Genomic DNA, 57,671 nt, shown 5'->3' with positions numbered 1-57,671 from the left:
CGACGAGGCCATGGACGGCCAGGCCCTGCATGCGCTGCTGCTGTCCTCGCAGGCCACCGTGATGCAGGCCACGCCTTCGACCTGGCGCATGCTGCTGGAGGCCGGCTGGCAAGGCAGTGCCTCGTTCAAGGCCCTCATCGGCGGTGAGCCGCTGCCGGCGGATCTGGCCGAGCAGTTGCTCGCGCGCACCGGCGAGCTGTGGAACATGTACGGCCCCACCGAGACCACCGTGTGGTCCACCTGTGGTCGCGTCTCGTCGCTGCACTCGGGCATCAGCATCGGGCGGCCCATCGCCAACACGCAGGTGCACATCCTCGACGAGCGCGGCCAGCCCTGCCCCATCGGCGTGCCCGGCGAGATCTGCATCGGCGGGCTGGGGTTGGCCTCGGGCTATTGGCGCCGCCCCGAGCTCACCGCCGAGCGCTTCATCGACGATCCGCAGCGCCCGGGCCACCGGCTCTACCGCACCGGCGACCGCGGTCGCTGGCGTCATGACGGCTGGCTCGAGCACCAGGGGCGGCTGGACTCGCAGGTCAAGCTGCGCGGCTACCGCATCGAGCTCGGCGAGATCGAGGCCCAGCTGGCCTCGCACCCGGGTGTGGCGCGCTGCGTGGTGGCGCTGCGCGAGGACCACCCCGGCGATGCGCGGCTGCTCGCCTATGTGGTGCCCGACGGCCCCGCGCCTCAGCCCGCGGCGTTGCGCGAGCACCTGCGGCGCACTCTGCCCGAGTACATGCTGCCGCAGCACTTCGTCATGCTCGAGGCCATCCCCCTGCTGCCCAACGGCAAGATCGACCGCAAGGCCCTGCCCGCGCCGCCTTCGGCCGCACGCAGCACCGCCGCCGCCTCGCTCGTGCCGCCCACCACCGCCGCCGAGATCGCCATCGCCGAGGTCTGGCAGCGCCTGCTCGGCATCGAGCACGTCAGCTGCTCCGACAACTTCTTCGACCTCGGCGGCCACTCCCTGCTGGCCATGCGCGCCGCCTCCGACATCGAAGCACGCCTGGGCGTGCGCCTGCCCGTGCGACGCCTCATCTTCGAATCCCTCTCTCAGATCGCAGCCGCGTGCAGCCCGGCGCCGCCGCCCAGCCCGCCGTCCTACAGGAGGCCCTGGCTGGCACGCGTCCTGCAGGCACTGTCTGGGCGGGTCTCGGAGCACGAGGCGTCGTGACGCGCGCCTGTCCGGCTGCCCGATCTCGCACACCATCACCCGGATTCTGATGCAACCCTTCCGATTCGGTCCCCCGGCGCGTCAGCTCTATGGGGTGTACCACGCCGCGCTCGGCGACGCGACGCGAGCCAGTGCCGTCCTACTGCTCAACCCTTACGGTCAAGAGGCCGTCCGCACCCAGCGCATGTACCGGGTGCTCGCCGACCGGCTGGCCCGCAAGGGCCACCATGTGCTCAGGTTCGACTACTACGGCACGGGGGACGCCGCAGGCAGTGACGAAGAAGGCGATCTCGAGGGCTGGTCGCAAGACGTGCTTGCCGCGCAGCACGAGCTCCTGCGGCGGTCCAAGTGCACGCGCACGCTGTGGCTCGGCGCCCGCCTCGGGGCGAGTCTCGCGGTGCTCGCATCCCGCTCGGCGAGCCCGCCGCCCCGCGGGCTCGTGCTCTGGGAGCCGGTCCTCTCGGGTGAACAGTACCTGCGCGAGCTCGCCTCGTCCCACGTACGTGCGCTGTCGGAGAGCTACAGCATCGTGCCGCCCCACCTTCGCGACCGGAGCTTCCCGGGCGAAGCGCTCGGCTTCGCCATCGGTGGATCCCTGCGACAACAACTGCGCGAACTCGATCTTCCCCGCCAGAGTGCCCATCTGCGCGACCTGCCGTTCGCGCTGATCGACCGCCCCCGCGCCACCGGGGCGTCCGAGTACGCCGCGTCCCTCGCCGCCGAGGCGCACAAAGCCACGCACATCCCGCTCGAGCACGACTTCGATTGGACCTCGGAGGAAGCCCTCAACACCGCCTTGGTGCCCCATGAAGCCGTGCACCTGCTCGCCACCCAAGTCGAATGCCTGCCGTGAACGAGATCGCCGTCACCTTCGGGCCTGACCGCCGCCTGAGCGGCACGCTCACCGTGCCCGACACCGAGATGCGGCCCCTGGGCATCGTCCTGCTCAACGCGGGCGTCATCCACCGCATCGGTCCGCACCGCCTGAACGTGAAGATGGCCCGCCGGCTGAGCGAGGCCGGATTCGCCAGCCTGCGCTTCGATCTCTCAGGGCAAGGAGACAGCCGCGCCGCGGACGCAGGCCTCCCCTACCGCGAGCAATCGATCCTGGACTTGCAGGCCGCGATGGATCAGCTCGGGCAGTCCTGCGGCCTTCGCCACTTCGCGGTCGTCGGCATCTGTTCCGGGGCGGACCACGGCCTCGCCTGTGCGCTGCAGGACGACCGCATCCAGGGCTTGTGGATGCTGGACGGCTACGCCTACCCGACCTGGAAGACGCAAGCGCTGCTCTACTGGAAGAGCCTCGCTCGACGTGGGCCGCTCGGCTCCGTTGGCTGGTTGGTCGCCAAGGCCTGGACCCTGCCGGCCCTCGCCGCCCAGGGTCTCCTCAGGCGCCGGCCGCAAGGCGACGCCATCTCGTATGGCCGGCCGGTGCCGACGGTCGAGGAGTTCTCCTCCCAGTTGGAAGCCCTGGTTGCGCGCGGCGTGCGCATCTGCATGACCTACTCGGGCAGCTTGCTCAACACCTACAACTATCAGGGGCAGTTCATGGATGTGTTCGGCCGCCACCCGTGGGCGGCCCGGATCGAATGCCATTACACGCCCCATCTCGACCACACCCTCACGCCCCTGGCCGCTCAAGAGGAAGCCTGTCACCGCGTGGTCCACTGGGCGACCCAGGTGGGCGTGCCGACGACGCAGGTTCAGAGCCGGAGGGCCGCATGATCCCCTGTCCTTCGCGTCGGCGCTTCGGCAAGCACCGCGCCGCGGCCGTCCTCTTGCTCGGCTTGCTGCATGCATGGCAGGGGTGGGCGAACCCCTCCCCCGGCCCCGGCGCCGTCCGCCCCGCTGGGACGAGCATCTTGCCCAAGGTCAAGGAGTTGTGTTCCCCACAGCAAGCGGCCCAATGGCGTCCCACCACCGGCAAGCACCTCGCCCCGTTGCCTGCTGCCGGGGAACGGCCTGCCAAGGGCATCGCCGTGCTCGATCCCGCGTACCGGACGTGCATCCTTCGCGTGACGGAGCACGACCGTGAACCGCCGCGCGGCTTCGCGCGCGCAGACTACTCGCGCCGCCAGTCGTTCAATGCCGACGACACCCGCCTCGTCGTCGTCGCCCAGGACGGGCGCTGGCATCTGTACGACGCCGAGACGCTCGACTACCTCGTGGCCCTCGACCCGCTGGCGGGCGATGCCGAGCCCCAGTGGCACCCGAGCGACCCGGACCTTCTCTACTTCCTGCCGAGCAACGGCATCGGCATGAAGCTGCGCCAGCTGAACGTGAGAACAGGCATCGCGAGCGACGTCGCGGACCTCGGACCTCGCGTGAAGGCGGTGTGGCCCAGCGCGCACAGCGTCTGGACGCGATCCGAGGGGTCGCCGTCGGCCGACGGCCGCTACTGGGCCTTCCAGGTCGACGGCCCGGATTGGAAGGGGCTCGGCCTGTTCACCTACGATCTGGTCGAAGACCGGATCATTGCGACCTACGATCTGGCGCGCCACGGCAAGGACCGCCCGGACCACATCAGCATGAGCCCGAGCGGCAATCACGTGGTGGTCTCGTGGCTCGACGGCCCCACCGCGTTCACGAGGGACTTCCGCGCCCCTCGCCTCTTGCAGTCCAAGAGCGAACACTCCGACATCGCCCTCACCGCCGAGGGCGACGACGCCTACGTGGCGATCGACTACCAGGCCGGCAAAGGGCCTCTGTTCATGGTCAACCTGCGCACCGGACAGCGGACAGACCTGTTCGACACCTACATCGACGGCACAGCGACGGCGCTGCACGTCTCCGGCAAGGCCTACCGGCGCCCCGGCTGGGTGCTCGTGTCCACCTACGCCGATGGCGGCCGCGGCGGTCGGCAGTGGCTGCACCGCAAGCTGCTGGCCGTCGAACTCAAAGCCTCCCCGCGCATCGTCAACCTCGGCTTTCATCAGAGCCGGTACGCCAAGTACTGGACGGAGCCGCACGCCTCGGTGAACCGCGACTTCTCCCGCGTCGTGTTCAACTCCAACTGGGGGGTGGCGAGCGAGACGGACGTGGACACTTACATGCTGGTGGTGCCGCCGCAGGCGCTCTCCCCGCGGCCCTGAGGGCGCACGGTGCGCCTGTTCTTCACCTCCGCCTCGGAGATCCCCTTGCCGGGGGCGGTGTATCTCGTCCTGATCCTCGTGATCCTGGCCATCGGATCCCGCCTGGCCGATGGAAGCCGCTTGTACCGGTGGCGCCATCTGCTGCTCGCGCTTGCCGCATGGAGCTGGATTCTCAGCACCCCCGCGCTGGGCAACCTGGTCGTGCGCCAGCTCGAGAACGCCGTCCCGCGCTCCGCGCACCGCCCGCAGGCCGACCCGCGCAGCGTGATCGTGGTGCTGGCGAGCGGGGAGATCGCCGGTACGGCAGCCGCCCCGCACACCCGCCTGGACGCCGACGGATGGGAGCGGGTGCATGCCGCGGTGTCGCTGTGGCGACGCACCGGCGGGCGGCTGTTGATGGCCGGAGGGCCGAAGGGCATCCCGCCCGCGGAGTCGTTCGCCGCACGCATGGCAGCCGTGGCGGTCTCGATGGGAGTACCGGAGCAGGCCATCGTGCTGAGCCCCGACACCTCGCGCACGCACGAAGACCTCCTCTGGGCAAGAAAGCGCCTCGGCGATCACGAGGGCCCGATCTGGCTGGTGACGAGTGCGCTGCACATGCCCCGCTCGCTCGCGGTCGCCCGAAGCTTGGATTGGGACGTGCGCCCCTGGCCGTGCGGCTTCCGGCAGATCGAGCGGCCGACATGGCGTGCCTGGCTGCCGAACAACGGTGGGCCCCAGCTCCTTGCCCAAGCGCTGCATGAAGTGCTCGGTCTTGCCTATTACCGCTGGCAAGGCTGGGCGGACTGAGCCCGACAAGAAAGAAAGAAAGGGGGCGACGAGCGCCCCCTTGCGGTCACATCGAAAGACGCATCACTTGATCGCGCCGGCCGGCAGCTCGACCATGTAGGTATCGATGTTCTCGGATGCCACGTCCCAGTTCGAGTTGAACAGGATCTTGGTGAAGTCGCGGTTCACGCTCGCGTGCGGCTCCGTCCAGTAGCCCGCCGGCGCCGAGTGGTGGTGCGCCAGGTGGTAGATCACCGGGTCGGCCCTCAGCTGCACAGCCATCACCTTGCGGTGCAGCCACTGCAGCGAACCGCCACCGTCCGCGTACGTCGAGATCACCACCCAGCCGCGCTTGTTGTACGCCTTGCCCGACACGTGCAGCGCCGTCGCCGTGCCGCTCAGGTACGTCGGGAACAGCACCGTCCTCACCCCCGTGCGCAGGTTCACCATGAACACGTCGCCCGCGTTGGACTGGTAGTCGATCGCCACATACACGTCGTCGCCGTTCTCGTCCAGCGCAATGTCCGAGTGCTCCGACTTGTGGTGCACCTTCTTCTGCTGGCTGAAGTCGCGGCTGTACGCCACCGTCCCGCTCGCACCGTCCGACGACACCACGCAGTAGTTGCCGCTCGGGCTCATGCTCACATGGTCCGGCCTCTCGCCGTTCGTGCTCTTCATCCCCAGAATCGTGTTGGTGTCACGGTCCCACGTGAACACGCCCACGCCGTTCCAGTTCGCGTCGTCCACCATGAAGCACCAGTACCGCCCGTCCGCCGAGGGCGAGCCCTCCGACTTCGTCCACGCCGCCGCCGCACCGGGCCACCGGGCCTTCAGCCGCGCACCGAAGTCGCCCACCACCCTCGTCTGGTCGGTCGCCACGTTCAGCTCGTACAGCTTCATCCCGACGCCGTTGCTCGGCAGGTAGTACAGCAGGTTCGGGTCGCTCGGATGCCATTGCGGCTCCGCATCGCCTCCCGGGCCCACCAGCTTCTTCACGTACGCCATCGTGCGCGCGTCATACACATGCCAGAACCCGTCCAGCGCATACACCAGCAGCTTCGAGCTGTCCGCATTGAACGCCTGCCGCCGTGAGTAGTCGTTGCGCGCAAAACCCGACGGCGGCTCCACCGCATGGTCCGTCACCCTCGTCACGCACGTCTTGTACGTCGGCTCCGCAAACGCCTTGCCCTTCACAGGCTTGGCAAGCGACGGGATCGTGGAGACCACCTTCCCGCTCACCAGCGTCGCGCCGGAAGAGTAGACCTGCGTGCACGCACTGCTGCTCGTCGGAGCGCTGGTCACCGTCGCCGCGAACCCCGCTTCGACGGACTGGGCGCCGTTCATGGGAACGGTGCACGTCGAGCTCGTTCCGCTGCATGCGCCCTTCCACCCGGTGAAGGTGTACCCCTGAGGAGCCACAGCGCTCAGCGTGACCGAGCTGCCCGCGCCGAAGTAGGACTTGCATGCCGTGGCCGAGCCGCCGCAGTCGATCCCGGCCGGCGTGCTCTTGACAGAGCCCGTGCCAGCGACGCTCACGCTCAACGCATACGTGGTCGGCGACTGCGTGAAGGCGGCCCCCACGCTGCGGGCCCCGGACATCGACACCGTGCAGGTCGAAGCCGTCCCGGAGCAGGCGCCGGACCAGCCGGAGAACGAGTACCCCGCCGGTGCGGTGGCGGTCAACGTCACCGCGGTACCCGACTTGAACGAAGTCGAGCAGGACGTGCCGGCGGCGCCACACAAGATGCCCGCCGGCTGGCTGGCGACCGTGCCCTTGCCCGTCACCGACGTGCTCAACGTGTAGGTCGTGGGCGCCACGGTCGCGGGCTGCGAGAAGACCGCGCGCACGTCGCGTGCAAAGGCGTTCGACACCTTGCAGTACAGCCCCGTGCCGCTGCAGCTGCCCGACCAGCCGAGGAAGGTGGCCCCCGGCGCGGGCGCCGCACTCAGCTTGACGTAGGTGAAGCTCGAGAAAGTGGCCTTGCACACGTTCTTCGAGCCCACTCCGCAGTCGATGCCGCCCGGTGTTCCCAACACACGGCCCGCGCCACTCACCGAGACGGTGATCGGCTGCGCGAGGAAGTAGCTCGACGAGAGAATCCGCTGAGCCACCGCGATGTCTTCGTCAGACGAACCTCCATCGAAGTTCGGATCATCCGTCGAGACCGCCACCGTGGAAGAAGGGGTCGTCTCGAGACCACCAGTTCCACCGCCACCGCTGCCGCCACCACAGGCGGACAGCGCCGCTGCTACCAAAGGCAGGAGGAATCCTGCCCACCATGCTTTGCTTTCCATCATTGCTCCCAACGACGTCCGACAATGTCCCGCGCTTGCTTCTTGGCTGCGGGTCCTTGCCCCCACTGGATTTCTTCGTCTCATCGCAACTGGAACCCTCGATGCCCGAGCGCTTGCATGCGGCCGATCTGGTCTCGGCCGGGGTTCCGACGCAAACACTCCCCCCTGCACGGGCCTCGGGCCTGCGCACGGTGAATTGGCGATAGAAAAAGCCTGCCCCGAGGGCGTGCCCGCGAGGGGCGCGCCGCCGATCGATCAGTCAACAGAGGGCAGGTGGGGCTGCCTCACTCAGCCCCTGGCCTCATCGTCGTCCCGACGCGAGTCCAATCAAGAGTCGATGTCTCAGTTCCATGATCCAGGCAGCTCGATCATGTAGGTATCGATGTTCTCGGATGCCACGTCCCAGTTCGAGTTGAACAGGATCTTGGTGAAGTCGCGGTTCACGCTCGCGTGCGGCTCCGTCCAGTAGCCCGCCGGCGCCGAGTGGTGGTGCGCCAGGTGGTAGATCACCGGGTCCGCCCTCAGCTGCACAGCCATCACCTTTCGGTGCAGCCACTGCAGCGAACCGCCACCGTCCGCGTACGTCGAGATCACCACCCAGCCGCGCTTGTTGTACGCCTTGCCCGACACGTGCAGCGCCGTCGCCGTGCCGCTCAGGTACGTCGGGAACAGCACCGTCCTCACCCCCGTGCGCAGGTTCACCATGAACACGTCGCCCGCGTTGGACTGGTAGTCGATCGCCACATACACGTCGTCGCCGTTCTCGTCCAGCGCAATGTCCGAGTGCTCCGACTTGTGGTGCACCTTCTTCTGCTGGCTGAAGTCGCGGCTGTACGCCACCGTCCCGCTCGCACCGTCCGACGACACCACGCAGTAGTTGCCGCTCGGGCTCATGCTCACATGGTCCGGCCTCTCGCCGTTCGTGCTCTTCATCCCCAGAATCGTGTTGGTGTCACGGTCCCACGTGAACACGCCCACGCCGTTCCAGTTCGCGTCGTCCACCATGAAGCACCAGTACCGCCCGTCCGCCGAGGGCGAGCCCTCCGACTTCGTCCACGCCGCCGCCGCACCGGGCCACCGGGCCTTCAGCCGCGCACCGAAGTCGCCCACCACCCTCGTCTGGTCGGTCGCCACGTTCAGCTCGTACAGCTTCATCCCGACGCCGTTGCTCGGCAGGTAGTACAGCAGGTTCGGGTCGCTCGGATGCCATTGCGGCTCCGCATCGCCTCCCGGGCCCACCAGCTTCTTCACATACGCCATCGTGCGCGCGTCATACACATGCCAGAACCCGTCCAGCGCATACACCAGCAGCTTCGAGCTGTCCGCATTGAACGCCTGGCGCCGTGAGTAGTCGTTGCGCGCAAAACCCGACGGCGGCTCCACCGCATGGTCCGTCACCCTCGTCACGCACGTCTTGTACGTCGGCTCCGCAAACGCCTTGCCCTTCACAGGCTTGGCAAGCGACGGGATGGCCGCCGTCAACCATTGACCGCTCACGAGTGCGCCACCGGCCGAGTAGAAATCCCTGCAGCCGCTGGATGGGCTGGCGCTCACACCCGTCCCCGGGACGCCGCCCCTGTCGGTCTCACCCCCACCACCCGTGGCAGAGCCCCCGCCCCCGCCGCAACCCGCCAACGCGAAGGACAGAAACCCGGCAACGCCGAGCCGAACCACAGAAATCATTGGAAGCCCACCCTCGTTGCCGACGGCCTCCGAGGCCGTCCTGATCGGCATGGAGAGGTGATGGCCAGCTCCGCTCGCCTCCCTCTTCCATACCCCGACGGCCGAATGGTGCCGTCAGATGAGCGGAGAAAGTAACCGGGTGCAACAAATGCCGCCGGCCCGTGGCGCAGACCGAGGGCGCCGGAGGCCTCTTGTCCCCCCTTGAATGAGGGGGCTCGCGCGGGAACTTCGCCCTTTGTCTGCCTTCCGCCCTTGTTACAAATCCGGTGCAGGACGCGTGCGGGTGCGTGCGCTACTTGGCAGTTGCCAGGCCGGGGCCGGCACCCCGAGCTCCCCCGCTTTCACCGCCTCGGCGGCAGCAACGCGTTTGCCCTGCGCCGAGAGCGTGTAGTAGCGTGCCACCAGGCCGGCCAGGGCCCAGAAGTTCCCCATCACGTCGCCGTCGAGGAACCGGCTGCCGTAGATGTTCCCCATGACGACGGCGAGCACGGACAGCCCGAAGCCGATGCCCAGCATCCGGGACTCGGGACGCGTGTCGAGCCGCTCCACGCGTCGCGCCAGGAGCAGCAAGCCCCCGAGCAACACCAGTGTGGCCACCGGCCCGAGCAGTCCCGCCTCCGCAGTGATGAGCACGTAGAAGTTGTGGGCGTCCATGTTCGCGTAGACCGGGGCATACGCCCCGATCTCGCGCTTGAAATGATTCAAGCCCACCCCCCAGGGGCGGTCCGCGATCATGGCAGCCGCACCTTCCCAGATCTCGAACCGGCTTTCGGTGCTCTGGTCGTACGTCGGTTCGCGCCCGCTCTCCGATCGGGCAGGCGCAGTGGTCGCATGTTCCACTTGCGTGGTCATCATGATGCGCTCGACCACGGTCTCCGGCGCCCACGACTCGAAGCTCATCAAGGCGGCGACGATCAGTGCACTCAACACCACGCTGCGCCGAAGGGTCACGAGCAACACAAGCGCTGCCAGGATGAAATAGGCTTGGCGGGAGTAGGTGAAGAAGACGACGAAGGCAATGAGCGCGGTGCTCCCGAGGCCCACGAGCCGGTGCAGGATCTTTCCTCGGTAGAACAAGCCGACCGCGGCAAACAAAGGAATGAAGATTGCAAAGAAGATCGCTGCTCTGTTCGCATTCGTGTAGTGCCACCCGAAGGGTGCCGAGACGCGGCGAGTCTCGTTGTAGGTCGCGATGCCGTAGTCCAGTGCCTGCCGCAAGCCCTGCACCGCGGCCACAAATGTCACGAGCAGAATCACGCCAAACAGAAAGCGAATCGTGCGTTCATCCTGTGACGCGTGATAGAACAAAAAAAACAGCAGCATGTAGAAGATGCTGTTCTTGAGCGCGGTGAGATCGTTGACCCACTCCGAGGGGTCGTGCATCAACCCCGCAGCGAAGCCCCAGACGAGCACGGCGAAGAAAAAGAAGAACGCCCGCCTCATCGGCGCAGGATCGGGCGCGCGGACGCGCAACGCCACCATGAGGGCCACCGCCAGGAGGAACAGCATGTTCAACACGTTCAAGCCTTTGACCGTGAACTCCAACTTGAACATCTGCTGGTTGGGCAGGTAGATCAGCAAGGCGGCCAGCACGAGTCGCAGGATCGTCATTCGTTGCTCCTCACGCAATGGAGTGCAAGGTGCCGTCGCCCCTGACCATCGTCGCGCTCAGTGCGCGCTTGAAGTCCGGCAGCTCTGCGTCGGGCATGCCGATGCGGCACAGCTCGTAGGCGTCGCACGGAAGGTGGTTCACGGCGCTGATCGTCGCCAGCGCATAGGAGAAGCCGGCCTCATGCGCCGCCTCCTTGACCGCCTGGTTCATCCGCCCCCCGGGGTAGGCGAAGCCTTCGACCGGCGAGCCGCACAAGGCCTCCAGCTCGCGCCGGGAGTCGAGCATTTCGTCGCGCAGTTGATCGCGGTCCGTCAGACACAGGTTGGGATGCTTCACCGTGTGCGCTCCGATCTCCACGCCGCGACGATGCAACTCGCGCACGTCGGCCGGTCGCAGGCGGTGAGCCAACGGCATCAGGCGCACCCGCGGCGCGAGCGCGCGCTCCAGGCGGAGCACCGCGCTCTCGATCTCCGCCATGGGCAACGACCACAGCGCCTCGAGCACCTGCTCCACCGAGCGGCGCCGGTACCACGGGGCCAGCGAAAGCCGGCGCCGAAGCCGGGGCAAGCCGATGGCCTGCGCGTCGATCCAGGATCGCGACGTGCAGGCGAAAGCATGGATCACCCGGTCCCACCACAAAGGCTCACCCGTCGCGAGGCCTCCGGTGGGCACGAAAAGAGTCCAGGGCACCTGGTGCGACTCGAGCACGGGCAGTGCCACTTCCAGGTTGTCGAGGTACCCGTCGTCGAAGGTGACGGAAACGGCCCGAGAGGGAAGCGGCCGCCCCTGTGTCAACCGCCGCACCGCCTCCCCCACGCCGATGAGGTTGAACCTGGACTTCAGATAGCGGATCTGCGCCTCGAAGCGGTCGCGCCGCACGCACATCCCGAGACGGAACGGGTCCGCCCGGTCGTCGAGCACGACGCGGTGGTACATGAGGATGGTCCAGCGGTCCTCCCGGACCGAGACCTCCTCGATTCGCCTGTCGTACACGCCGGTGGCATCGAGCAGCGGCGAGACGATCGCCTTAAGCACCGACTTGGCATGCGGCCACAGCATCAGCCTTCCTCCAGCCGGCCCCATCCACCCCCGGGCCCACCCGAACCGCCGCCTGGGCGGCCATGTCCGCATCCAGGAACTTCCTCGCCCACAGCTCGTAGGTGAGCAGGAGCCACAGGGCCTCCGCGTGGTCGCGGGTGCCGCGGAAGTGCTCCTTCAGCATGCCCTGCACGCCGGCCACGTCGAACATCCCGCGCTCGCGAAAGCGCCGATCGGAGAACGTGTCCTCCACGAGGGGCCGCAACTCGCCACGCAGCCACTGGGCGAGCGGGATCGCGAACCCTTGCTTGCGCTTGTTCATGACGGTGGCAGGCAGCAGGTCCGCAGCCACCTGCTTGAGCAGGTACTTGCCCGTCTTGCCACGCAGCCGGTACTTCATCGGAAGCCTCGCTGCGAACTCGAGCAGCTCATGGTCCAGCAACGGCGCCCGTGCCTCCAGAGAGTTGGCCATCGTCATCCTGTCCACTTTCACGAGAATGTCGTCGGCCAGATACGATCCGAGGTCGCCCGCCACGATCCGGTCCAGAGGATCGCCGATGTCCGGCCTCTCGAACAGGGCTCGCACTCCGCCATAGAGGTCCCCGCCGGCCACACCGGGCGCGAGGAACCGGCTCAGGTCGTCCTGCGAGTTCAGCCCCACTCCTGAGAGATAGCGATCTGGAAACGGCTGCATCATCCGGCGCGCGATCCGCTCCCACCGGTACCCTCTGGCGCCACCCACCAGCCCCCCGCCCGCCTTGAGCAAGGCCGGGCCCAGCCCTGCCGTGCAGCGCTGCAACTGCATCAGCTGGCGGTACTTCCGGTAGCGTTCGTAGCCGACGAACAGTTCGTCTCCTCCGTCGCCGGAGAGAACCATCTTGACGTGGCGAGACGCCAGCCGCGACACCAGGTACGTCGGGATGGCGGAGGAATCCCCGAAGGGCTCGTCGAAGTACCACACCAGATCGTGCAGCAGCTTCACCGCGTCGGCCTCCACGACCAGCTCATGGTGCTCGGAGCCCAGATGGCGAGCCACCGCCCGTGCGTCGTCGATCTCGCTGAAACGCGCCTCCTTGAATCCGATGGTGAAGGTCTTGAGGGGGCTGTCGAGATTGCGGGCCATCAGGGCTGCGACGACACTCGAATCGATCCCTCCGCTCAGGAAGGCGCCGAAAGGCACGTCGCTCACCAGGCGTACGCGCACCGCTTCCTCGAGCCGCTGGCGCAGCTCGGACTTCAGATCCTCTTCCGGCAGATCGAGCTTCGGCTCGAACGAGAGATTCCAGTAGCGCTTCAACGTCAGCTTGCCATGCTGGGCCACGAGGCAGTGAGCCGGCGGAAGCTTGTAGACACCTTGGTAGATCGAGGAAGGCGACGGCACATAGCCCAGCACGAAGTAGTCATGCGCGGCTCGCGCGTCCACTCGGGGAACGAAGCCAGGGACGGCGAGCAACGACTTCAGCTCGGACGCGAAACCCAGGAGCCCGTCGCCCAGGCGGGTGTAGTACAGGGGCTTCTTGCCGAGTCGGTCGCGCCCCAGCACCAGTTTGTCGGCCTTCAGGTCGACGATGGCGATGCCGAACATGCCTCGAAAATGCCTGAAGCAGTCCTCTGCGTACTCCTCGTAGGCGTGGACGATGCATTCCGAGTCGCTCTGGGTGTAGAAGGTGTGACCACGGCGCTCGAGGTCGCGCCGGAGCTCCTTGAAGTTGTAGATCTCTCCGTTGAAGACCACCCAGACGCTTCGATCCTCGTTGTGGATCGGCTGGTGTCCCGTGGACAGATCGATGATGCTCAAGCGCCTCATGCCGATCTGCACCCCGTCCCGGATGAACGTCCCCTGGTCGTCCGGGCCGCGGTGGACGATCATCCGGCACATGTCGTCGACGACGGAAGGGTCGATCCCCCCTCTTCCATCCAGCGAATACACCCCTGCAATGCCGCACATCGCGTCAACCTCGTCTATTGCCCCGTTTGCCTATCGCGAGAGCGCAGGGGCCGTCTCACAAGAACGGCACGACGCCGTACAACGACGCGAGCTGGCCGACGACCGAGCCGATCGACGCTCGCGCGTTCACCAAATGTCTCGCGTTCCTGCCCATCTCCGCGAGTTCATGGACAGGCGCCTGCGCCACCTCCGTCAGCCGAGCGACGAGCCCCTCGACGTCGCCTGCTTCGAAGAGCCACCCCGTGCGCCCGGGCACCACGAAGTCCTCGGTGCCGCTGACCCGAGAGCCCAGCACGGGAAGCCCGGCCGCCATGTACTCGAGCAGTGTGTTGGACAGGCCTTCGTTCAAGGACGTCAGAACGCCGAAATCGGCGATGGCGAGGTACGTCTCCACCGAGTCGGTCGGGCCGACGAAATGCACCAGCTCCTCAATACCGAGGCGCGCCGCTCGCTGCTCGAGCGCCTTGCGCAATGCCCCGTTGCCCACGATCACGAGAGCGCCGTCGCGCGTGTGGCCGAAGACCCGGGCCCAGCCATCGAGAAGCAGCTCCAGGCCCTTCTCCGATACCAGCCTTCCGGCATAGACGGCCACGACACGGCGCGAGCCGCACAGCCGCTCGCGCAGCGCCCGATCTTTCGAGATGCCCTGGAAGCGCGCCGTGTCGACCGCATTCGGGATCAACCGGACCTTCTGCGCCTCGAAGCCTCGGTCCACCAGCAAGCAGCCGATCCTGGAACTCGTGGCCTGGTAGTACGTCGCCCACCGCAGTGCCACCTTTCTCAACCGAGCGACCGGGCCGGGACGGGGGTCGAGGACGCCTCCCAACATCTCCGTCATGCCGGTGAGCTTGACGATCACGGGCTTGCCCAAAAGGCGCCCCATGACGCAGCTGACTGCCGCCATGTTGCTCGCGATGTGCGCGTGGATCACCGCGTACTCACGCCGTTGCCTGTAAAGCAGCCACCCCAGTTTGCACAGCATGGACAGCGCACCGACGACCGGCAGGCGCGGATACGCGATCCTTCGCACTCTCAGTCCGTCGACGAGATCGTGCTCGACCTGCGGACCGTGCGCCACCATCGGGACGATCACCGACACCTCGAGACTGCGTTGGCGCATGTGCGAGCCCAGCGTGCGCACCTGCGTTTCCGCTCCTCCTCCCCCTTGGGTGGGGAACACGCTGTCGAGCACCATCACCACGGCCATCTTGTACTCACTCATCGCCCTCATCCACGTACTTTCGATGCCAAAGCTCCAGCATCAAGAGCATGTAGATCTCGGCCGCGTGGTCCCAGGCACCCCGTTCGTGCCGCCTCATCAGTGCCTCCACGTGCGCCGTCTGGAAGTAGCCGCGCTGGCGACATTGCGATGAGAACAGAACGTCTTGCGCCATCTCCCGGAAGGGCCCATTGCGCCGCAGCCACACGCTCACCGGCAGGCCGAATCCCTGCTTCTTCTTCTTGCGAATCTCGGGCGGCAGGATGTCCTGGGTCGCCTTCTTGAAGAGGAAGCGCTTTTCCAGCCCCTGCACCTTGTCCGTGCTGGGCAGCCGACCGGTGTAGTCGACGAGCTCCCGATCGAGGTAGGGGAACATCACGCTCACGCCCGCCGTGCGTGACGCGCGCACCACCTTGACCACGTCGTTGTCGGCGATGGTCATCTTCAGATCGAGGTACATGAGGCGATGGAGCTCGCTTCCCGCCCGCGCCTCGTGAAAGATCCGTCGTTGCAGATCGAGAGAGTCGTCCCGTGCCACGCATTGGCGAAACTCCTCGCTCAGCAGCTCGTCGAACTGGTCCGAGGCGAAGGAGTCGTCGCTGTAGAAGCGGTCGGGATTCGCGAGCGATCCACGCTCGACGAAGTTCTTGATGCGATTGGCCCAGCGCGTGTCCACCGGCGCCAGCAGCCCCGCAGCCGCTCTCCCCGCTCTGCGGACGATCCACGGTGAACGGTAGAAGGCGCCGAAGATGCGGTCCTTGCGGTAGCGTTCGTTGCCTCCGTAGATCTCGTCTCCACCGTCCCCGGCCACGAGGACGGACACACCATGTTGTGCGGCGAGGTCGGCGCAGTAGTAGGTCGGTATGGCCGAGGAGTTGCCGAAGGGCTCGTCGAAGGCATCGACGAGCCTCGGAATGGCCGCCACCGCCTCCGCCTCTCCGACCCTGCGCTCGTGGGCCTCCAGGCCGAATCGCTCACTGGCGAGCCGGGAGTAGGAGAGCTCGTCATATCCGGCCTCCTCGAAGCCGATCGAGAAGCTGCTGACCTTGCCGGGTGCCACGGCACGGGCCAGGATGCTCGCGATGCTGGAGCTGTCGGTTCCCCCGCTCAGGAAGGTGCCCCAACGCGTGCCCCCGTTGGGCCGGTAGCCGGTCACCGTGTCCACGATGCGGCGGCGCAACTCCGCAGCCCGCTGTTCCACGGAGCCCGAGATGTCCTCCGGGTACTCGGCATCCCAGTACCGGGTGACCTCCACCGCAGCCGCGGTGGCCTGGAGCAGGCTGCCCGCAGGGAGCTTCGCGATGCCTTCGAGGGCCGAGTAGGGTGCGGGGACGTAAGAGAAGTTCAGATAGTGGTAGAGGGCCGGCAAGCATGGCTTCCTGGGCACCTCCCCGGTGGCGAGCAGCAGGCGGGCGTCGCTGGCCACCAACATGGCGCTCCCCGAGCGGGCGTAATAGAGGGGGTAGGTCCTGAATGCATCGGTGCAGGCGGCCACGTGCCCCGCGCTCGCGTCCCACCAGACGAGGGCGTACCGTCCCTTCAGGGTGCGCGTGTCCACCACCCGTTGCGTCGCCCAACGCCTCAGTGCCGCCCGAACGACCGCCTGATGTCCGGCCGGATCGATGCCCACGCCCATCCCGCCCAGGCCGCCCAAGGATTCGAACGCGACTGCGCCGCGCGACCAGACCTGCACACCCGGTGCCGGCGCGGTGTACGCGATCTCGTCCTCGGCGCCTCTCCATCCCGGCCACGCCGAGGGCTTCATCAACCTCTGCGCGGGCAGTGGCGATCCCCCTGCGTCGACACGAACCAAGAATTCACCGAGAGAACCAGACATCACTTCAACCTGCAGCGGGTGTGACACGAACCGACGCCCCCGGCGCCCGGCGGCTGACAGCCGCGTAGTGGCGTTCCAAGGACTGGACCATCGCGGGAACCGAGTAGCGCGCCTCGGCGACGGCCCGCGCAGCCGTTCCGAGCGACCTTCGCAGGTCCGCATCCGTGGCCAACCGGCTCATCGCCTCGACCAGTTGGACCTCGCTGCCCACCTCGAAGAGAAGTCCGGTCCTGCCCTGCTCCACCAGTTCCACATTGCCTCCAGTGCGAGAAGCGATGACGGGGCGCCCGCCAATCATCGCTTCGAGAATGACGTTGGAAAGCCCCTCTCTGAGGGATGGCAGCACCAGGAAATCCGAAGCGGCGATGAGATTCGCCACGTCGTGCCGCTCGCCGATCAGGGCCACCTGCGCCTCCAAGTCCAGCGCCCGCACCAGCGACTCCAGCTCCGCCCTCAGCGGCCCGTCGCCGGCGACGCACAACCGCGCGCCGATCCCGCGAGCCCGGAGCGTGTGAAAGGCGCGAACCAGCGTCGGAACGTCCTTGTGCACGACCAGACGCCCCACGAACAGAATCAAAGGCTCGCCTGCCGGAGAAAGCAACCGACGCAGCTCTCGCGCGGCGTCCTCACAGGGCGGCTCGCATTGCACCCCGTTGTAGACCACGTCCATGGCGCACTCGGGCCGCCCCATGCGCTCACACGCGTACGCCGCGCCAGCCCTGGAGTTCGCCACCACGCACGAGGATTGCATGGACACCCACCGCTTGATCCTCCATTGCGCGGCGCTGTACCACTCGTAGGTACCACGGATCGACGACACCAACGCAGGACGCATCGACGGCCGCACCAGACGCCGGGCCACCGCACCCCAGAGTTCGCCCGAGAACGAGAAGCAATGGACGACGTCGTAGCGCGAGCGCACCAGATGGTTCCTCAATCGAGCGACGAAAGCGGGGTCGAACCGCCCCTTCTTCTCGATCCGCACGACCGGCACCCCTGCGGCTTTCAGCTCGTCGACGAAGAACGACTCGTTCCTGAAATAGACGACGGTCGGCTCGAAACGGCTCCGGTCCAAGGTCCTGGCGACGTGCACGATCTGCCGCTGCGTGCCGCCGACTTCCATCTCGTCGGTGAGCAGCAGCACCTTGATCCTGGAGGGCGCGGCCGAGCGGGAATCAGGCAAAGGCTTCATAGAGCTTCCGGGCTTCCTTGGCCACGTCGAAGTCGCGCTCGACCTTCGCGCGCGCGTTGCGCGCCAGGGCAGAGGCAAGGCGAGGCTGGGTCAGCAGCTTCTCCATCGCATCGGCCAGAGCCTCGGCGTCCCGCGGCTCCACCAGCAAGCCTTCGATGCCGGGCTCGATCAACTCGGGGATTCCCGAGACGAAGGTGGACACCACGGGTGCACCGCAGGCCATCGCCTCCATCAAGGCAACCGGAATCCCATCCCGATCGCCCTCGGAGGTCACGACCGAGGGCAGCACGAAGACGCTCGCTTCGTACAGATGCCGGCGCACCTGCTCCTGCGCCATGGCCCCCGGCAGCAGCACCTTGTCTTCCAGCCCCGCCTGCGCGATCTGCTGCTCCAGCTGCCGGCGCAAGCGCCCTTCTCCGATCAGCACACACTGGAACGCCAGGCCCCGCCGGTCGAGGATCTTGCAGGCCTCGATGAGGTACGGAAACCCCTTGATCTCGTCCAGGCGCCCGACCGAGACGACCAGGCCTGCCCGCCGACCGCCTTCCCGGTAGGGGATCTCCTCGGCCGGCACCCCGCAATGCACGACGCGAAACCGCTGGAAGACATCCATGCCGAGCCGTCTGGAGAGATAGGCGCAGTTGAAGCGCGAGATGGTCACCCCGCATCGCGCACTCCGGATCTTGTCGGCCAGCAGATGGTGCTCCAGGAAGATGTCGTGTGCGTGCGCGGTGAAGCTGTAAGGAATGCCCAGCCGCTGGTGAGCGATGAACGCGGCGGTCGATGGATACGTCGCCCAATGGGCGTGCAGATGGGCAGGCGCCGCTTCCCGGATGCGGGGCATCAACGCGAGCACGCGCCACCACACCACGATGGTCTTGACCATCGCTCGGGGGTGGCGGCTCAATCCCGAGACGATCCTGCCGAGCTCACGCAGCGATTGCAGCGGATGCCGCGCGATCTCTCTCGCACCGTCGCACAGGCCCCTCCACCCCGCCGCCGGGTAGGTCACACGGTCGTCCAGTGCCCGGGCGTCGTCTTGCACCAGCCTTTCCTGCGGATGCTTCAGCGAGACGATGCGAACGTCCACGCCCATGCGGATCAGCTCATGCATCTCACGCACGATGAACGTCTCGGACCAGCACGGAAAGAGCGAAACGAAGTAGAGCACCTTCATGCCGAGCCTCCGCATTGCCGCCGGTCGGACCGCTCGTCGACCGGCCCCGTCGAGGCGCCGGCCGCGGCAGCCTCGCCCCCCGCCGCAGCCGTGCGAGTGACCTGCCAGAGATGCCCGTGCCGATTGGCGAAGAACTCCCGCGCACCGAGCATCACGCACCAGTTCATGAACAAGAACGCGCGCGCGAGCTTCACGATCCGCCATTGCGAGGCGAGCCCCGACCGGGGCCCCAGGGTGCCTGCGGCGTACGCACCCAGGTGCGCGAGCAGCAGCCCGGCGTAGAAGGTGGAATCCATCGCCAGCGCGATGTTGGCCGCCAGCAGGCCCGCCAGCACCGGAGGAACGAAAAGCCGCGCCGCCTTGTGCGAGACGAACTGGAGCCACAGGGGATTCCTCCATGGCAGGAGCAGGCCCGGATTCATCGCCATCAGCTGGAAGTTGCCCGCCAGGGTACGCACCTTCCTGCGGCGCTCCTGCTCGGGCTCCTTGGAGGGCAGGTCGTAAGCCCGGGCCGCCGGCTCGAACACGACGCGGGCTCCCTGTGCGGCGATCGCCATCGGGATCGCAACGTCGTCGAGGATGGTCTGCGGTGGGATCGGCCGATACAGCTCCCGCCGGATGGCATAGAGGGCTCCCGTCACCCCGACCGACGAATGGACGGCCGCCTCCTGCCGGCGCACGAACTTCTCGTATCGCCAGTACGCGCCGACGCTCTGCGAGAACGTGCTCGACTCCTCCTGGGTGAACATCAGTTCCCCGCTCACCGCGCCGACGGTTCGGTCTCCCAGGGTGCGCACCAGCGAGCGCACCGCCTGGGGGTTCAAGCGCTGGCGCGCGTCGGTGAACACGATGACCTCCTCGTCGCACCACATGACGGCATCGTTCAAACAGGCTGCCTTGCCACGACGCTCGGGAAAGGCCAGCAAGACGACCTCGGGCTCCGCGGCTCCCTGCGGCGCCCGGTGGGCGCCGTGCCGTTCCTCGCCACCCCCCTGGACCACGGCGCGGCAGCCCCGAGCGCGCAACCATTCGTTCATGCCGTCGTCCGAGCCATCGGAGGCAATCACCACACGCAGGCGCGACGCCGGGTAGTCCTGGGCCATGCAGCTGCGCAGCTTCTCCTCGATCCTCGCCTTCTCGTTGTGCGCGACGACGACGATCGCGACCGACGGCTCCCAGTCCTGCGGCCGAACGGGCCGCCCGGCGCAGCGCGCCCAGCACCACATGAGCAGCGGATAGCCCACATAGACGTAGCCGATCAAGAGGACCGAGCCCCAGAAGAGCGCTTCCATCACATCCGCCCCCTGACGGCCAGGGCCGCACGGCGCAGCCTCTCATAACGACTGTTTCCCAGTGCGCGCTTCGCCGCGTTCAGCACCAGGTAGCGCAGCTCCATGGATCGCAGCTCCCATCCCTCCTGGGTGATCCAACGATCCACCTGCCGTTCGGTCGTCGAATGCAGAACGGCCAGGCGCGGGATCTCCACGCCCTGCTCCCGCCCGGGGCGCCAGAGGCCCACGCGCGAACTGCACACCGCCCGGTAGCCGAGCCGCACCGCCGTCTCCGGCAGGTCGCGGCTCATGCGGCCGCCCGGCGGCGCAAAGAGCGTCACGGGCAGTCCCAAGCGGTCCTCGATCTCCCATTTGGACTGCCGCAGCTCCTGTTCGACCTCGGACGGGGCGAGCTCATCCAGATACCGGTGGTGCTGCCCGTGCGACTGGATCGACATGCCCTCCGCAGCCATGTCGCGCAAGGCGCCCCAGCTCAGGTGCCGCCCGCGTCCGACCGTGCTCGGATTGACAAAGAAGTCGGCACTTCCGCCATACGACAGAAGATCCCCGGCGGCCCAGGCATTGCTTTCGTGCCCATCGTCGAACGTGACCCCGACCACCGGATCACGCACCTGCCCTTCCAAGATCCGCGAGACGCTGCTCGGGACCCTCCCGCGGGCGCGAATGGCCGCCAGATGGGCCGCGAACCTGCCTCGGGTCACACAGTAGTGCTCGTCGGCCTCTTCCACGGCGCCAGGCGGCTGGGACACGGCGTGGTACATCAGGACGGGGACCAAGGCGTGGTTCATGGCGGCTCCTTTCATGGCAGCTCCGCCCGGATGGCGCCCGCATGACCCCGGGTGAGTCTCGACCACCCCTGCGAGGCCCACTGGCGCGCCGCCTTGTCGGCCAGCAGCACCATCGCCGGGTAGAGAACCGCCCCCGCGGCGATGCGAGCTGCCAGCGTCAAGAGCTCGTGCTCGAACTCGATGTGCATGAGGGCCGCATACATCGCCAGGCCGATCGCGCCGAACTTGAGGAACGCAACGACGGGCAGCCTCACGGGCAGGCGCTCATGCCCCATACGGAGGGCAAGCAGCAACAAGGCGGCATAGGACGCAACCGTCGCCACACCCGCTCCGATCAACCCGAGCATGGGGATGAGCAGGAAGTTCAGCGCGATGTTCAAGACGGCACAGACAGCCACGAGCCCCATGCCGGCCTTGCTGCGCTTCTCGATATACAGGCCCGCACCCGCGACCATCACGAGTCCGTCGAATGCCATCCCGGCGATCACGTAGGGGATGACCTCGGCCCCCTCACGGTACTTGGGCGAAGCGAGCAGCCCGATCAGTTCACCGCCGGTCGCACTCAACCCTGCGATCACCAGCATGGCGACCATGATGTAGAGGTGCAGGAAGCGGTGAAGGAGTTCGAGGGTCGCCTCCCGCCCCTGTTCCTCCCAGATCCTCAAGTACATGGGAACCACCGCCGCGCTGAACGATGCAAGGAACACAGCCCGCACGTAGTCGCACAGGTTGTAGGCCGCCGCGTAGTGGCCCAGCGGCTCCGGGCCCAGGAGGTTCTGGATGACGTAGCGGTCTCCCATCGCGAGGATGACCGACGACAGCTCGTACCCGATCATGGGCAGCCCGAACACGAGCATGTTCCGGTAGAGCCGGGGGTCGAAGTCCTTGAGCGAGGGGCGTCCCCGTCGCCACATCCATGCCGCCAGCCACACCGTCGCGACGGTCTCCGCCAACACCGTCGCGCCATAGAACCCCCAGAGGTCCCCGGCGACCAGGAGCAACGCGCCGATGGTCAGGATCAGCACCGCGTAACGGCGCGCCACGCTGTAGATGGTGATGGCGCGGCTGCGCTCTTGAGCGCGCAGTTGGTTGATCAATGCGCTGTCGAACGCCCTGACCACGATGAGCCCCGCCGTCAGCAAGAACAGCGGCGCGACGCGCGGATCGTTCCACACACGCTCGGGCACCCATTGGCTGACCACGGCCCAGAACACTGCCACGACGAGCGCGCTGGCCACCATGCCGAAGGCCACCGTGGCCTCGTACTGACCGAGTCCTGCCGCGTGCTTGCCCGCGCGAACCTCGCTGTAGTAGCGCAGGGCCGAATGCTGGAGCCCCAGCTTTCCGATGCCGACCAGCAGCGCCAGCGCCGTGGCCACCAGATTCATCACGCCATACTCCTCGACGCTCAGCAATCGCGTGAGGATCGGAAACGAGATCACACTGGCCAGCGTCACGAGGACGCTGGCCGTCGTGTAGTTCGAGACGTGTACGAGCAGGCTCTTGAGCATGGCGTTGAACCGGGTGGGCCGGAGAACCGGCGCCCCTCAGCGAAGAGCCCCGACAGAAACAGCCCGCCCGGACATACGAGGCCTCCTCACGAAGCCAGCGAAGCGACCGGCGAATGCCACTCGCGCCCGCCCGGGTCTGCGGGCATCGCATGCAGCCAGTGCCGGATCAATCGCACACCGGGCCCGCCGTCCCAATAGGCATCGGCATGCTCCTCCCGCTGCTGACGGTTCCTCAGAATCACGTGCAGCGCACTCACGCACTCGTCCGCACTCCTGACCACAGCCCCTGCCTCGAAGGGCGTACCGGCCGCAGACGAGGTGCCGAGCAGATCGATCACCGGCGTCTCCATCGCCGCGATCTCGTCGTCGAGGAAGCATGGCCCCGCTCTCAGGACGCAGGTCGCCTCCCGCATGAGCGCAAGCAAGTCCGCATACTCGAGCTCGGGAAGGAAAAGGAGCCCCGCATTGCGCAGGCGCTTCTCCATACCCGTCGAACGCAAAGCCACCATCGTTTGCGGATCGACCGGCCAGACGATGGGGATCTCGGTCTTGACGACCGCGAGCACCTGGCCCAGCTGTGCCATCTGGTGCTCGAAGTCGCCTCCCCTGTGGTGCCGCCTCACCATGCACAAGGCGAAGCCGTCGGCGCTTCTGAGCACCGCATCCTCATGGCCGGAGCCCAGCAGCACCTCGGCCGCGGGGCGCGACCGCTGCAGGGCCGAGTGCACCACGTTCTCCATCAGAGCCCCCACGCACTGGACCCGCGCCGACGAGATGCCTTCCCGATAAAGCGTGTAGTGCGAGGTGAGGCTGCCCGTGTAGACCAGATCCGCCAGGCGGTCGAGCAGCACTGCGTTCAGGCGGTCGGCCTCCTCCTCTTGCGGATCCCGGACGCCCGCATCGGCGCGCAAGAGCGCCACGCCCTTCTTGTGCGCCGTGAGCGCGCAGGCAAGAACGGCATCGCTCGCCCCCAAGGCCAGCACCGCGCGGGGGCCCACCTCCTCGAGCAGCTCGCCGAAGCGCGCGATCAGCAGTGGAGCCGTGACGTCGAAGCTCTCGGCCGGCCGCACGCCGAGGCGGTACTCCGCGCAGGGTTGCGGAAGCGCCGCACTGCGCAGGCGCTCGTCGGACCAGTCCGCCTCGCATCCCGGATGAACGACCACCACCGCCGGGGCTCGGCCCTGCGCCTCCCAGGCCTCCGCCACCGCAAGAGCTTTGAGGTAATCCACGGCCCGATCCACGACGCACACGAGCCGGCTTTCCGCCGGCGGCAACGGCGCGCGCAGATGGCGAACGACCTCCTGAGCCCCGCTGGCGCCCGGCACCGGCCTCGCCGCCCCGCTGCCGGGCGCACGGATCGGGCCGCGGCTCACCGGCGGGGGATGCGCCGATTCACCGACCTCGCCTCGCAGTTCGTGTGCGGTCTCCTCCACCAGGCTGCCGCTGATGACGTCGTTGCCGCTGAGGAACGCCCCAAGCAGCAAGCGGTTGCACAGCAGGTTCACGCGTCGAGGAATGCCGGCGGTCCACTTGTGGATCTCCCGGAAGGCCTCGGGCTCGAAGGCGGGCACCCCCGTCCAACCCACCCGCCGCAGCCGATGCTCGATGTAGGACTTCGTCTCGGTCTCGTCCAACGGCCCCAGATGGCACGAAGCGATCACCCGTTGTCTGAATTGCTCCATCGACTTGGACTCGAGCAGCACCCTCAGCTCGGGCTGACCGATCAGGAAGCTTTGCAACAGGGCGTGCTTGCCGAGCTGGAAGTTCGACAGCATCCTCAGTTCCTCGATCGCTTCCAGGTTGAGGTTCTGCGCCTCGTCCACGATCAGCAAGGCCCGCTTGCCCTGGGCCGCCAGCGCCGTCAGGAACCCCTCGAGGGTCGCGATGAGGTGGGCCTTGGTCGTCCCGCTCGGTGGGACACCGAACGACGCGATGATGGATCTCAGCAAGTCACCCGATTCCAGCTGCGTGCTCACGACCTGGGCGGCCACCACCCGCTCGGGATCGAGCCCCTCGAGCAGCGTGCGCACGAGCGTCGTCTTGCCCGCGCCGATCTCCCCCGTGACGACGATGAACCCCTCGCCCTGGTAGACACCGTACTTCAGGTACGCGAGTGCATTGCTGTGCCCGCGACTGTCGAAATAGAACGCGGGATCCGGGTTGAGCTGGAAGGGGGGCCCGCTCAGGCCGAAGTGGGACTCGTACATGGATGCGCGCAGTGCTCAGAACCGGTGGACCAACGCCGCGAAGACGGCCGTCTCCTGCGCATCCCGCGAGCCGGTGGAGTCGAAGAGCTGGCGCCGGACCCCGATGGAGGCGGCCGTCTTCGGCGACAGAGCGCGAACCAGGCTGAGGCGTGCGGTCTTCTCGCGCGCAGCCTCGCCCTCGCGTACGCCCAATCCCTCGATACGTGTCGATCGCAACAGGAGATTCAGCGCCGTCAGCTCGGTCAGCCGCCGCGTCACTTCTACCGAGGCGCCCCGCTGCTTGTTGTCCGAGGCAAGCAACGGGTCGATGGAGGGCCCAGTGTCCGATCGCGTCAGCTGACGGTAACGACGTTCGTACAGCGAGACGGAAGCAATGGTTCGCCGCCCGAGGAACGCCGCGCCCAGGCTCGTTCCGGTCTGGACCTGGGGGTAGTCCGAGTAGACCGTGGTCGGCCCGGGCAGCACTTCGGGCAGGCCCAGCTCATCGATCAGCTCGCGCACGATCGGCTCTCGCGCGAGCGGGTCCGGGTACCTCGTGGTGAGGATGGCGTCGAGCAGTTCGGCCACGGAGGACGCGGCGCCCAGTGGCAGGAGGTCGGAGTTGGGCAGGCCCACCGGCTGCCGGAACGAACGCACCTGGAACACCAAGAAGGGCGTGCGGTGCGACGCGAGAGCGTTCCAGCCCGTGCCGAAGAACCGACGCTCCACGAGCGCCGAGAGGGCCGTACGTTCGGTCGGCTGCCACCGGCCCCGGATGCCGTAGAGCGGGTCGCTTTCCTCGTCATTCTGGAAACGCGCCCGCTCCCATCCGCCGACGAGCCCCAGGACCAACTGCGTGTCCAAGGCATAGTCCACCGTCGCGCGCGCCGTCTGCAAACGCAGACCGGCGGTGGAGTCGCCCGAGAACCGGGTTTCCTGTCGGACGTATTCGCCCGACCATCCGAAAGGAAGGGGGTCGCGTTCCAGCCTGACCGTCTGCTGCTCCTCGTACGCGTCGCGACGGGGATCGGTGGCCGCGAACTCCCCGTTGCGACGCGTCCAGAGGTGGTCGGACCTGGCCAGGAATGCCAGGTCCGCGCTCAGGCGTCGCTCGATATAAGGGCTCAGGCGCAAGCTGCGGGTGGTGAGCTTGTTGACCGACGTCGGTCCTTCCGACCGGGGCCCATAAGGGTCCGAGGCCCCCTGATCGACCCTCGCACGACCATCCAGATGCGCCCACCCCTCCACCACGTTGGCCTGCAGCGCGAAATCCGCCTGCGGCAAGACCTTGTTCGACTGCGTGGACCGCGTGTAGTGGAGCGCGGTGGCCGACACGTCGCCCTGGAAGTTCACACGTGCGCCGCGGTTGTAGAACCGCAGGCGCGGAGCCAACCCGACGATGACATCGGAGCGGCCATCCTCGACAGCGGCGTACGCCGAGTTGTCCGTGGCCGTGACGCTGAGAGCGACCTCCGGACGCATGCGCCAGTTGGCCTCGGCCGGCGGGGGCATTCGCAGGATGGGCGGCAGCTGCGGCGCCGATGCCGCACCCGCGGGGAGGGGTGCGGCCATAGGCACACCCCGCCCCCCGGCGGACGAAGCACCGGGGCCTCCGAGAGGCTGCCCGCCGTACGTCTGCGCCTGCGCGTGAGCGCTGCTGCCCAGCGCCGCCAGGATCATCAGGCTCAACCGCCGCATCGTGCGCCCCGGGGCAGGGTGCCGGCCACGGGAACGTGCCGGCGAGCGCCGGCTCTGCTCAGTAGTAACCATAGCGGTAGGCCGTCGACGTCTCGGGGCACTTGTTGAGGACCGACATCACCACGGGGCACGATTCCACCGCGGCGAAAGCTTGAATGACGCTCGCCTGCGGGGTGCGGCCGGCTTCGACCACCATCACGACCTGGCCCGCGCGAGAGGCCAGCACCCGCGACTCGGTCGTTGCAAGCAACGGCGGCGCATCGAACACGATGACGCGGTCCGCGTACCTCGTCGCCATGTCGTCCAGCAAGCGCTCCATGGCAGAACTGGCGAGCAACTCCGTCGCGTTGGCCGACGCCGAGCCGGACGGAAGCAGGGTCAGCTTGGGAATGTTGGTCCGCAGCAGCACGTCGGCCAGACTGAGCTCCGGATGCGTCAACACATCGAGCAGTCCTTGCGGTGCCTCCTCGATGCCCAGCCGCTGCACCACCGAAGGCCGGACGACGTCGGCATCGACGAGCAGCACGGTCCTGTCGAGTTCCATCGCGATGCTCAGTGCGAGATTGATGGCCGTGAACGTTTTGCCCTCGCCTGGCAATGCGCTGGTCACCACGATCAGGTTGGCGCGCTCCACCGGCGCAGCGCCCTCGCCGTCCACGTTGCGCAACAGAGGCCGCTTGATCACCCTGAACTCGTCGGACCACGCCGATCGAGGCTGCCCCGGCACCAGCAGGCCGGCCTGGGCGAGCATCGCGAGGGGCAGATCGACCTGACGCGAACAGCGTCCCTCCTCCTGCCGGGCAGGCGATGGTTGCGCCGGTGCGCGGGCCGTCCTCTCGGGACCGAGGCGACTGACGGTGCCCTCCCTGCGGGCGCCTTCGGCCAGCCGCTCGAACTCCGGTTGCGACACCCCGGCCGCAGCCCACGGCACCTCCACCCCTGCTCGCCGCAGTTCCTCCAGCCGCTTGGCCGCCTGCTCGATGATGCTCATGAACGACCCCTCTGCCTCACAGGCGACCTTGGATCACGATCCACGCCAGCCAAGCCACGCAGACCAGCCCGAAACCCGTCGACGCGCTGGCGAATGCCAGGTTCTCCTTGCGCTGTTGGAGCCTCATCGAGTTGCTCATGATCAAGGAGATGCTGCCGAGCACGGGTCGGCCCGTGATGGCATTCAAGGCCCTCTCGGCGTCGATCGGCGGATTCGATTTCCAGCGGAAGAAGGCGGCCGCGACGCCCGCTCCTGCTGACGCGACGATCACGAGCAGCGCCAGGATCTTGCGGCTCGGGAAAACGGGAAGAGGAGACACGCTGGCCGGCTCGACGAGGCGGAAGTCGGCGAGCTGCGACGTCTGATCGATCTTCACCCCCAGCGACGCGGCTTCCCGACGGGCGACCAGCTGCTCGTAGTTCTTGCGGATGATGTCGTAGTCGCGATTGAGCTGCGCCAGTTCCGCCTCGACCTGCGGGACACGCGAGGCGAGCGCGCGCACCTGATCCAGCCTCGCCTGCTCCGCGGCCAGCCGCGTACGCAAGGACGCCACGTTCGCCTCCGCCTCCGCGAGCGACATGCGGATGCGCTGGAACACGGGGTTCGTCGGCGCGCTGCGCCCCTTGCCATCCTTGGACAAGGCCTCCTGACGCTTCTGGGCTTCGAGCTGGGCGATGGTACGGCGGGTGCTCACCACATCCGGGTGTTCATCGGTGTACCGCCGGAGCAGGTCGTCGAGCTGTCGGTTCTGAGCCTCGAGCCGGGCATCGACCTCCGATTGCAGCGGCATCCCCGACAGCGGCACCGCCCCCGGGGGCAACTGCGGATCCTCGGCCGAGAGTTCCCGGCGCAAGGCATTGCGCGAATGCTCGGCCGCGCTCAGTTCCACCCGCAGCCGCGTCACCTGGTCGGCCAGCTCCGACATGCGTGCGAAGTAGTCCTGATTCGACACACCCGACACGCCGAAATTGCGGATCTTGAACTCCTTGAGGCGGTTCTCGGCGTCGACCAGCTTCTTCTCGTACTCGGCGATCTGCTGGTCGATGAAGCGGCTGGCCTCTGCCGAGTCGCGCGACTTGGTGCCCACGCTCGAATCCACGAACAACTGCACCAGCCTCTCCACCAACAGGCGGGCCCGCTCCGGGTCGGTGTCGCGATAACTGATGTTGTAGAGGTTGCCCGAACCGCTCGGCGCCACCTTGATCTTCTCCATCAGCCGCATCACCATGCGCTCGCGGTCCGTGGCGTCCTCCGGCGCAAGGCCGATGTCCGGGGAATCCATCAGGCGCTCCACATTGGGCCGCGATATCAGCGTACGAGCCAGCATCCGCACCTGCTGGTCGATATCCGGCTGGAACGCGAGTCCCGCCATGAGCGGCTTGAGCACGCTTTGCGTGTCCACATAGACACGCGCCCCCGCCTCGTACCGGTCTTTGATCAGGCTCACCGCCACCATGCCGAGGACGCCGACGAGAGCGCCGACGGCAAGACCCGTCCAGCGGTGCCGCCAGACCCCCGTTGCCACCTGCTTGACGTGGCGAATCAGTTCGTCGGTTTCCATCTGAGGCTGATTCCTCTCGGACCCATGTGTGCGCGCGAAAAGCGCGGAAGGTGCGCTGGAGGTGGGTCGGCCGACACCACCTGGCTCAGAACCAGCTCTGCGGCACGATGATGATGTCGCCCGGCTTCATCTGCACGTTGGCCGAGATGTCGCCCCGCTTGAGCAGGTCCTTCAGCCGAACGCTGTACTGCTTGCCGGCCTCCGAGCCCCGCACCAGCACCGCGCCGTTGCCATCGGCGAAGTCGGTGAGGCCGCCCGCCTGGATCATCACATCGAGCACCGTCATTCCCTGGCGGTACGGAATCGATTGCGGCCTCGTGGCTTCCCCCACGATGCGGATCTGCTCCGAGAAGGTTCCCTGGAAGTTGCTCACCACGATGGTCACCACCGGATCGCGGATGAACTTCGCGAGCGCCTTCTCCACCTCGCGCGAGAGATCTGCCGGGCTGCGGCCCGCCGCCATCACGTCTTCCACGAGCGGGGTCGAGATGCGACCGTCGGGTCTCACCGTCACGACGGTCGAGAGTTCGGGGTTGCGCCAGACGACGATGTTCAGGGTGTCGAGGGCCCCGATCTTGTAGCGGTGGTCCGGGGTCTCCGCCGCCGATGGCGCCGGCGGGTACTGCCCCACCGTGCCGCAGGCGGACAACATGCCAGCCGCCACGAAAGCTGCCGTGGCCCGACGGATGATCGACTTGTGCTTCATACGGAACGCGAATCTCATCTCCACTCCTCTCGAAACCCAGATAGCCGGCCCGAACGCCGCGTCATGCCCGCCCTCAGCGAGCCCCTTCTCGAAACAACACGACGCTCACCGTCTCGATGAGCACGAGCACGTCCAGGAACAAGGAGTTGTTCTTGACGTAGTACAAGTCGAACTGGTGCTTGCGGCGCGCGTCCTCCAGGGAGGCGCCGTAGCTGTAGCGCACCTGCGCCCAGCCGGTCACCCCGGGCTTGACGCTGTGGCGCAGGTCATAGAACGGAATGTGCTGCTTGAGCTCCTCGACGAAGCTCGGCCTTTCGGGCCGGGGGCCGACCATGCTCATTTCGCCCTTGAGCACGCTGAGCAGCTGGGGCAGCTCGTCGATACGTGTCTTGCGAATGAAGCGCCCCACGCGTGTGACGCGCGCATCGTTCTTGCTCGCCCACCGCGCCACGCCGTCCTTCTCGGCGTCGACCGTCATGCTGCGGAACTTCAGGCACATGAATCGACGGCCGCCCAGCCCCACGCGCTCCTGGCGATAGATGACGGGGCCCGGGCTGTCGAGTTTGATCGCCAACGCGGTGAGGACCATCACCGGAGCGGCCAGGACGAGCAGCACGCTGGAGGTGAGGATGTCGAACACGCGCTTGGCCGCTCGCCGTGCCGGCCCTTGCACGAACCCTTGGCTGTACACGAGCCAGCTGGCCTTCAGGCTGTCGATCGGCACCTCGGCCTTGACCCGCTCGTAGAAGCCCGACATGTCGAGAATCGGCACCCCGCGGATGCGGCAGGCGAGGAGCTGGTCGATCGGCACGCCGCCCCCGCGTTGCTCCTTGGCGGCCACGATGATCTCGTCGACCGCCAGGCGCTCCACCAGGTCCTCGAGCGGCTCGGAGCGTTCGAACACGCGCATGCCCCCCAGCCGTCCGTCACGCTCCCCGGTGGGATAGAAGCCGACGAGACGCCGTTCCAGCCGCTGCAGCGCCTGCAGGTCTTGTGCGACGCTCCAGGCCTCGGGACCGGTGCCCACGATGAGCACGCGCGGCACCCCGAGGAGACGCGTGATGAGCGAGATCCCCAGCCGCACGGCCACCAGGCCCACGAGGAGGTACAGCATCGCGCTGACGACGAGATAGGTGGCCGACTGCCCGTCCAGATCCGAGGCGAGCACGACATAGGCGATGTAGGCGCCGATCACGAGCGCCAGGATCGCCCGCCTCACGACGCGGCCGAAACCCATTTCCACCGCCGCCTGCCGATAAAGGCCGACGAAGGCATACAGCAACAGCATGGCAGCCGCGAAACCGAGGGCATGCACCCACGGAGCCTGGTCCAGACGCACGGCCACCGCGGCCGCGTCGGCACGGCCGCCGGGCAGGGCTGAAAACACGAACACCGCCGCGAAATAGCACAGCAGGCTGTCGGCCAGCAGCTCGAGCAACGTCGACAACGCGACGTGGTGCTGAAACAAGCGGAACACCCTCATGACCCCTCCGTGCACTCACACCCGCCGGTATAGGGGTGCAATCGGCAGAACGATTCTCGCGGGGGGTGGTGGTGCGACCAACCCACCAAACAGGGGTCGGTCACCCCCGATGTAAGGGATCGCAAAGGCGTGGAGTCTCGCAGCCCGGCCGCGCACGCCGGGCAGGCGTCACACGCGCAAGGCGCGCGCCCGCCGGGCCGCAAGACGCGCGCCGTCGGGGGGGGCGCCCAGAAAGGCCGCGCCCAAACGAAAAGCCCCGCTGCGGGGAACGCGCGGGGCTGGGGATGCTGGTGGGTGGTGCAGGGTTCGAACCTGCGACCCCTGCCGTGTGAAGGCAGTGCTCTACCGCTGAGCTAACCACCCGGGGTCCGGTGCGTAGGACGACCGACGGATCTGGTCGACGTCGTCCAAGAAACCAAGATTATGCCACAACTGTTCGCCAAAGTGTCTTGCCGTTCGAAGACTTGTCGAGGTCGGCCAACACCGCCTCGTGGGCAGCCCGTTCCGACGCGTCGGCCAGCAGCACCGGCAAGGTGAAGGCGGCCAGATCGACCTTCTCGACCACGATCTCCTCGGCGGCGGCCTCCTCTTCCTCGATGACCAGCGACTCCTGGCCCCGAGTCATCTGGATGTAGACCTCGGCCAAAAGGCCTGCGTCCAGCAAGGCGCCGTGAAGCGTGCGGCCCGAGTTGTCCACCTCCAGGCGCTTGCACAGCGCATCCAGCGAGTTCGACTTCCCCGGGAACATCTCGCGCGCCATCAGCAGGCTGTCGGTGATGCGCGCAACGTAGGTCTCGAACTTCCCCTTGCCCAGGCGGCGGAGCTCCGCGTCGAGAAAGCCCACGTCGAAGCTCGCGTTGTGGATGATGGTCTCGGCGCCCGCCAGGTACTCGAGCAGTTCGTCGGCGATGGCGGAGAAGACAGGCTTGTCGGCGAGGAACTCGTCCGTCAGGCCGTGGATCTTGACCGCGTCCTCGCTGTTGCGGCGCTCGGGGTTGATGTAGAAGTGCTTGTTGTTCCCCGTCAACCGCCGGTTCACCATTTCGACGCAGCCGATCTCGATGATGCGGTCGCCCGACTCGGGGCTGAGGCCGGTGGTCTCGGTGTCCAGGAAGATCTGACGCAGCATGCCGCGGATTATGCCGGGGGGCCGGCGCTGGCAGGAGGCAGGAGTCGCCCCCCGGGCAGCCCTTCGCCGCCCGGTGAGGAAAAGTCAGTGCTTTTCCTTGGCGTAGTTGATCGAGTACTTGGGGATCTCGACCGTCAGGTCCTTGTTGCCGACGATCGCCTGACACGACAGCCGCGAGTTGGGCTCCAGGCCCCACGCGCGGTCGAGCATGTCTTCCTCGTTCTCGTCCATCTCGTTGAGCGACTCGAAGCCTTCGCGCACGATCACGTGGCACGTGGTGCACGCGCAGCTCATCTCGCACGCGTGCTCGATCTCGATGTCATGGTCGAGAAGCGCCTCGCAGATGGAGGTACCCGTCGGAGCCTCGATCGTTGCACCCTTCGGGCAGTACTCGGGATGGGGGAGGATCTTGATGATAGGCATGTCTTAGACGTCCTCGACGCGCCGGCCGCTGAGGGCCTGGCGGATGCCGCGGTTCATGCGCTCGGCGGCGAAAGCCTCTGTGCCGCGCGCGAGGCGCTCCAAGGCGGCCTCGATCGCGCGATGGTCCGATCCGCCAGCCGCCACCTGCACCTCCTCGATCAAGCGGTCGATGGCGGCGCGCTCGGCGGGCGCGAGCAGGTCGCCGTCCTGCTGCAGCGCCGAGCGCGTGGCCAGCACCAGACGCTCGGCTTCCACGCGGGCTTCTCGCAGCGCGCGCTGTTTCATGTCTTCCTCGGCAGCGCTGAAGCCTTCCTTCAGCATGCGGGCGATCTCGTCATCGCTCAGCCCGTAGCTCGGCTTGACGGTGATGGAGGCCTCGACGCCCGAGGTCTGCTCGCGCGCCGACACACTGAGCAGACCGTCCGCATCCACCTGGAACGTCACCCGGATGCGCGCGGCACCGGCCGCCATCGGCGGGATGCCGCGCAGCTCGAAGCGGCCGAGCGAGCGGCATTCGCTGACCAGCTCGCGCTCGCCCTGCACCACGTGGATCGCCATGGCGGTCTGGCCGTCCTTGAACGTGGTGAAGTCCTGTGCTCGGGCCGTGGGGATGGTGCTGTTGCGCGGGATGATCCGTTCGACCAGGCCGCCCATCGTCTCGATACCGAGCGAAAGCGGGATGACGTCCAGGAGCAGCAACTCACCGTCGGGCCGATTGCCGGCGAGGGCGTTGGCCTGGATCGCCGCGCCGAGCGCAACGACCTGATCCGGGTCGAGGTTGACGAGCGGCTCACGGCCGAAGAACTCGCCCACGGCACGCCGCACCTGCGGCATGCGCGTCGAGCCGCCGACCATCACGACACCTTGCACTTCGCAGCGGTCCACCTTCGCATCGCGCAGCACCTTGCGCACCGAAAGGAGCGTGCGCTGGACCAGCGGCGCCACGATGGCATCCAGATCGTCGCGCGACACCTGCACGCACAACTCGCCTGCCCCCATCGCGCATCGCATCTGAGCGTGCTGCGCCTGCGAGAGCGCCTCCTTGGCCGCGCGAGCGGCCACGAGCACGGCGCGTTTGTCCTGCGCCGACCGCGCTTCCAGGCCCGTGCGCTGCAGGGCCCAATCCGCCAGCAGCCGGTCGAAATCGTCCCCGCCGAGCGAGGAATCCCCCCCCGTGGCCACGACCTCGAACACGCCGCGGGTCAGGCGCAGCAGCGAGACATCGAAGGTGCCGCCGCCCAGGTCATAGACGGCGTACAGCCCTTCTGCTCCGTTCTCCAGACCGTACGCGATGGCTGCGGCGGTCGGCTCATTGATGAGCCGCAGGACGTTCAGGCCCGCCAGCTTGGCGGCGTCCTTGGTGGCCTGGCGCTGCGCATCGTCGAAGTAGGCCGGCACGGTGATCACGGCGCCGAAGATGTCGTCGTCGAACGTCTCCTCGGCTCGATAGCGCAGCGTCGCGAGGATCTCGGCCGAGACCTCGACCGGCGACTTGGGCCCCTCGCGCGTTTCGATCTGCAGCATCCCGGGTGCATCGATGAAGCGATACGGCAGCTTGCTCCGCTCGGCCACGTCCGACAGCGTACGCCCCATGAAGCGCTTGACCGACACGATCGTGTTCTCCGGATCGCTCGCCTGGGCCTCCAGAGCGTCGTAACCGATCTGGCGGCGCCCGTCCCCGAGGTAGCGCACGGCCGAAGGCAGCAGCACGCGCCCCTGATCGTCCGGCAGGCACTCGGGCAGGCCATGGCGCACGGCGGCCACCAGCGAGTGGGTCGTGCCCAGATCGATACCCACCGCGATGCGCCGCTGGTGGGGATCGGGCGTCATGCCGGGTTCGGAGATTTGCAGCAAGGCCATGAAGGGAATTTTCCGATGCGTGGGTGACGGGCCGTCATTGTCCCAGCGCCTCGAAACGCCGGTCGATCTCTTCGGCAAAGCGCTCGACGAACATGAGGGCTCTGACCTGGTGGGCGGCCGCTTCGGTGTCGTCGCGCACGTCGAGCGCCTCACGGACGGCGGCAAGCATTTCCTGCCGTCGCTGCATGACCTCGGTGGCCAGGCGGTCCAGCTCGGCCGCGGAGGTGGTCTGCTCCAACGCCTCGCGCCAGGCCATCTGCTGCATGAGGAAGTCCGCCGGCATGGCGGTGTTGCTTTCGGCGCGCAGCGGATGTCCGCGCAGTTCGCACAGGTAGGCCGCGCGTTTGAGCGGGTCCTTCAGGCGCTGGTATGCCTCGTTCACCCGCACCGCCCACTGCATCGCCACCCGTTGCGCGGCCGGCCCCTGCGAGGCGAAGCGATCGGGGTGGACCTCGGCCTGGAGCTTCTTCCAGCGGGCGTCGAGCACCTCGCGCGCCAGCTCGAAGCGCGCCGGCACGCCGAAAAGCTCGAAATCGTTGACATCCAGCGGCGAGAAGCCCATGGCACGGTCGTCAGGGTTCTTGGTTCGCAGGCAACGGCCAGCCCCTCAGGCCGGCTGCCCGACACATCCGGTGATACCGGCTACGAGGCGGGCGCCGCGCCGGCGCGTGTCAGATACGGAAGGACTCGCCGCAGCCGCAGCGGTCGCGCTCGTTCGGGTTGTTGAAGCGAAAGCCTTCGTTCAAGCCCTCGCGCACGAAGTCCAGCTGCGTGCCGTCCAGGTAGGGCAAGCTCTTCGGGTCCACGAGGACCTTCACGCCATGCTCCTCGAAGACATGGTCCTCGGGAGCGATCTCGTCGGCGTACTCGAGCTTGTAGGCGAGCCCGGAACACCCGGTCGTCTTGACGCCCAGGCGCACCCCCACGCCCCGCCCCCGACGGGCCAGGTAGCGCGAGACGTGACGCGCAGCCGCTTCGGTCAGGGTCACTGCCATCTCGTGGTCCTCGTCCTGTGCTTTCAGTCGACGGTGGCCGAGTGCTTGGCCTTGTAGTCCTGCACCGCGGCCTTGATGGCGTCTTCGGCCAGGATGGAGCAATGGATCTTCACCGGCGGCAACGCCAGTTCTTCGGCGATCTGCGTGTTCTTGATCTGCAGCGCCTCATCGAGCGTCTTGCCCTTCACCCATTCGGTGACGAGAGAGCTGGAGGCAATGGCCGAGCCGCAACCGTAGGTCTTGAAACGCGCGTCCTCGATCACACCGGTCTGCGGGTTGACCTTGATCTGCAGCTTCATCACGTCGCCGCACGCCGGCGCGCCGACCATGCCGGTGCCGACGGTCTCGTCACCCTTGTCGAACGAACCGACGTTGCGGGGATTCTCATAGTGGTCGATGACTTTACTGCTGTAAGCCATGGTCGTTCTCCAACTGCTCGATCAATGGGCGGTCCACTGGATCGCGTTCAGGTCCACGCCGTCCTTGTACATCTCCCACAGTGGGGAGAGTTCGCGTAGTTTGGCCACGCGGTCCTTCAGGACGCTGACGGCGTAGTCGATCTCCTCCACCGTGGTGAAGCGGCCGATGGTCATGCGCAGGCTGCTGTGCGCCAGCTCGTCGCTGCGGCCCAGTGCGCGCAACACGTAGCTGGGCTCCAGGCTCGCCGAGGTGCAGGCCGACCCGGACGACACCGCGATGCCCTTGATGCCCATGATGAGGGACTCGCCTTCGACGAAATTGAACGAGGCGTTGACGTTGTGCGGCACGCGCCGCTCCAGGTCGCCGTTGATGTAGACCTGTTCGATGTCGCAGATCCCATCGAGCAGGCGCTTTTGCAGCATGCGGATGCGCTCCAGTTCGGCGGGCATCTCCTCCTTGGCGATGCGGAAGGCCTCGCCCATGCCCACGATCTGGTGCGTGGGCAAGGTGCCCGAGCGCAGCCCGCGCTCGTGGCCGCCGCCGTGCATCTGCGCCTCCAGACGCACGCGCGGCTTGCGCCGCACGTAGAGCGCGCCGACGCCCTTGGGCCCGTAGGTCTTGTGCGAGGCCAGGCTCATCAGGTCCACCGGCAGCTTGGCCAGGTCGATGTGCACCTTGCCCGTGGCCTGCGCCGCGTCGGTGTGGAAGATGATGCCGCGCTCGCGGCAGATGGAGCCGATGGCCTCGATGTCCTGGATGACGCCGATCTCGTTGTTGACCAGCATCACCGACACGAGGATGGTGTCCGGCCGCAGCGAGTCCTTGAAAAGGTCCAGATCCAGCAGCCCGTTCTCCTGCACCGGCAGGTAGGTGACCTCGAAGCCCTGGCGCTCCAGCTCGCGGCAGGTGTCGAGCACGGCCTTGTGTTCCGTCTGGACGGTGACGATGTGCTTGCCGCGCGACTTGTAGAAGTGCGCCGCGCCCTTCAGCGCCAGGTTGTCCGACTCGGTGGCGCCGGAAGTCCACACGATCTCCCGCGGGTCCGCGCCGATGAGATCGGCGACCTGCTGGCGCGCCTTCTCCACCGCCTCCTCCGCTTCCCATCCCCAGGCGTGGCTGCGCGACGCCGGGTTGCCGAAATGCTCGCGCAACCACGGAATCATCGCGTCCACCACGCGCGGATCGACCGGCGTGGTGGCGCCGTAGTCCATGTAGATCGGGAAGTGAGGGGTCATGTCCATGGGCTTGCATCGGGGGCCGCAACGCCCCTGCTGGCGAAGACGAAGGGATTACTTCGAGAAGGCGTTTCCGAGCGCGAAGACCGAGTTGGGCGCGTTGACCTTGATCGGCTTGACGACCGGCTGGCTGGAGATGGCCCGCTTGACAGGCTGCTCCTCGACCGAGACGCCGCGCGCGAGCTGGTCTTCCACCAGCTTCTTCAGCGTGATGGAGTCGAGATACTCGATCATCTTGGCGTTCAGGCTGGCCCACAGGTCGTGCGTCATGCAGCGGCCCTGGTCGGTCATGCAGTTTTCCTTGCCGCCGCAGCCGGTGGCGTCGATCGGCTCGTCCACTGCCACGATGATGTCGGCCACCGTGATCTCCTCCGGCTTGCGGCCCAGGGAATAGCCGCCGCCCGGCCCGCGCGTGCTTTCGACCAGTTCGTGGCGGCGCAGCTTGCCGAAGAGTTGCTCCAGGTACGACAAGGAGATTTGCTGACGCTGGCTGATGGCAGCCAAAGCCACCGGGCCCTGATGCTCTCGCAAGGCGAGATCGATCATTGCGGTGACGGCAAAACGGCCTTTGGTGGTGAGACGCATGGCAAGCTCCTTACGCTTCCAGCGGGTGTGGCCCGCTGAATGTTGAACCCAACAAACGGCTTGCGACCCGGGTAAACCCTCGGAAGAGTCCGACTGATTTACTCGAATTTTATCTGAAGCCTACTTTTTTGGTCAAGTTTTGACCGGGAAGTTCCCTGCGTCGACCAAGAAGCCGCGTACGTGTTCCAGCAGGCCTTCGCACGCGTCTTCCACGTAGTCCAGCATCTGAAGCCTACTTTTTTGGTCAAGTTTTGACCGGGAAGTTCCCTGCGTCGACCAAGAAGCCGCGTACGTGTTCCAGCAGGCCTTCGCACGCGTCTTCCACGTAGTCCAGCACCACGTCGAAGCCCGCGGCCGGCCCATAGTAAGGGTCCGGGACGATGGGCGAACGATGCCGGCGGGCGTACCGCATCAGCAGCTGCACCTTGTCCTCGTGCTCGGCGGGCGCGAGTGCGCGCAACGCGGCGAGGTTCTCCTCGTCCATCGCCAGCACCAGGTCGAAGCGCACGAAGTCCGCCACCTCCACCCGCCTTGCTCGCAAACGGGAGAGGTCGTAGCCGCGGGCGGCCGCGTGACGCTGCGCGCGGGGATCCGGCGGCGCGCCCACGTGCCAGCCGTGCGTGCCGGCGGAATCGAGGTGGACCCGGCCGGCCCATCCGTGCCGCTCGAGGTAGGCGCGCATGACCCCCTCCGCCGTGGGCGAGCGACAGATGTTGCCCATGCAACAGAACAAGACGGAGTACAGGGCGCCGGAGCTCATAGAACAATTCTAATTTTGTTCACGAGCCCATAGGTGCGATATGGTCGCTGCCCGGGGCGCCGAAGGCCTGCTCCTTGAGCAGCGCCAGCTGGTCCCGCACGCGGGCCGCCTTCTCGAATTCGAGGTTGCGCGCGTACTCGAGCATCTGCTTTTCCAACTGCTTGATGCGCTTGCCCAGATCCTTCTCGGACAGGGCTTCGACCTTGGCCGCCTCCTGCGCGGCTTTGAAGTCCTGTTTGGATTCCTGCGCCGCGAAGACCCCGTCGATCAGCTCGCGCACCTGCTTCTTGACGGTACGCGGCGTGATGCCGTGGGCTTCGTTGTAGGCGAGCTGCTTGGCCCGTCGGCGCTCGGTTTCGCCGATGGCGCGACGCATCGAGTCGGTGACGGTGTCGGCGTAGAGGATGGCCTTGCCGTTGGCATTGCGCGCCGCGCGGCCGATGGTCTGGATCAGGCTGCGTTCGGCGCGCAGGAACCCTTCCTTGTCGGCATCCAGGATGGCCACCAGCGACACCTCGGGAATGTCCAGGCCTTCGCGCAGCAAGTTGATGCCCACCAGCACGTCGAAGGTGCCGAGCCGCAGGTCGCGGATGATCTCCACCCGCTCGACGGTGTCGATGTCCGAGTGCAGGTAGCGCACCTTGACGCCGTTGTCGGCCAGGTAGTCGGTGAGCTGCTCGGCCATGCGCTTGGTGAGCGTCGTGATCAGCACGCGCTCGTTCGCTTTCACCCGTTCGTGGATCTCCTGCAGCACGTCGTCCACCTGTGTGGCGGCCGGCCGCACCTCGACGATCGGGTCCACCAGGCCGGTGGGGCGCACCACCTGCTCCACCACCTGCCCCGCAGTGCGCTGCTCGTAGTCGCCCGGGGTGGCCGAGACGAAGATCGCTTGGCGCATCTTGCGCTCGAACTCCTCGAACTTGAGCGGCCGGTTGTCGAGCGCCGAGGGCAGCCGGAAGCCGTACTCGACCAGCGTCGTCTTGCGCGCGCGGTCGCCGTTGTACATGCCGCCCAGCTGACCGATCAGCACGTGGCTCTCGTCGAGGAACATCAGCGCGTCGGGGGGCAGGTAGTCCACGAGTGTCGGCGGCGGCTCCCCGGGGCGGGCACCGGAGAGGTGGCGGGTGTAGTTCTCGATCCCCTTGCAGTGGCCGATCTCCTGCAGCATCTCCAGGTCGAAACGGGTGCGTTGCTCCAGGCGTTGCGCCTCGACCAGCTTGCCGGCCTTGACCAGCTCGTCCAGGCGCTCGCGCAGCTCCTGCTTGATGCCTTCGATGGCGCGCAGCACCTGCTCGCGCGGCGTCACGTAGTGGCTGGAGGGATACACGACGAAGCGCGGCACCTTCTGGCGGATGCGCCCGGTCAGCGGGTCCAGCAGCGCCAGCGACTCGATCTCGTCGTCGAAGAGCTCCACACGGATGGCCAGCTCCGAGTGCTCGGCCGGGAAGATGTCGATCGTGTCGCCGCGCACCCGGAAGGTGCCCCGCCCGAAGTCGATCTCGTTGCGCGTGTACTGCATGCGGATCAACTGCGCGATGAGGTCGCGCTGGCCGATCGTGTCGCCCACGCGCATGATGAGCCGCATCTGCGTGTAGTCCTCGGGCTTGCCGATGCCGTAGATGGCCGAGACGGTGGCCACGACCACCACGTCGCGCCGCTCCAGGATGCTCTTGGTGGCCGACAGGCGCATCTGCTCGATGTGCTCGTTGATGGAGCTGTCCTTCTCGATGTAGAGGTCGCGCTGGGGGACGTAGGCCTCGGGCTGGTAGTAGTCGTAGTAGCTGACGAAGTACTCCACCGCATTCTTCGGGAAGAACTCCCGGAACTCGCTGTACAGCTGCGCGGCCAGCGTCTTGTTGGGCGCGAACACGATCGCCGGCCGTCCCAGGCGGGCGATCACGTTGGCCATGGTGTACGTCTTGCCCGAGCCGGTCACCCCCAGCAGGGTCTGATAGGCGAGCCCGTCGCGCACACCTTCGACCAGCTGCTCGATCGCGCTCGGCTGGTCGCCGGCGGGCGGGTACGGCTGATAGAGCTGGAACGGCGAATCGGGGAACCGGACGAACTTGGAGTCGTCCAGCGGTGGAATCTCGTGCAACGTCTCGGCCATGAAGCTGTGCGGGCGCCTAAAATGCGGGTTATCCCTGGCTGCGGGTGGCCAGGCGAGCCGTCCAGATTAGCGCAATCACCCGTCCCCCTCCACTGACAAGGACTGACTCCTCATGGCTTCCCTGTTTGCCGCCGTCGAGATGGCGCCGCGCGACCCCATCCTGGGGCTGAACGAACAGTTCAACGCCGACCCGAACCCGGACAAGGTCAACCTCGGGGTGGGCGTGTACTACGACGACAACGGCAAGCTTCCGCTGCTCAAATGCGTGACGCAGGCCGAGAAGCAACTGGTCGAAGCCGCCAAACCCCGCGGCTACCTGCCGATCGATGGCATCGCCGCCTACGACAAGGCGGTGCAGGGCCTGGTGTTCGGTGCCGAGAGCCAGGCCGTCCAAAGCGGCCGGGTGGCAACCGTCCAGGCCCTGGGGGGCACGGGTGGCCTCAAGATCGGCGCCGACTTCCTCAAGAAGCTCACGCCGCAGGCCAAGGTGCTCATCAGCGACCCCAGCTGGGAGAACCACCGAGCCCTGTTCGAGAACGCCGGCTTCCAGGTGGGCACTTATCCCTACTATGACGCCGGGCGCCGGGGCATCGACTTCGACGCGATGCTGGCCGCCCTGCGCGCCGCCGAGCCTGGGACGATCGTGGTGCTGCACGCCTGTTGCCACAACCCGACCGGCTACGACCTGACCCCCGCCCAGTGGGAGCAAGTCATCGAGGCGATCGGCTCGCGCGGCCTGGTGCCCTTCCTGGACATGGCCTACCAGGGTTTCGGCGAAGGCATCGCCGAGGACGGTGCGGTGATCGGCCAGTTCCTGAAGGCCGGGCTGCCCATGTTCGTCTCGACCTCGTTTTCCAAGAGCTTCTCGCTCTACGGCGAGCGCGTCGGGGCGCTGAGCGTGGTGTGCAGCTCCAAGGAAGAGGCCGACCGCGTCCTTTCCCAGCTCAAGCGGGTGATCCGGACCAACTATTCCAATCCGCCCACCCACGGCGCGCAGGTGGTGGCTGCCGTGCTGACGACGCCGGCCCTGCGCCAGACCTGGGAAGACGAGCTCGCCACCATGCGCGTTCGCATCAAGCAGATGCGCGAGTTGCTCGTGCAGAAGCTGCGCGCCGCCGGCGTGACTCAGGACATGAGCTTCATCACGCAGCAGAAGGGCATATTCAGTTACTCCGGGCTCACGAAGGAGCAAATGCAGCGCCTGCGCAGCGAGTTCGGGGTGTACGGCGTGGATTCCGGCCGCATCTGTGTGGCCGCCCTCAACACCCGGAACATCGACTACGTCGCCCGGGCGATTGCGAAGGTGCTGTGACGCACCTCACGGCGCAAGAGACAGCAAGGGGCCCCTCGGGGCCCCTTTTCGTTGCAAGTCGGCTCCTGGCGTGCGATCTGCACGGGTCTTGAGGGGATGCCCGGACCACGCAACGACGCACATCCTGATACGCTTCAAGTATGTTGCGATGCAACACCGCCCCTGTGCTGCAGGGGCCGCGCACACAAGTTGCAGTGCAGCAAGCAGTCGCAGAAAGGGGCGTCCATGCTCTACCAGTTGTATGAGACCCAGCGGGCCCTGATCAGCCCGTTCGCGGAATTCGCCAATGCTTCGGCCAAGCTGTACAGCCACCCGCTGTCGCCGTTCACCCATGTGCCGTTGGCCGACCGCATCGCGGCCGGCTTCGACCTGATGCACCGCCTCTCGAAGGAGTACGAGAAGCCGGAATTCGGCATCACCTCCGTCAAGGTGGACGGCGTCGAGGTCGCGGTCCAGGAGCAGGTGGCGGTGTCCAAGCCGTTCTGCAAGCTCAAGCGCTTCAAGCGCTTCACCGACAACGTCGAGGCGCTGGCGAAGATGAAGCGGCAGCCCACGGTGCTCGTGGTCGCGCCCCTGTCGGGTCACCACGCCACCTTGCTGCGCGACACGGTGGGCATGCTGCTCACGGGCCACAAGGTCTACATCACCGATTGGGTGGATGCCCGGATGGTGCCGGTTTCGGAAGGCCCCTTCCACCTCGACGACTACGTCGAGTACGTGCAGGAGTTCATCCGCCACATCGGGCCGCACGTGCACGTGATGTCCGTGTGTCAGCCCACCGTGCCGGTGCTGGCCGCCATCTCCCTCATGGCCTCCCGCGGCGAGCAGACCCCGCGCACGATGACCATGATGGGCGGGCCGATCGACGCTCGCAAGAGCCCGACCGCGGTCAACAACCTGGCGATGACCCGCAGCTACGAGTGGTTCGAGAGCAACCTGATCTACCGGGTGCCGCCCAACTACCCCGGTGCGGGCCGGCGCGTGTACCCCGGCTTCCTGCAGTACACCGGTTTCGTTGCGATGAACCCGGACCGCCACCTGTCTTCTCACTACGACTACTTCCTCGACCTGGTGCGCGGGGACGAAGACAGTGTGGAAGCTCATCGGCGCTTCTACGACGAGTACAACGCCGTGCTGGACATGCCGGCCGAGTACTACCTGGACACCATCAAGACCGTCTTCCAGGACTTCGCGCTGGTCAACGGCACGTGGCGGGTGCGGGGCGAACTGGTACGGCCTCAGGACATCAAGACGACCGCCCTGCTGACGATCGAGGGCGAGCTCGACGACATCTCCGGCGCCGGGCAGACGCGCGCCGCCCACGATCTGTGCACCGGCATTCCGAAGAAGGAGCAGCCGCACTACACCGTGGAAGGCGCGGGGCACTACGGCATCTTCTCGGGGCGCCGCTGGCGCGAGAAGGTCTACCCGGTGGTGCGCGAGTTCATCGCCCGCCACGAGAAGTGAGCCGCCCCTGAGCGACAATCACGGAGCGCCTGTGGGCGCTCTTCTTCTTGGCAGCCATGAATACGCTCCGCGTCGAGGAGATCGACGCCCTCCTCCCCCAGACCCAGTGCACCCGGTGCGGCTACCCCGACTGCCGCAGCTACGCCGAAGCGATCGCCGCCGGCGAGGCGGACATCAACCGCTGCCCCCCCGGCGGGGCCGAGGGGATCGAACGCCTCGCGCGCCTCACGGGGCTCGCCGCGCGCCCGCTCGACCCGGCATGCGGGGCGGAAGGGCCGCGCGCCGTCGCGGTCATCGACGAGGCGTGGTGCATCGGCTGCACGTTGTGCATCAAGGCCTGCCCGGTGGACTGCATCGTGGGCACGCATAAGCGCATGCACACCGTCGTGGAACAGTGGTGCACGGGCTGCGAGTTGTGCATTCCCGTCTGTCCGGTGGACTGCATCACCCTGCGCGTGGAGACGCCGGGGCGCACCGGATGGCAGGCGTGGAGCCCCGAGCAGGCGGCGCAGGCGCGCGAACGCTACGACTTTCACCGTCTGCGGGTGGAGCGCGACCGTCGCGAGCACGAGGAACGCCTGGCGGCCAAGGCCGATGCCAAGCTGGCGGACCTCGCCGCCGCATCGACGATCACCGATCCGCAGACGCTGCAGCGCAAGCGCAGCATCATCGAGGCCGCAATGGCACGCGCCCGCGCCCGCAGAGCCGGCTGACACGCCTGGTCAGGACAGGTCCTCGTGCAGGCAGAGGTAGTTGCCCTCGGTGTCCTTGAACCACGCCGCCTTCTCGGCGCCGAGCACGCAGACGTGGTCCGAGGTCTTCAGTCCCGGCAGGTCGTAGTCCTCGAACCGCACGCCGTGCGCTTCCAGCTCGCGGACCGACGCCGCGATGTCGGACACCTCGAAGCTCACCGCCGTGTGCTCCGCCTTGGTGCCCTCCTCCTTCGGAAAAAGCGCGAGACGGGCGCCGCCGCAGCGGTAGACGACCTTGCCGTCGGGCCGCAGCTCGCCGGGCCCCAGACCCAGGCAGTGTTCGTAGAACTCTCGGGCGCGCTGCAGGTTACGCACCGGCAGCATCGTCGTGACAGGTGCTTCGCTCAACATGGCAGGCCTCCTCGACGACGGGTGAAAGATCCATCCTGAACCTGGGCACACCGCGCGTCAAGTGACAATCCATGCCCATGAAGACCGAGGACATCGAACCCTTCTTCGCGACCTTGAAGGCGGCCAACCCCCAGCCGGCCAGCGAACTGGAGTACAGCAGCGTTTTCGAGCTGCTGACCGCGGTGCTGCTTTCGGCGCAGGCGACCGACGCGGGCGTCAACAAGGCCACGCGGCGGCTGTTCCCCGTGGCCAACACCCCGGCGAAGATCCTGGCGCTCGGTTACGAAGGGCTGTGCGAGCACATCAAGACGATCGGGCTGTACCGCAACAAGGCCAAGCACCTGCTCGACACCTGCCGCATCCTCCTCGAGCGTCATGGCGCAGAAGTGCCGCGCACTCGCGAGGAGCTGGAGGCGCTGCCGGGCGTGGGCCGCAAGACGGCCAACGTCGTGCTCAATGTGGCATTCGGCGAGCCCACGATGGCAGTGGACACGCACATCTTCCGCGTGAGCAACCGCACCGGTCTCGCACCGGGCAAGAACCCGCTCGAGGTCGAGCTCGAGCTGTTGCGGCGCGTGCCGGCGCACTACCTCCCCGACGCCCACCACTGGCTGATCCTGCACGGGCGCTACGTGTGCGTGGCACGCAAGCCCCTGTGCTGGAAGTGCCAGGTGGCGAAGTACTGCGACTTCGAGCCGAAGACGGCTCCTCCTGGGGGCTGAAGTCTGCGCGTAGAGCATGTCGGGCCGCCCAACGCAAGGGAATCGGTCACACCGGACCCTGGCACCCCTGCCCTGTCGAGGCCGATTTGTAAGGGCGCGTTCTACAATGCCTCGCGACGCGACGTGCGCCCGCTTGGGGCGTGCGAAGGCGACACCAAAGGACGGCCCGGCCCATGTCAGACATCGATCGACTCGTCGAGCGTGTGGAGCGATTGCTGTTGCGCTACGAGGAACTGCAACGCACCAATGAGCTGCTCGAGCAGCAGCTGGCGAGCGTGACCGCCGAGCGCGACAGCTTGCGCTCGCGGCTGAGCGCCGCACGCGCGCGCATCGATGCGCTGATCGACCGCCTGCCGGAAACCCTGACCCTTGCGGCACCGGGCGGTGAAACGGCCGACAGCAGCGCCGGGACGCCGCGAGAAGGAGGCGGCGCGTGAAGCAGATCGAGGTGACGATCATGGGCCAGAGCTACATCCTGGCCTGCCCCGAAGGCGGCGAAGCCGCGCTGCTCGAAGCGGTGAACGTCGTGGACCGCGAGATGTGCGCCATCCGCGATGCGGGCAAGGTCAAGGCGCGCGAGCGCATCGCCGTGCTCGCGGCGCTCAACATCGCCTATGAGCTGGCCGAGAAGCAGCCGCTGGCGCCCGCGGTGAACGCTGCCGTGCTGCAAGACGACCGTGGCAGCGCCCCAGGGTCAAGCACAGATCTGCACGGCTTGATCCGGCGGCTCGACGAAGCCCTAGGACAGGACGGGCAACTCATTTGAAGCAGCACAGGGGCCGTAGAATGGGGTCGTCCGTCGCGTTCGCGGGAGTTTTATATTTCCTTGAACCGATGCTCTTGGAGCTAGGGCTTGGAAGATCGTCCGGCTGGTGCGATCGTCTCGCGTCAGATGAACCCGAAGCCGGACTGACCTCGCCCACCTGAATCCCCTGGGTTCAGGAATGCGGCTCCCGGTCCGTGGCGGACACCTTTGCCTTCACGATGGCTTCTGCGCCCGGCGCCCGCCGCCGTGTGTCGCGCAACGCCTTCTCTATGCCCTCCTACTGGTTGATGAAAAGCGAGCCCGACGAGTGCTCGATCGATGACTTGGCGCGCCTGCCGAACCAGACGGTGCCCTGGACCGGGGTGCGCAACTACCAGGCCCGCAACTTCATGCGCGATGCGATGCGCGTGGGCGACGGCGTGTTGTTCTATCACTCCTCGTGCGCGCAGCCCGGCATTGCCGGTCTCGCGGAGGTCGCGTCCGCGCCCTATCCCGATCCGACCCAGTTCGATCCCGCCAGCCGCTACCACGATCCGAAGGCATCGCCTGAGGCGCCGCGCTGGTGGCTCGTCGATGTGCGCCTGGTGCGCAAGACCCGGCTGCTCTGCCTCAAGGACATGCGCGAGCGGCCCGAACTCGCGGATCTGCTCGTCCTCAAGCCGGCCAACCGGCTTTCGATCACGCCCGTGACGCCCGACCAGTGGCGGCGGGTGCTCACGGCCCTTGAATCGATCGCTTGACCATGGAGTTTCAACTCATCGCGGAACTGCTCCTGCTCGGCTCCTGCACGGGGTTCCTGGCGGGGCTGCTCGGTATCGGGGGCGGCATGCTGCTCGTGCCGTTCATGACGTTCATCCTCTCGCACCGAGGGGTGCCGGACGGGCTGGCGGTGAAGATGGCGATTGCCACCTCGATGGCCACCATCTTGTTCACCTCGCTCTCCAGCGTGCGTGCCCATCACAAGCGCGGGGCGGTGCGATGGGACATCGTGCGCGGCCTGGCGCCGGGCATCGTCATCGGCGGCCTGCTCGCCGGCGCCGGTGTCTTCGCGGTGCTCAAGGGCCAGTGGCTGGCGCTCGTCTTCGCGGCCTTCGTCGGCTTTTCGGCCACGCAGATGCTGCTGGACAAGAAGCCCGCCCCTGCGCGCCAGATGCCCGGCATGGCGGGGCAATGGGTTGCGGGCGGCGGCATCGGCTTCGTCTCCGGGCTGGTCGGCGCCGGCGGCGGGTTCGTGTCGGTGCCGTTCATGACCTGGTGCAACGTGGCAATGCACAACGCGGTGGCGACGAGCGCCGCGCTGGGCTTCCCGATCGCCCTGGCCAATACGGTGGGCTACGTGGTGGGGGGTTGGTCGGTGCCGGCTCCGCTGCCGGGCGCGCTCGGCTACCTCTACCTGCCGGCGCTGGCGGTGATCGCGAGCGCCAGCGTGCTCACCGCCCCCTTCGGCGCCCGCGTCGCGCATGCGATGAACGTGCGGCAACTCAAGCGCGTGTTCGCGCTGCTGCTCTACGGGCTGGCAGCCTACATGCTCTACAAGGCGTTGGCCTGATCAGCGCGGATCGAGCGCGATCGGCGCAGGCAGGGTGCAGTTGCCCCCGCGCTCGCCCGCGCGTGCCAACGCCGCCTCGGCCGCTGCGAGCAAAGCCTGGCGGTCCTGCGCGGTATGGGGAAAGCTCGCCACGCCCATCGAGACGGTGAAGCGCAGTTCGCTGCCCTCCAGCAGCACCATCTGCGCCTCGCACTGGCGGCGCACGCTTTCCATGCGGGCGTGGGCCGTGGCCAGCCCCACCCCGGACAGGAGCACGGCAAAGCGCTCCTCGCCCAGGCGACAGGGCGCGTCCATCACCCGGGTGTTGCCGCGCAGCAAGCGACCCAGGGCCTGCAGCACGCGCTCGCCCGCCGCAGCGCCGAGCCGCGCGATGAGCTCACCGTAGCGGTCGATGCGGATGGCCACCAGCGCGAACTCGCGGTTCTCGCGCAGCGACAGGTCGATCTCGCGGCGCAGCTGCTCCTCGAAGTGGTGCCGGTTGTACACACCGCTGACGGGATCGCGCACCGGCTGGTCCTGCAGTTCCTGCCGCAGCTCCTCGTTCTGACGCTGCTGGAGCTCGAGCTGCTCGAGGGCGTGGCGCAACTGGGCCTGCAGGCGCCGCACCTGGGTGACGTCCGTCCACAGCGCACACACGGGTGCCGCGGCGGGGTCGGCGGCGCCGGGCGCGCAGTACCTGAGCGTCTGCAGCTCGATCACGCCCTCGTCGCCACCGGGCAGGCGTTCGTCTCGGTACAGAGGGCGTGACTGCAAGCGCGCGGCCTGGTCGCCGGCGCGCAGCGACGCCGCCGTCGCGGCATCGAGCAATTCCTCGTCGCACCGCCCGACGACCTCTTGCACCGACCGCCCGAGCATGCGGGCGGCCGCGGCATTGGCATACAGGTAGCGGCCCTCGGCATCCTTGACGACGAAGCCCTCGCCGAAGTGGTCCAGCACAGGACGCAGACAGGCCGCCGCCTCGTCGACGGTGAGGCCAGGTCGCAAGGGCTCCATCGGGTCGGCAGCTTGTGGGTCGGAGGAGGAAGGGCTCATCGGTTCGAGGGGCGCCCGTCGCGGGGGCGCACCCCGCGATTGTGGCGCGAACTGCCTTTCATGGGGCTGGAACGCGTTCACCACGCGCCCCCCCATTTGATGCACGCCCCCCGAGTGCGGGATGCGCGAGGGACGGGAAGCGGCCGCCCGTCCTTCAGCCGATGAGCCGGTGCACCTCCTGTTCGTACTGTTGCGTCAGCGCATCGAACACGCACACCAGCTCGTCGGCGGCGCCCATCAGGCCGTCCCAGGCTGGAGGGCTGCCGTGGCAGGCGGCGAGCAGCACTCGCCAGGTCCGGGCCGCCTGGGCCAGCAGCTCGCGCACGCGCTCAGAGGTCAGGGGCGTGTGCCGCAGCGCCTCGAGAGCCGCTTCGAACTGCGCCCGCGTGGGGGCGGCGGCAGCAGCGGCGGCGACCGCATCGGTGTGGCCGAGCGCGGCCAGCGCCATGTGCTTGCCATAGCGCTGCGCCAGCATGCGTTGCCGCGCGCACAGGTTGACGACGTTCAAACGCCCTTCCGGCCAGGCAGCCTCCAGGCAGCCGGTCAAGCGCTCGGCGGCCTCCAGCAGCCGCTCGGCCGCCTCGTCAAGCTCGGACCAATGGTCCGCCCCCTGTCCTTGCACCGCGACGACCCGGGCCCACTGCTCGGCCGCGGCTCCGACGAGGTCCCCGTACGGGTGGACCACCTCGGAGCGCTGCAGCTCCGACAGCACCTGCGCGACGGTGTCGGTCACCGTTTGCAGGGCGCCTTGCGCGACCACACATGCGCCGGCGCACCCGGCGGCGCTCACCAGCACGTACCGTTGAGAGAGCATCCGCAGCAGCCCTGCCCGGTTGATGGCGTGCGCGCGGGCGGCGGCTTCGACCAGCACCCGCGAGACCTGGCCGACACGCCGGTGCTGCCTCATGGAAGCGGTGCGCAACCAGCGGAACGCCTCCTCCTCCGACATCTGCGTGGCGCGCATCAACACGCCTTTGGCGCGGTCGATGAGCTTGCGCTCCTCGTGCTTGTGCGACAGCTCCTCGAGCGCGCGCAGCAGCGCATGCTCCCTGCGGAAGCGCGCGCAGGCGGCGGCGAGGTCGCTGCGCAGGCGCGCGCTCGCATAGCCGTTGACCACATACCCCTGCACGCCCGCCTCCACGGCGGCCTCCAATCGGCGCACGTCATCTTCGAGCGTGTAGACCAGGGTGGGCAGCGGGTGGGTCTGCGCGAGCAAGCGCAAGTGGTCGAGGCTGCGCACGGTGAGCCAGTCCTCCCACCACACCAGGGCCTCGGGCGCCAGCCTGATGCACTCGCGCACCAGGTTGCATCCATCGTCTGCACCAAGGACGTGAATGCCCACGTCCTGCATGTCTCGGGTCAGGGCCTCGAGTGCCCGCAGATCCGGCCCTGCCACGATCACTTTGCTCGCCATCATGCCGTCGCAGAAAGCACGGATCGCACCAACCCTCGTGCAGCTGCTGGCACAGGTGTTGCATTGAAGGGCCCGCATGGGCGCAGCGCAGCGCCCGGTCTGGTCCCCGTACCGCCAGGCCATGCGCACAGTGCGGTGCGCATCTCGAGTCGGACTGGCCTACACGCCAGCGTCGGCCCACGTCGCCTCCACAGCGACCGGGACTGCGCGGCGGGCGACACTCCCATGGCACGTCCTACGAACTTCCTCTCCTCGGGTCACTGGCCCACCTTGTTCGCGTCGTTCCTCTATTTCGACTTCTGCTTCGCGGTGTGGGTGCTCAATGGCGCGATGGGACCCTTCATCGGCGAGAGCTTCGGGCTCAGCGCGGCGCAGAAGGGCTTCATGGTCTCGGTACCGATCCTCGCCGGCGCCTTGATGCGCTTCCCGCTCGGCGTGCTGGCGCAGTACATCGGCCGCAAGAACGCGGCCATGGTCGAGATGGGGCTGATCGTCGCGGCCCTCACCTACGGCTACTTCTTCGTGGACAGCTACGACAGCGTACTGGCCATGGGGGTGTTGCTCGGCATCGCGGGCGCGAGCTTCGGCGTGGCGCTCTCGCTCGGATCGGGCTGGTATCCGCCCCGCTACAAGGGCCTGGCGATGGGGCTGGCCGGAGCGGGCAACTCGGGGACGGTGCTCGCCGTGTTGTTCGCCCCTCCGTTGGCGACGCTGTATGGCTGGCAGACCGTCTACGGCATCGCGGCCCTCACGATGCTGGTGCCGATGTCGGTGATGTGGCAGTGCGCCAAGGAGCCGCCCGATCGGGAACACCAGACGCTGCGGCAGCACCTGGCCTGTCTGCTGGAGAAGGACGGCTGGATCTTCAGCTTGATCTATGCGGTGACTTTCGGCGGCTTCATAGGGCTGGCGAGCTTCCTGCCGACCTACTTCCACGACCAGTTCGGCGTGAGCAAGGTCGAGGCCGGGCAGCTGACGATGCTGGCCACGCTGATGGGCTCGGTGGTGCGTGTGCTGGGCGGCCACCTCTCGGACCGCGTGGGAGGCGTGCGCACGCTGTCGGCCGTGCTGATCGGCGTGGCCGTCTCCCTCCTGCTGTGCGGCTGGGCGGGCGACTCGGTGTGGTTGGCCACCGGCCTCTTCATGGCGTGCTTTGCGGCCCTGGGCGCCGGCAACGGAGCGGTGTTCCAGCTCGTGCCGCTGCGGTGGCCGACGACCACGGCGGTGGCGGGCTCGATGATCGGGGAGATCGGTGCACTGGGAGGCGGCTTCGTTCCCAATGCGATGGGCCTCTCCAAGCAGTACGGGGGCTCCTATCTGTGGGGGTTTGCGGCGTTCGCGCTGGCCACGGTGACGATGCTGCTCGTGCTCTGGCGTGCGCAGAAGCGCTGGACGGCAAGCTGGATCGATCAGGGTGGCAAAGCGCGCACTCCGCTGCCCGCCGCCTCCCGCCCCGGCCCTGCGACGCCGGTGCATGCCCCCGTGCCTCACGGGCCCGCCGTGACTGCGGCGGGCGCACCGGTCGGCGTGGTGAATGCCGTCCCGAAGACCCGGCCCCTCGCGTCCCAACCGGGCGCCTGGCGCTGAGCCACCGAAGAAGGACCATCCATGAGAAAGATGAAACTGGTGATGATCGGCAACGGCATGGCGGGTGTGCGCACCGTCGAGGAGTTGCTCAAGCTCGCCCCGGACCTCTACGACATCACGATCTTCGGCGCCGAGCCGCACCCCAACTACAACCGCATCCTGCTCTCCCCCGTGCTGGCCGGCGAGCAGAGGCTGGACGAGATCATCCTCAACCCCCTCGAGTGGTATCGCGAGAACGGCATCTCGTTGCACCTGGGCAAGAAGGTCGTCGACGTGGATCGTCGGCGCCGCATCGTGACGGCCGAGGACGGCACCACGGCCGCCTACGACCGGCTGCTGATCGCCACGGGCTCCACCCCCTTCATTCCGCCTGTGCCGGGCAAGGACCTGGAGGGCGTCGTCGCCTACCGCGACATCGCGGACACGAACACCATGATCGAGGCGGCGCAGCGCTACAAGCACGCGGTCGTGGTCGGCGGGGGCCTGCTGGGGCTGGAGGCGGCCAACGGGTTGATGCGCCGTGGCATGCAGGTGACGGTCGTGCACATCGCCCCTTGGTTGATGGAGCGACAACTCGACGAGGTGGCCGGCAAGATGCTGCAGAAGTCGCTCGAAGACCGCGGACTGAGGTTCTTGATCGGCGCTCACACCACGGCGCTCATCGGCGATCGGGACGGCGGCAGGTCGGGCCGCGTGATGGCCGTGCAGGTCAAAGACGGCCGCGAGGTGCCTGCGGACCTGGTCGTGATGGCCGCCGGCATCCGTCCCAACACCGAGCTGGCGGAGAAGATCGGCCTGCACTGCCACCGCGGCATCGTCGTGACGGACACGATGCAGACCATCACCGATCCGCGCATCTACGCCGTGGGCGAGTGCGCCTCGCACCGCGGTGTCGCCTACGGCCTGGTCGCCCCGCTGTTCGAGCAAGGCAAGGTCTGCGCGACGCACCTGGCGGAGTTGGGCATCGGCCGCTACACCGGATCGCAGGTGTCCACCAAGCTCAAAGTGACCGGCATCGACCTCTTCTCGGCCGGCGACTTCATGGGCGGCGAAGGCACCGAGGAGATCGTGCTGTCCGACCCCTACGCAGGCGTGTACAAGAAGCTCGTCCTCAAGGACGACAGGCTGGTGGGTGCGTGCCTGTACGGCGACACGGTCGACGGCAGTTGGTACTTCAAACTGCTGCGGGAGGGCCGCTCGGTGGCGCAGCTGCGCGACCGGCTGATGTTCGGCGAATCGAACATCGGTGACACCGGCCACCAGGGCCACAGCAAGGCCGCCGAGATGGCCGACACCGACGAGGTCTGCGGCTGCAACGGCGTGACCAAGGCCGCGATCTGCCGGGCCATCAAGGACAAGGGCCTGTTCACGCTGGACGAGGTGCGCAAGCACACCAAGGCCAGTGCCTCGTGCGGATCGTGCACCGGGCTGGTGGAACAGATCCTGATGGCCACCGCAGGTGGCGATTACTCCGCCGCGCCGAAGAAGAGGGCGATGTGCGGCTGCACCGATCACAGCCACGACGAGGTGCGTCACGCCATCCGTCAGCACAAGCTGCTCAGCATCGAGCAGACCTTCCGCTTCCTCGAATGGCGCACACCGAGCGGCTGCACCACCTGTCGCCCGGCGGTCAACTACTACCTTCTGGCGACCTGGCCGAAGGAAGCCACGGACGACCCGCAGTCACGCTTCATCAACGAACGCAGCCACGCCAACATCCAGAGGGACGGCACCTACTCGGTCGTGCCACGCATGTGGGGCGGCGAAACGACGGCCGCCGAACTGCGCCGCATCGCCGACGTCGTGGACAAGTACAAGATCCCGACGGTCAAGGTCACCGGCGGCCAGCGCATCGACCTCCTGGGCGTCAAGAAGGAAGACCTGCCCCAGGTCTGGCGCGATCTCGGCATGCCGTGCGGCCACGCGTACGCCAAAGCGTTGCGCACCGTGAAGACCTGTGTGGGCAGCGAATGGTGCCGCTTCGGCACCCAGGACTCCACGCGCATGGGCAAGGAGCTCGAGCGTGCCCTGTGGCGCATGTACGCGCCGCACAAGGTCAAGCTGGCCGTCAGCGGCTGCCCCCGCAACTGCGCCGAAAGCGGCATCAAGGACGTGGGGATCATCGGGGTGGATTCCGGGTGGGAGATCTACGTGGGAGGCAACGGCGGCATCAAGACCGAGGTTGCACACTTCTTCTGCAAGGTCAAGACGCACGAGGAAGTCCTGGAGTACGCAGGAGCGTTCCTGCAGCTCTACCGCGAGGAGGGGTGGTATCTGGAGCGCACCTGCCACTACATCTCCAGGGTCGGCCTGGACCACGTCAAGAAGAAGGTGCTGGACGATGCCGACCACCGTCGGGCGCTTTGGGCACGCTTGAGGTTCTCGCTCGAAGGCGAGCCCGACCCCTGGGTCGAGTTCGACAAAGCCCGGGTGGACCTGAGGCAGTTCGAGGCCCTGTCCGCCTGACCGTCCCGCCCACGCACGAACGGAACTGCATCATGACCCAATGGAAACCGATCTGCCGCGTCGACGACATCCCGGTGCTGGGTGCGCGTCGCGTGGCCCGCGCGCAAGGCGCGGACGTGGCCGTCTTTCGCACTGCACAGGACAAGGTCTTCGCGCTGCTGGACCGTTGCCCCCACAAGGGCGGGCCGCTGTCGCAGGGCCTCGTCTTCGGCGAGCACGTGGCCTGCCCCCTGCACAACTGGGCGATCGGCCTGCACGACGGATGCGCGCAGGCACCCGACCACGGCTGCACGCCCCGCTTCAGTGTGAGGGTCGAGGGCGGCGAGGTGTACCTCGATGCGGAAGAACTTCAGACGATCGCCGTGGACGACAGCGAGTTGCAGGCGCAGGCGCTGCTGCGCCGCGTGGCAGCGTGACGCCCCAGCGGCCTTGCCTCATGCGTGAAACGAAATCGACCTGCCCCTACTGCGGCGTGGGCTGCGGACGCGCCGGTGGCGGTCCGCTCTGCGGTGTCACCGGGCACCCCCCTTTCGTCCCCCCGCTCAGCGGGGGGCTCCCCGCCGCCCCAGCGGCCTTGCCTCATGCGTGAAACGGAATCGACCTGCCCCTACTGCGGCGTGGGCTGCGGACGCGCCGGTGGCGGTCCGCTCTGCGGTGTCACCGGGCACCCCCCTTTCGTCCCCCCCGCCCAGCGGGGGGCTCCCCCGCCGCCCCAGCGGCCTTGCCTCATGCGTGAAACGAAATCGACCTGCCCCTACTGCGGCGTGGGCTGCGGACGCGCCGGTGGCGGTCCGCTCTGCGGTGTCACCGGGCACCCCCCTTTCGTCCCCCCGCCCAGCGGGGGGCTCCCCGCCGCCCCAGCGGCCTTGCCTCATGCGTGAAACGAAATCGACCTGCCCCTACTGCGGCGTGGGCTGCGGGGTCATCATCGAGTCGGAGGGTGAGCAGATCGTCGGGGTGCGGGGCGACCCGCAGCATCCGGCGAACTTCGGGCGTCTGTGCACGAAGGGCAGCACGCTGCACCTGACGGCCATGGCGCCGTTGATGCGGCAGAACCGCCTGCTCGAGCCCATGATGCGCGTTTCGAGGCAGCAGCCGCCGCGACCGGTATCGTGGGACGTGGCGCTCGACGAGGCGGCGCAACGGCTCGCAGGGGTGATCCGCCAGCATGGGCCGGATGCGGTGGGCTTCTACATCTCCGGCCAGTTGCTCACCGAGGACTACTACGTCTTCAACAAGCTCGCCAAGGGGCTGCTCGGCACGAACAACATCGACACGAACTCGCGGCTGTGCATGAGCAGTGCCGTCGCGGCATACAAGCAGACCCTGGGGGCCGATGCCCCGCCGGCCTGTTATGACGACGTGCATCGCGCCCAGACGATCTTCATCGCCGGCTCGAACACCGCCTATGCGCATCCCATTCTGTTCCGGCGCATCGAGGAGGCCAAACGGGCCAACCCGGCGCTGCGGATCATCGTGGCCGACCCGCGGCGCACCCCCACCGCCGAAGCGGCCGACCTCCACCTGCCGGTGCAGCCGGGCACGGACGTGGCGCTCTTTCACGGCATGCTCCATGTGCTGATCGAGGAAGGGCTGCTCGACACCCGCTTCATCGCACAACACACCACCGGCTTCGAGACCCTGCGGGCCACGGTACGCCGCTACACGCCGCGGACGGCAGCAGCGCTGTGCGGCCTGGAGGAGCGCAGCCTCGTGCAGGCGGCCCGCTGGTTCGGACAATCGACCGCCACGCTTTCGCTCTATTGCCAGGGGTTGAACCAGAGCGCCAGCGGGACCGCCAAGAACGCGGCGCTCATCAACCTGCACCTGGCCACCGGCCAGATCGGCCGCCCCGGGGCGGGACCCTTCTCTCTGACCGGGCAGCCCAATGCCATGGGGGGTCGCGAGGTCGGCGGGCTCGCCAACCTGCTCAGTGCGCACCGGGATCTGTCCGACCCGCACCACCGGGCCGAAGTGGCGCGCCTGTGGGGCGTGCCGGACGTGCCTGCCACACCGGGCACGACGGCCGTGGAGATGTTCGAAGCGGCGGCCCGCGGTCAGATCAAAGCCCTGTGGATCGTTTGCACCAACCCTGCGCAATCGATGCCCGACCAGCGCACGGTGCGCCAGGCACTCGAGCGCGCGGAGCTGGTCATCGTGCAGGAAGCGTATGCCACCACGGCGACCTGCGCCTATGCCGACCTGCTGTTGCCGGCCGCGACGTGGGCAGAGAAGGACGGCACCGTCACCAACAGCGAGCGGCGCGTCACGCGTGTGCGAGCGGCCGTACCGCCGCCGGGGTCGGCACGCTGCGACTGGCGCATCGCGGTGGACATTGCGCGCCGCCTCGAACGACGGCTGCCCGCGCGGGCGCCCCACACACTGTTCCCCTACGACAGCCCCGAGGCGATCTGGAACGAGCATCGCGAAACCACACGAGGCCGCGACCTGGACATCACCGCTCTGAGCTACGCCTTGCTCGAGGAGCTGGGGCCTCAGCAGTGGCCCATGCCGCAAGGCGCCACTACCGGTCGCGCCCGCCTGTACGAGGACGGCCGCTTCCCCACGCCCGACGGACGGGCGCGCTTCGCCAACGTCGAGTACGTGCCGGTGGCCGAAGCACGGGATGTGCGTTATCCCATCAGCCTGACGACCGGGCGGTTGCGCGACCAGTGGCACGGCATGAGCCGCACCGGCCAGCTGGGCCGGCTGTTCGGGCATGTGAGCGAACCGTGCATCGAGTTGAGCCCCGCCGACATGGCACGCCAGGGCCTGCGCGACGGAGACCTGGTGCACATCACCTCGCGTCGAGGCTCCATCGTGTTGCCTGCCCAGGGCAGCGGCGAAGTGGCGCCGGCGCAGGCCTTCATCGCGATGCACTGGGGCGATGAGTTCGTGTCGGGGCAGACGGGCAGCGGTCAGCCGGCCGCCGGCGTCAATGCGCTGACCACCAGTGCTCACTGCCCGGTCTCGAAGCAGCCCGAGCTCAAGCACGCAGCGATCAAGATCCTCAAGGCCGAGTTGCCGTGGTCGCTACTGGCCGCGGGTTGGCTGCCCGCTCACTGCGCCCAGGCGGTGCGTGCCGAGTTGCGCACTCTGATGAGCCGGTTTGCCTACGCTGCCTGCGTGCCCGTGGGCCGCGAGACGGGCCCGCGCGACCCGGTGGGGCTGCTCCTGCGCGCCGCGTCCTACGAGCCGCCCCCCGCGCCGCTTCTGGAGACGCTCGAACGCCTGCTCGGGTTGGACGGACCGAACGCCTTGCGCTACCTGGACCGCCGGCGCGGGCAGCGCCGCGTGATGCGGTTGACGGACGCCGAATCGGGCGAGCCGGTCGCCCTGCAGGCCTTCTTGCTGGCCGGCGATATCAGTGCCGGGCGCTGGGTCAAGCCGCTGTGGCAGGAGCGGCGTCCCGCGCAGGACTACGGCCGCCTGTTGCTCGTGCCCGGGGCACACCCCCCGGCGTCGCAGGCCGCAACGCCCCGCCGCCA

48 protein-coding genes, 1 tRNA gene and 1 other RNA gene (2 of these 50 cut by a window edge) are annotated in these 57,671 nt (G+C 67.5%); 18 read left to right on the top strand and 32 right to left on the bottom strand.

Annotation, left to right across the window (positions count from 1 at the left end; all coding sequences use genetic code 11):
• The 5 genes in view from OMP39_RS06415 to OMP39_RS06395 are tightly spaced (at most 49 nt apart) and all read left to right on the top strand, a layout consistent with a single transcriptional unit that may run on beyond the window.
• Nucleotides 1–1,171, top strand: the 3' portion of a protein-coding gene (locus tag OMP39_RS06415) for a non-ribosomal peptide synthetase (protein ID WP_264894088.1). It extends 7,304 nt beyond the left edge of the window; the window shows 1,171 of its 8,475 coding nt (coding positions 7,305–8,475); its start codon lies off the left edge, out of view; the stop codon is at nt 1,169–1,171.
• Nucleotides 1,172–1,220: 49 nt separating this feature from the next.
• The gene (locus OMP39_RS06410; RefSeq protein ID WP_264894087.1) at nt 1,221–2,024 is read left to right on the top strand and encodes a serine aminopeptidase domain-containing protein; all 804 of its coding nucleotides are present in this window, start codon (nt 1,221–1,223) and stop codon (nt 2,022–2,024) included.
• Nucleotides 2,021–2,896 carry an alpha/beta fold hydrolase gene (locus tag OMP39_RS06405; RefSeq protein WP_264894086.1) on the top strand — a complete coding sequence of 292 codons (876 nt, stop codon included), beginning with the start codon at nt 2,021–2,023 and terminating at the stop codon, nt 2,894–2,896. Before OMP39_RS06410 ends, OMP39_RS06405 begins: the two co-directional genes overlap by 4 nt.
• Entirely contained in the window at nt 2,893–4,263 is a 1,371-nt protein-coding gene (locus OMP39_RS06400) for a hypothetical protein (RefSeq protein WP_264894084.1), read from the top strand. The genes OMP39_RS06405 and OMP39_RS06400 overlap by 4 nt, the downstream gene beginning before the upstream one ends.
• Nucleotides 4,264–4,272: 9 nt before the next feature.
• A complete protein-coding gene (locus OMP39_RS06395; protein WP_264894083.1) occupies nt 4,273–5,052 on the top strand; it encodes a YdcF family protein in 780 nt (259 codons plus the stop codon).
• A 63-nt stretch (nt 5,053–5,115) separates the two neighbouring features.
• Here the strand turns inward: OMP39_RS06395 and OMP39_RS06390 are convergent, their stop codons facing one another.
• The 29 genes from OMP39_RS06390 to uvrB all read right to left on the bottom strand — a co-directional run bounded on the left by OMP39_RS06390 (nt 5,116) and on the right by uvrB (nt 40,765).
• Nucleotides 5,116–7,143 carry an InlB B-repeat-containing protein gene (locus OMP39_RS06390; protein ID WP_264894081.1) on the bottom strand — a complete coding sequence of 676 codons (2,028 nt, stop codon included), beginning with the start codon at nt 7,141–7,143 and terminating at the stop codon, nt 5,116–5,118.
• Nucleotides 7,144–7,668: 525 nt separating this feature from the next.
• Entirely contained in the window at nt 7,669–8,823 is a 1,155-nt protein-coding gene (locus OMP39_RS06385) for a TolB-like translocation protein (protein ID WP_264894079.1), read from the bottom strand.
• 441 nt (nt 8,824–9,264) lie between these two features.
• A complete protein-coding gene (locus tag OMP39_RS06380) occupies nt 9,265–10,620 on the bottom strand; it encodes an O-antigen ligase family protein (protein WP_264894078.1) in 1,356 nt (451 codons plus the stop codon).
• A 10-nt stretch (nt 10,621–10,630) separates the two neighbouring features.
• Nucleotides 10,631–11,680 carry a polysaccharide deacetylase family protein gene (locus OMP39_RS06375; protein WP_264894077.1) on the bottom strand — a complete coding sequence of 350 codons (1,050 nt, stop codon included), beginning with the start codon at nt 11,678–11,680 and terminating at the stop codon, nt 10,631–10,633.
• On the bottom strand, nt 11,649–13,607 hold the full coding sequence (asnB, locus tag OMP39_RS06370) for an asparagine synthase (glutamine-hydrolyzing) (RefSeq protein WP_264894075.1): 1,959 nt from the start codon (nt 13,605–13,607) through the stop codon (nt 11,649–11,651). Before asnB ends, OMP39_RS06375 begins: the two co-directional genes overlap by 32 nt.
• 55 nt (nt 13,608–13,662) lie before the next feature.
• Nucleotides 13,663–14,829: a glycosyltransferase family 4 protein gene (locus tag OMP39_RS06365; RefSeq protein ID WP_264894073.1), complete on the bottom strand. Its 1,167-nt coding sequence runs from the start codon at nt 14,827–14,829 to the stop codon at nt 13,663–13,665.
• Nucleotides 14,822–16,591, bottom strand: a complete 1,770-nt coding sequence (locus tag OMP39_RS06360) for an asparagine synthetase B family protein (protein ID WP_264894072.1) — start codon at nt 16,589–16,591, stop codon at nt 14,822–14,824. The genes OMP39_RS06365 and OMP39_RS06360 overlap by 8 nt, the downstream gene beginning before the upstream one ends.
• A gap of 76 nt (nt 16,592–16,667) precedes the next feature.
• Complete coding sequence (locus OMP39_RS06355; RefSeq protein WP_264894071.1) at nt 16,668–17,807, bottom strand: glycosyltransferase; 1,140 nt, start codon at nt 17,805–17,807, stop codon at nt 16,668–16,670.
• A 31-nt stretch (nt 17,808–17,838) separates the two neighbouring features.
• Nucleotides 17,839–19,032: a glycosyltransferase gene (locus tag OMP39_RS06350; protein ID WP_264894070.1), complete on the bottom strand. Its 1,194-nt coding sequence runs from the start codon at nt 19,030–19,032 to the stop codon at nt 17,839–17,841.
• Entirely contained in the window at nt 19,029–20,324 is a 1,296-nt protein-coding gene (locus OMP39_RS06345) for a glycosyltransferase family 2 protein (protein ID WP_264894068.1), read from the bottom strand. The genes OMP39_RS06350 and OMP39_RS06345 overlap by 4 nt, the downstream gene beginning before the upstream one ends.
• Nucleotides 20,324–21,112: a polysaccharide deacetylase family protein gene (locus tag OMP39_RS06340; RefSeq protein ID WP_264894067.1), complete on the bottom strand. Its 789-nt coding sequence runs from the start codon at nt 21,110–21,112 to the stop codon at nt 20,324–20,326. The genes OMP39_RS06345 and OMP39_RS06340 overlap by 1 nt, the downstream gene beginning before the upstream one ends.
• Nucleotides 21,113–21,123: 11 nt before the next feature.
• The gene (locus tag OMP39_RS06335; RefSeq protein ID WP_264894066.1) at nt 21,124–22,623 is read right to left on the bottom strand and encodes an oligosaccharide flippase family protein; all 1,500 of its coding nucleotides are present in this window, start codon (nt 22,621–22,623) and stop codon (nt 21,124–21,126) included.
• An 86-nt stretch (nt 22,624–22,709) separates the two neighbouring features.
• On the bottom strand, nt 22,710–24,830 hold the full coding sequence (locus tag OMP39_RS06330; protein ID WP_264894064.1) for an XrtA/PEP-CTERM system-associated ATPase: 2,121 nt from the start codon (nt 24,828–24,830) through the stop codon (nt 22,710–22,712).
• A gap of 15 nt (nt 24,831–24,845) precedes the next feature.
• Entirely contained in the window at nt 24,846–26,381 is a 1,536-nt protein-coding gene (locus OMP39_RS06325; RefSeq protein WP_264894062.1) for a TIGR03016 family PEP-CTERM system-associated outer membrane protein, read from the bottom strand.
• 184 nt (nt 26,382–26,565) lie between these two features.
• Nucleotides 26,566–27,498: an XrtA-associated tyrosine autokinase gene (locus OMP39_RS06320; RefSeq protein WP_264894060.1), complete on the bottom strand. Its 933-nt coding sequence runs from the start codon at nt 27,496–27,498 to the stop codon at nt 26,566–26,568.
• Nucleotides 27,499–27,514: 16 nt separating this feature from the next.
• The gene (locus OMP39_RS06315) at nt 27,515–29,059 is read right to left on the bottom strand and encodes an XrtA system polysaccharide chain length determinant (RefSeq protein WP_264894059.1); all 1,545 of its coding nucleotides are present in this window, start codon (nt 29,057–29,059) and stop codon (nt 27,515–27,517) included.
• 85 nt (nt 29,060–29,144) lie between these two features.
• Entirely contained in the window at nt 29,145–29,783 is a 639-nt protein-coding gene (locus OMP39_RS06310; protein ID WP_425340665.1) for an XrtA/PEP-CTERM system exopolysaccharide export protein, read from the bottom strand.
• 55 nt (nt 29,784–29,838) lie between these two features.
• Nucleotides 29,839–31,248 carry a TIGR03013 family XrtA/PEP-CTERM system glycosyltransferase gene (locus OMP39_RS06305; protein WP_264894057.1) on the bottom strand — a complete coding sequence of 470 codons (1,410 nt, stop codon included), beginning with the start codon at nt 31,246–31,248 and terminating at the stop codon, nt 29,839–29,841.
• A gap of 288 nt (nt 31,249–31,536) precedes the next feature.
• Nucleotides 31,537–31,611 (bottom strand) — tRNA-Val (locus tag OMP39_RS06300).
• A gap of 58 nt (nt 31,612–31,669) precedes the next feature.
• Nucleotides 31,670–32,377, bottom strand: coding sequence for a DNA polymerase III subunit epsilon (gene dnaQ / locus OMP39_RS06295; RefSeq protein ID WP_264894054.1), 708 nt, complete (start codon nt 32,375–32,377; stop codon nt 31,670–31,672).
• An 84-nt stretch (nt 32,378–32,461) separates the two neighbouring features.
• Complete coding sequence (fdx, locus tag OMP39_RS06290) at nt 32,462–32,800, bottom strand: ISC system 2Fe-2S type ferredoxin (RefSeq protein ID WP_264894052.1); 339 nt, start codon at nt 32,798–32,800, stop codon at nt 32,462–32,464.
• Between the two features lie 3 nt (nt 32,801–32,803).
• On the bottom strand, nt 32,804–34,660 hold the full coding sequence (gene hscA / locus OMP39_RS06285; protein ID WP_264894050.1) for a Fe-S protein assembly chaperone HscA: 1,857 nt from the start codon (nt 34,658–34,660) through the stop codon (nt 32,804–32,806).
• 34 nt (nt 34,661–34,694) lie between these two features.
• A complete protein-coding gene (gene hscB, locus OMP39_RS06280; RefSeq protein WP_264894048.1) occupies nt 34,695–35,222 on the bottom strand; it encodes a Fe-S protein assembly co-chaperone HscB in 528 nt (175 codons plus the stop codon).
• Nucleotides 35,223–35,331: 109 nt separating this feature from the next.
• Nucleotides 35,332–35,655 carry an iron-sulfur cluster assembly protein IscA gene (iscA, locus tag OMP39_RS06275; protein ID WP_264894046.1) on the bottom strand — a complete coding sequence of 108 codons (324 nt, stop codon included), beginning with the start codon at nt 35,653–35,655 and terminating at the stop codon, nt 35,332–35,334.
• Nucleotides 35,656–35,678: 23 nt separating this feature from the next.
• Entirely contained in the window at nt 35,679–36,074 is a 396-nt protein-coding gene (gene iscU, locus OMP39_RS06270) for a Fe-S cluster assembly scaffold IscU (protein ID WP_264894044.1), read from the bottom strand.
• Between the two features lie 21 nt (nt 36,075–36,095).
• Entirely contained in the window at nt 36,096–37,316 is a 1,221-nt protein-coding gene (locus OMP39_RS06265) for an IscS subfamily cysteine desulfurase (protein ID WP_264894042.1), read from the bottom strand.
• Between the two features lie 48 nt (nt 37,317–37,364).
• The gene (iscR, locus tag OMP39_RS06260) at nt 37,365–37,895 is read right to left on the bottom strand and encodes a Fe-S cluster assembly transcriptional regulator IscR (RefSeq protein WP_264894040.1); all 531 of its coding nucleotides are present in this window, start codon (nt 37,893–37,895) and stop codon (nt 37,365–37,367) included.
• A 244-nt stretch (nt 37,896–38,139) separates the two neighbouring features.
• Entirely contained in the window at nt 38,140–38,655 is a 516-nt protein-coding gene (locus OMP39_RS06255; RefSeq protein WP_264894038.1) for a low molecular weight protein-tyrosine-phosphatase, read from the bottom strand.
• Nucleotides 38,656–38,674: 19 nt separating this feature from the next.
• Nucleotides 38,675–40,765, bottom strand: coding sequence for an excinuclease ABC subunit UvrB (uvrB, locus tag OMP39_RS06250; protein ID WP_264894036.1), 2,091 nt, complete (start codon nt 40,763–40,765; stop codon nt 38,675–38,677).
• Between the two features lie 112 nt (nt 40,766–40,877).
• On the opposite strand from uvrB, the gene OMP39_RS06245 reads away from it, so the two are divergent.
• The 3 genes from OMP39_RS06245 to rsxB all read left to right on the top strand — a co-directional run bounded on the left by OMP39_RS06245 (nt 40,878) and on the right by rsxB (nt 44,257).
• Nucleotides 40,878–42,077, top strand: coding sequence for an amino acid aminotransferase (locus tag OMP39_RS06245; RefSeq protein WP_264894034.1), 1,200 nt, complete (start codon nt 40,878–40,880; stop codon nt 42,075–42,077).
• A gap of 225 nt (nt 42,078–42,302) precedes the next feature.
• Nucleotides 42,303–43,544 (top strand): polyhydroxyalkanoate depolymerase, encoded by a 1,242-nt coding sequence (locus OMP39_RS06240; protein WP_264894032.1) that lies wholly within the window; start codon nt 42,303–42,305, stop codon nt 43,542–43,544.
• A 56-nt stretch (nt 43,545–43,600) separates the two neighbouring features.
• Nucleotides 43,601–44,257, top strand: a complete 657-nt coding sequence (rsxB, locus tag OMP39_RS06235) for an electron transport complex subunit RsxB (RefSeq protein ID WP_264894030.1) — start codon at nt 43,601–43,603, stop codon at nt 44,255–44,257.
• 9 nt (nt 44,258–44,266) lie between these two features.
• On the opposite strand, the gene OMP39_RS06230 is transcribed toward rsxB, so the two are convergent.
• Nucleotides 44,267–44,647, bottom strand: a complete 381-nt coding sequence (locus tag OMP39_RS06230) for a VOC family protein (RefSeq protein ID WP_264894028.1) — start codon at nt 44,645–44,647, stop codon at nt 44,267–44,269.
• A gap of 77 nt (nt 44,648–44,724) precedes the next feature.
• On the opposite strand from OMP39_RS06230, the gene nth reads away from it, so the two are divergent.
• From nth to OMP39_RS06200, 6 genes are all read left to right on the top strand, one after another.
• The gene (gene nth, locus OMP39_RS06225; protein ID WP_264894027.1) at nt 44,725–45,369 is read left to right on the top strand and encodes an endonuclease III; all 645 of its coding nucleotides are present in this window, start codon (nt 44,725–44,727) and stop codon (nt 45,367–45,369) included.
• A gap of 173 nt (nt 45,370–45,542) precedes the next feature.
• Nucleotides 45,543–45,806 (top strand): cell division protein ZapB, encoded by a 264-nt coding sequence (locus OMP39_RS06220; RefSeq protein ID WP_264894026.1) that lies wholly within the window; start codon nt 45,543–45,545, stop codon nt 45,804–45,806.
• Entirely contained in the window at nt 45,803–46,135 is a 333-nt protein-coding gene (locus tag OMP39_RS06215; protein ID WP_264894024.1) for a cell division protein ZapA, read from the top strand. The genes OMP39_RS06220 and OMP39_RS06215 overlap by 4 nt, the downstream gene beginning before the upstream one ends.
• A gap of 26 nt (nt 46,136–46,161) precedes the next feature.
• Nucleotides 46,162–46,341: non-coding RNA, 6S RNA (gene ssrS, locus OMP39_RS06210), on the top strand.
• Between the two features lie 63 nt (nt 46,342–46,404).
• A complete protein-coding gene (locus OMP39_RS06205; RefSeq protein WP_264894022.1) occupies nt 46,405–46,875 on the top strand; it encodes an EVE domain-containing protein in 471 nt (156 codons plus the stop codon).
• Nucleotides 46,876–46,877: 2 nt separating this feature from the next.
• Nucleotides 46,878–47,684, top strand: a complete 807-nt coding sequence (locus tag OMP39_RS06200) for a sulfite exporter TauE/SafE family protein (RefSeq protein WP_264894021.1) — start codon at nt 46,878–46,880, stop codon at nt 47,682–47,684.
• Here the strand turns inward: OMP39_RS06200 and OMP39_RS06195 are convergent, their stop codons facing one another.
• Together OMP39_RS06195 and OMP39_RS06190 are read right to left on the bottom strand one after the other, a co-directional pair.
• Nucleotides 47,685–48,716 carry a sensor domain-containing diguanylate cyclase gene (locus OMP39_RS06195; RefSeq protein WP_264894020.1) on the bottom strand — a complete coding sequence of 344 codons (1,032 nt, stop codon included), beginning with the start codon at nt 48,714–48,716 and terminating at the stop codon, nt 47,685–47,687.
• 154 nt (nt 48,717–48,870) lie between these two features.
• On the bottom strand, nt 48,871–50,133 hold the full coding sequence (locus tag OMP39_RS06190) for an ANTAR domain-containing protein (RefSeq protein WP_264894018.1): 1,263 nt from the start codon (nt 50,131–50,133) through the stop codon (nt 48,871–48,873).
• Nucleotides 50,134–50,355: 222 nt separating this feature from the next.
• Between OMP39_RS06190 and OMP39_RS06185 the strand changes: the two genes are divergently transcribed.
• The 4 genes from OMP39_RS06185 to OMP39_RS06170 form a co-directional block, all read left to right on the top strand.
• Nucleotides 50,356–51,717 (top strand): MFS transporter, encoded by a 1,362-nt coding sequence (locus tag OMP39_RS06185; protein ID WP_264894016.1) that lies wholly within the window; start codon nt 50,356–50,358, stop codon nt 51,715–51,717.
• Between the two features lie 21 nt (nt 51,718–51,738).
• Nucleotides 51,739–54,183, top strand: a complete 2,445-nt coding sequence (gene nirB / locus OMP39_RS06180; protein ID WP_264894014.1) for a nitrite reductase large subunit NirB — start codon at nt 51,739–51,741, stop codon at nt 54,181–54,183.
• A 32-nt stretch (nt 54,184–54,215) separates the two neighbouring features.
• Nucleotides 54,216–54,599, top strand: a complete 384-nt coding sequence (nirD, locus tag OMP39_RS06175) for a nitrite reductase small subunit NirD (RefSeq protein WP_264894012.1) — start codon at nt 54,216–54,218, stop codon at nt 54,597–54,599.
• Between the two features lie 457 nt (nt 54,600–55,056).
• On the top strand, nt 55,057–57,671 hold the 5' portion of the coding sequence (locus OMP39_RS06170) for a nitrate reductase (protein ID WP_264894010.1). 187 nt of this gene lie beyond the right edge of the window; the window shows 2,615 of its 2,802 coding nt (coding positions 1–2,615); its start codon is at nt 55,057–55,059; the stop codon falls past the right edge of the window.

It is taken from the genome of Schlegelella aquatica (assembly GCF_026013905.1).
Lineage (GTDB): Bacteria > Pseudomonadota > Gammaproteobacteria > Burkholderiales > Burkholderiaceae_C > Caldimonas > Caldimonas aquatica.
Note: the sequence above shows the minus strand (reverse complement) of the source record. Positions and strands in the feature narration are given on the sequence as shown.

Bases quoted from the DNA above. Each gene is read 5' to 3' on its own strand.
- OMP39_RS06410 (WP_264894087.1), top strand. From the start codon at position 1,221: ATGCAACCCTTCCGATTCGGTCCCCCGGCGCGTCAGCTCTATGGGGTG.
- OMP39_RS06400 (WP_264894084.1), top strand. From the start codon at position 2,893: ATGATCCCCTGTCCTTCGCGTCGGCGCTTCGGCAAGCACCGCGCCGCG.
- OMP39_RS06380 (WP_264894078.1), bottom strand. From the start codon at position 10,620: ATGACGATCCTGCGACTCGTGCTGGCCGCCTTGCTGATCTACCTGCCC.
- OMP39_RS06375 (WP_264894077.1), bottom strand. From the start codon at position 11,680: ATGCTGTGGCCGCATGCCAAGTCGGTGCTTAAGGCGATCGTCTCGCCG.
- asnB (WP_264894075.1), bottom strand. From the start codon at position 13,607: ATGTGCGGCATTGCAGGGGTGTATTCGCTGGATGGAAGAGGGGGGATC.
- OMP39_RS06365 (WP_264894073.1), bottom strand. From the start codon at position 14,829: ATGAGTGAGTACAAGATGGCCGTGGTGATGGTGCTCGACAGCGTGTTC.
- OMP39_RS06360 (WP_264894072.1), bottom strand. From the start codon at position 16,591: ATGAAGCCCTCGGCGTGGCCGGGATGGAGAGGCGCCGAGGACGAGATC.
- OMP39_RS06350 (WP_264894070.1), bottom strand. From the start codon at position 19,032: ATGAAGGTGCTCTACTTCGTTTCGCTCTTTCCGTGCTGGTCCGAGACG.
- OMP39_RS06345 (WP_264894068.1), bottom strand. From the start codon at position 20,324: ATGGAAGCGCTCTTCTGGGGCTCGGTCCTCTTGATCGGCTACGTCTAT.
- OMP39_RS06340 (WP_264894067.1), bottom strand. From the start codon at position 21,112: ATGAACCACGCCTTGGTCCCCGTCCTGATGTACCACGCCGTGTCCCAG.
- OMP39_RS06335 (WP_264894066.1), bottom strand. From the start codon at position 22,623: ATGCTCAAGAGCCTGCTCGTACACGTCTCGAACTACACGACGGCCAGC.
- OMP39_RS06330 (WP_264894064.1), bottom strand. From the start codon at position 24,830: ATGTACGAGTCCCACTTCGGCCTGAGCGGGCCCCCCTTCCAGCTCAAC.
- OMP39_RS06325 (WP_264894062.1), bottom strand. From the start codon at position 26,381: ATGGCCGCACCCCTCCCCGCGGGTGCGGCATCGGCGCCGCAGCTGCCG.
- OMP39_RS06320 (WP_264894060.1), bottom strand. From the start codon at position 27,498: ATGAGCATCATCGAGCAGGCGGCCAAGCGGCTGGAGGAACTGCGGCGA.
- OMP39_RS06315 (WP_264894059.1), bottom strand. From the start codon at position 29,059: ATGGAAACCGACGAACTGATTCGCCACGTCAAGCAGGTGGCAACGGGG.
- OMP39_RS06310 (WP_425340665.1), bottom strand. From the start codon at position 29,783: ATGAGATTCGCGTTCCGTATGAAGCACAAGTCGATCATCCGTCGGGCC.
- OMP39_RS06305 (WP_264894057.1), bottom strand. From the start codon at position 31,248: ATGAGGGTGTTCCGCTTGTTTCAGCACCACGTCGCGTTGTCGACGTTG.
- dnaQ (WP_264894054.1), bottom strand. From the start codon at position 32,377: ATGCTGCGTCAGATCTTCCTGGACACCGAGACCACCGGCCTCAGCCCC.
- fdx (WP_264894052.1), bottom strand. From the start codon at position 32,800: ATGCCTATCATCAAGATCCTCCCCCATCCCGAGTACTGCCCGAAGGGT.
- hscA (WP_264894050.1), bottom strand. From the start codon at position 34,660: ATGGCCTTGCTGCAAATCTCCGAACCCGGCATGACGCCCGATCCCCAC.
- hscB (WP_264894048.1), bottom strand. From the start codon at position 35,222: ATGGGCTTCTCGCCGCTGGATGTCAACGATTTCGAGCTTTTCGGCGTG.
- iscA (WP_264894046.1), bottom strand. From the start codon at position 35,655: ATGGCAGTGACCCTGACCGAAGCGGCTGCGCGTCACGTCTCGCGCTAC.
- iscU (WP_264894044.1), bottom strand. From the start codon at position 36,074: ATGGCTTACAGCAGTAAAGTCATCGACCACTATGAGAATCCCCGCAAC.
- OMP39_RS06265 (WP_264894042.1), bottom strand. From the start codon at position 37,316: ATGGACATGACCCCTCACTTCCCGATCTACATGGACTACGGCGCCACC.
- iscR (WP_264894040.1), bottom strand. From the start codon at position 37,895: ATGCGTCTCACCACCAAAGGCCGTTTTGCCGTCACCGCAATGATCGAT.
- OMP39_RS06255 (WP_264894038.1), bottom strand. From the start codon at position 38,655: ATGAGCTCCGGCGCCCTGTACTCCGTCTTGTTCTGTTGCATGGGCAAC.
- uvrB (WP_264894036.1), bottom strand. From the start codon at position 40,765: ATGGCCGAGACGTTGCACGAGATTCCACCGCTGGACGACTCCAAGTTC.
- OMP39_RS06245 (WP_264894034.1), top strand. From the start codon at position 40,878: ATGGCTTCCCTGTTTGCCGCCGTCGAGATGGCGCCGCGCGACCCCATC.
- OMP39_RS06240 (WP_264894032.1), top strand. From the start codon at position 42,303: ATGCTCTACCAGTTGTATGAGACCCAGCGGGCCCTGATCAGCCCGTTC.
- rsxB (WP_264894030.1), top strand. From the start codon at position 43,601: ATGAATACGCTCCGCGTCGAGGAGATCGACGCCCTCCTCCCCCAGACC.
- OMP39_RS06230 (WP_264894028.1), bottom strand. From the start codon at position 44,647: ATGTTGAGCGAAGCACCTGTCACGACGATGCTGCCGGTGCGTAACCTG.
- nth (WP_264894027.1), top strand. From the start codon at position 44,725: ATGAAGACCGAGGACATCGAACCCTTCTTCGCGACCTTGAAGGCGGCC.
- OMP39_RS06220 (WP_264894026.1), top strand. From the start codon at position 45,543: ATGTCAGACATCGATCGACTCGTCGAGCGTGTGGAGCGATTGCTGTTG.
- OMP39_RS06205 (WP_264894022.1), top strand. From the start codon at position 46,405: ATGCCCTCCTACTGGTTGATGAAAAGCGAGCCCGACGAGTGCTCGATC.
- OMP39_RS06200 (WP_264894021.1), top strand. From the start codon at position 46,878: ATGGAGTTTCAACTCATCGCGGAACTGCTCCTGCTCGGCTCCTGCACG.
- OMP39_RS06195 (WP_264894020.1), bottom strand. From the start codon at position 48,716: ATGAGCCCTTCCTCCTCCGACCCACAAGCTGCCGACCCGATGGAGCCC.
- OMP39_RS06190 (WP_264894018.1), bottom strand. From the start codon at position 50,133: ATGATGGCGAGCAAAGTGATCGTGGCAGGGCCGGATCTGCGGGCACTC.
- OMP39_RS06185 (WP_264894016.1), top strand. From the start codon at position 50,356: ATGGCACGTCCTACGAACTTCCTCTCCTCGGGTCACTGGCCCACCTTG.
- nirB (WP_264894014.1), top strand. From the start codon at position 51,739: ATGAGAAAGATGAAACTGGTGATGATCGGCAACGGCATGGCGGGTGTG.
- nirD (WP_264894012.1), top strand. From the start codon at position 54,216: ATGACCCAATGGAAACCGATCTGCCGCGTCGACGACATCCCGGTGCTG.